Origin of the sequence: Allobaileyella intestinalis, assembly GCF_009695865.1 — a bacterium.
GTDB lineage: Bacteria > Bacillota > Clostridia > Peptostreptococcales > Anaerovoracaceae > Allobaileyella > Allobaileyella intestinalis.
In genome coordinates this window covers 288,358-346,028 of the sequence record NZ_VUNB01000001.1, presented here as the reverse complement: position 1 = coordinate 346,028, position 57,671 = coordinate 288,358, and the positions used below count along the sequence as shown (strand labels likewise).

The following is a 57,671-nucleotide window of genomic DNA, read 5'->3' as shown; positions in this document are numbered from 1 at the left end:
AAGCTGCCGAATACGGACCCCAGCACGAAGGCCAGGGTAAGTATGTATATTGTGATCGGTGTGCTTAACCAAAGCATCATCCGTTCTCCATGTGTTTTGTACAAAATGGAATGGCAGCTGAACAATCATGCTGCCACTTCTGTAAATTCCGATTAAATTGTATTATATACCTATATTGTCCTCTTTTCATTGTTTTATCTGTACTATGTTGAAATCAATGAGTTTTGCGACCTTGTCCACGGCCATTACTTTTATTCTTACGGGGTCTCCAAGGCCCAGGCTTATGCCGCTACCTCTGTTAACCGCCCTGTAGTTTTTCTCATCGTATATGAAGAATCCAGTCAGGGTGTCATATCTTACAAAGCCTTCGACAGTATTATCCAGCTCAACGTACAGACCGTTAGCAGTAATTCCGCTGATTATACCGTCAAAGTCCATACCAGCCTTGTCAGACATGTAATCAACTTTGGCAATCTTTTCTACTTCCCGCTCCAGTTCAAGGGCTGTTCTCTCGCATGAAGAAACCTGAACGGCCACCTTTTCCGAAATTTTTCTGAAATGATCCTGGTGTTCGTTGAATTCCTTGTCTGTGCTGTGAATCCTGTCTTTGATGATCCTGTGTATAAACAGGTCAGAATACCGCCTTATTGGTGAAGTAAAGTGGGTATAGTATCTGAATGCCAGGCCGAAATGACCGAGGCACTGGGTCTGGTAATCTGCTTTCTGCATGGTTCTGATAATGACTCTGCTGACCACGTTTTCCTGAGGTGTCCCGGAAACTCTGTCAATGACAGCAGCCAGATCTGCAGGCTCTATATTGTCAGATCTTTCAGGGAGTTCTATTCCGAAGGTTCTGAGAAAGTCTCTCAGTTCGGCAATTTTCAAGGGATCTGGTTTCTCGTGAACCCGGTACAGGAACGGTGATCTGGACCAGAAGAAATGCTCTGCCACCACCTTGTTGGCCATAAGCATGAACTCTTCTATCATCCTGTTAGCTGTTCTCCTTTCGGCAACTTTGATTTCCCTGGCATGGCCTTCTTCATCCAGAATTATCTCCGCTTCATTGAAGTCAAAATCTATGCTCCCATGCCTCATTCTCCTTTTATTCAGAGTTTCAGCCAGATCTTTCATATCACGGAGCACAGGCAGAATAGCGGAATATCTATCACAAAGTTCCTGATCGTTGTTCTCCAGAATATCTGAAACATCGTCATATACCAGCCTCTCATCGGAGCGGATTACACTTTCATAGATTTCGTGGTCCACCACCCTTCCTCTCTCGTCAAGGTCTACCTGACATGTCAGTGTAAGCCTGTCTTCTCCGGGATTCAGGCTGCATATTCCATTTGAAAGCTGCTCCGGCAGCATAGGTATTACTCTGTCCAGCAGATAGATGCTGTTCCCCCTCTTAAAGGCTTCCTTGTCCAGAGGTTCTGATTCTTTTACATATTCAGCAACATCAGCTATATGAACGTAAAGCCTTGTTATGTGTTCTGACTTTTTTACCAGGGAAACTGCATCATCAAAATCTTTGGAGTGAGCACCGTCGATCGTAAATGTAATCAAATCTCTCAGGTCCTTCCTCCCCTCAGGCACAGAAAGAAATCTGCCGTTCTCCTGGCTGTTTATGAAGTTCTTCTCCAGTTCCCTGGCCTGTTTCATAGCCTTGTCGCCAAAAAAACGGCGGACACCGTAGCTCTGTATTAATCCCAGGGTTTCACCGTCAGCTGCTCCAGCCTTTGCTATTATATGCCTTACTTTCCCCTCGGCGTAATTGTCACTATCAGGATACTTGACTATTGAGGCCTCCACTATATCTCCATTAGCTGCTTTAAGGAAATTTCCTTTTCTGATGAAAAGAATATCTCTTCCGTGTTTTCCAATGGGAACAACGTAGCCGCGGTGGTCCTTTTTCTCCAGTCTACCCACTACGGTTTCTGTATTTCTCTTCAGGACTTTTGTGATTCTTCCCTCGAGCTTCATTCCCCTTGGAGAACTAACTATCTCAACTCTGACCAGGTCCCCGTCCATGGCTCCGCCAATGCCATTTCTCGGAATATAAATATCCCTTTCTTCCTGAATTACGAAGCCAAAACCTCTCTTCGTCTTCTCCAGAAGTCCTTCAGCGTAACGCTTTTTCTTTCTCTTCTTTCCCATTGCTTCTCCAATACTGCCGGCTATAAAAAAGAGGGCCGGCTCACCGACCCTCCATACTATTTGACCTAGTTTTCCTCAGCAGCTTCCTCAGCCTCATCTGATTCCTCAGCCCCATCTGCCAGGGTTGCCTTTATGCTCAGGCTGATTCTGTGTCTGTCAGTATCAATGTCCATAATCTTGGCCTTGATAGTCTGACCAACCTGAAGTTCATCACTTACAGCGTCGACTCTCTTGTTTGCGATCTCTGAAATGTGAACCAGTCCGTCCAGACCAGCTTCCAGCTCAACGAATGCGCCGTACTCCTTGATCTGAACAACCTTGCCCTCAATTACCTGACCAACAACATACTTGCTGCCAACCAGTGACCATGGCTCAGGCTGTGTCTGCTTCAGTCCCAGAGAAATCTTGCCCTTCTCCTCGTTCAGTGCCAGGATCTTGACATTGATAATATCTCCGATAGAAAGAACTTCCTGCGGGTGCTTAAGCTTGCCCCAGCTGATCTCAGAGATATGGAGCAGTCCGTCAACTCCGCCGATATCAACGAATGCGCCGTAGTCGGTAAATCTCATTACCTTACCTTCAACGATGTCTCCAACGTTCAGGTTAGCCCAGATTTCCTCAACCTGCTTGCGCTTCTCGTCAACCAGTACAGCCTTTCTTGAGAAGACAGCTCTGTTTCTTCTGTCATCAACTCTGATTACCTTTACATCTGCTTCCTTACCGATGAATTCGTCTGCCTTCTCGATATATCTGTCAGACAGCTGTGACATTGGAACGAATCCTGTAACCTGCTTGTACTGTGCAATAATGCCGCCATTTACCGCTCTGATGAACTTTACACGGATTGTCTCCTTGCTGTCCAGGAACTCCTTCAGCTCCTTGTAATTCTCGTTCATCTCGAGCTTCTTCTTTGAGAGGGAAATTCCGCCTTCTCCCTCATCGGACTTCATTACCTTGGCCTCAATCTGATCTCCCTCTTTGAAAACATCAGCTAAGGTCTGACCCTCTTCAAGGGTAACCTCGTTCTTGCGCAGGATTCCGTCCTTCTTGCATCCCATGTTTACGATTACTTCATCGTCACGTACCTCGATTACGGTACCCTCGATGATCTCACCTGGCTTAGGAAGACGAGTACTCTCATCGATTTCGTCTAACAGCTCAAACATTGGGTTCTTCTCGTCAGTAATAACATTCTGGCTCATACTGGAAATAACCTCCTTAATAATCCATGCAGGTGTAGATGCACCTGCGGTAATACCTATTCTATTATATTTAGCAGTATCTTTCAACTCTAATTCAGAAATATCTCTTATAAAAACCGCATTTTTGCAGTGTTTTTTCGCTATTTCATACAGTTTCCTGGAATTTGAGCTCTGGGGGTCTCCAATTACCACCATAAGGTCTGATTTTTCTGCAAGATCTGCACATGCATCCTGCCTCTCTCTGGTGGCATTGCATATGGTATTCTGAAGTTCGTAGTCTATCTCATTCTCATCCAGAACCTTCAGAATCTCATTCAGCAGCTCCTGTCTCAGTGTGGTCTGGCATACTATTAGTGGCGGTTCGCCGCCTTCAGTTGACCTGACAGCGTCTTCAGAAGATTTCCATTCAACGGCCCACTTACAGGCTTCTTCCGGATCCTGTATTATCACACCGTTCCAGTTACACCAGCCGTTTGTGGCTATTACCTCCTGGTGATCACGGCTGCCGATTATAATCACCTGGCGGCCTGCCTCATCAGCCTTCTTTACAAGATCATGAATGCGGCTTACGAACACGCAGGTTGAATCCACCAGAGTGATCCCTCTTCTCTCAGCTTCTTTGTAAAACTCTTCCGGTTCACCATGGGAACGAACTATGACAATGTCCCCGGGCTCAGCCTCAGACAGCCCGTCTATCATGTGGACTCCCTTTTCCTCCAGTCGCCCCGTAACAGAACTGTTATGAATCAGCGGTCCACAGGTGAACAACCTTTTCTTCTCACTGTCCGGACGTTCTTCGTTTACCCTGACCTGTTTCTCAGTGAGATCCAGGGCCCGTTGAACACCAAAACAAAAGCCTGCATGATCAGCTTTGATTATTTCCAATATAGTTTCTCCTGACCTGAAAAACACCCGGGCGGGAAGGCCCGGGCAATCTCATAATTATCTTACATCAACAACTGCAAATCAGCCCTGATTCACATTCATTCCCTTCACAGACTTATTTGAACAGCCTGGTACCTATGTAGTCTGCAGACTCCCCAAGCTCTTCTTCGATTCTGAGGAGCTGATTGTACTTGGCAACTCTCTCTGTTCTTGCAGGAGCGCCTGTCTTGATCTGTCCAGCGTTTACACCTACTACCAAATCTGCGATTGTGGTATCTTCAGTTTCTCCTGAACGGTGAGAAACAATTGTGTTATATCCATTTTTCTTTGCAAGTGAAATGGTTTCAAGAGTCTCTGAAATGCTTCCAATCTGGTTGAGCTTAATGAGAATTGCATTTGCACAGCCCAGCTCTATGCCCTTGGCAAAGCGCTGAGGATTTGTAACAAACAGGTCATCTCCCACTATCTGGATCTTGTCTCCCAGTCTGTCAGTAAAGAGCTTCCATCCATCCCAGTCCTCTTCATCCATTCCGTCTTCAATGGAAGCAATTGGGTAATCAGCACAGAACTTCTCCCAGTTTTCTACCAGCTCTTCAGACGTAAATGTTCTTCCAGACTTAGGCATCTTGTACTCGCCCTTGTTTTCTGTCTTCCATCCGCTTGCAGCGGCATCAATGGCTATTACGAAGTCTGTGCCAGGCTCATAGCCGGAATTCTTAACAGCAGCAACGATGTAGTCCAGCACCTGGAACTCATCCTTAAGGTCAGGTGCATATCCGCCTTCATCACCAACTGAAGCAGAATATCCGTCCTTCTTAAGATCCTTACCCAGCTGATGGTAAACTTCTGCACACCATCTCAGCGCTTCTCTGAAGGTAGGTGCTCCAACTGGCATGATCATGAACTCCTGAACATCTACAGTATTGGATGCGTGCTCACCACCATTGAGGATGTTCATCATCGGTACCGGAAGAGTTCTTCCATTGATTCCTCCGAAGAATCTGAAGAGCGGAATATCCAGTGATGCAGCAGCTGCTCTTGCACATGCCAGAGAAACAGCCAGAATTGCATTTGCTCCGAAACGGCTCTTATCATCTGTTCCGTCCAGGGCAATCATCTTTCTCTCGATCTCGTAAATGTCAGATGCATCTTCTCCGATGAGAAGCTCACGTATTTCATTGTTAACGTACGCAACGGCTTTAGTTACGCCCTTGCCGCCGTATCTGGATTTGTCACCATCTCTGAGTTCAAGAGCTTCGTATATTCCTGTAGATGCACCGCTTGGTGTATCTCCCAGTCCGATAGTTCCGTCTTCCAGATGAACCTCAGCTTCTACTGTTGGATTTCCTCTGGAATCAAGTATTTCCCTTCCGACTACGTCAACAATCTTTGTCCACATTTTGTTCTCTCCTTTTCATAAATGAGATTATCAAAAAGCGATAATATCATACTCAACATATGGTCACTTTTTTGAATTATACACGGATGGGTCAAGTCTTACAATCCTCTTGTCCAGATATCTCAGCAGTCTAAGTCTGTCACCTTTCAGCACCATCTCTTTCAGATCTTCCATTTCTTTAACTTCAGTTTCTTTTCTCATATCTGTAATCCTGTCTATGAACAGAATTAACTTATCCTCAAATTCCATTTCATTAAAATCAGGATAAAAAAGTAATTTCAGCCTCTCTTTTGTCACGCTGTTATTCCTGCTGTAAATCAGCTCCGGTTCCAGCAGATACTTGCGTGCCATAACGAGATGATTATCGTTTTCCTCGCTTATCTCTATTATCCCCCTTATCAGCTGCATTTTTTCATGAAGGGTCATGTCTCCGGTCTTTATCTTTCTCAGATCTGCCGTATCATATGAAAACATGTATGCGTCACCGTCTTTAATAATGCTCATACGGAGAAAATTCCTGTTATAGTTTCCCGTAAGGATATCATTCAGATACATCGGCATATGATACCCTGTTATTTCCTGTTTCAGCCATTTTTTCACAGCGGGCCTCCTTTCTGCACTGCTGCCGGCACCATCATCCGCCGCATTTTCCACAAGGGCTGTATCCCCTTTCTAATGCCGTTTCTCTCTCGATCTCTGTAAATTTTCTTTGAAGAACATTGCAGTCTTGCAAATGAAAACTTTCACCATACTCAGGAAACACATATACCATGGTTCCGTTTGCGGATTTCCCGCTTCTGCACACCGGACATTTTTTGTATTTTTTTCTTATTGAAGGCGTAAGAGCAAAAGAAAGAGTATTGGTTTTCAAAAATGTGCATCCTCTTTTATGATATTTTTCTCCCATCTTCGGAAACACATAAACTCCTTCTGCCGACCTGTTCTGCATGTGGGCGGCAGAAGCCGGTGAGACCCTTCTCTCCTTTCCTTCATAGGCCCTGCCCATTACTGAAACCCTGTAATCCCCTTCTGCCATCAAGTTCATAGGATTGTCAGCCTTTAGATGGACTTGTATGCTGAGCTTTATAGCCTTGTCCACAGGTCCATTAACTGCACCTGTTCTCACCTCTGCCAGGTTACAGCTGCTTACCAGGTGACTGTACTCAGAAATTCTCTTTCTGGCTCTTGTACCTGCAGGTAAGGCTGTCTTTATTGCCGGTACCTCTATCATTGCCCTGCGCATCTCATCGGCAGTGCAATAATATCCATTTTCAATTGCAGCATACATCAATATTACAGACAGCAGAACAACAACGAAGACAATAAACAGGGGCAGACAGAGAGCTCCTTCCACAAGGTAACTTCCCTTTTTATTTAACGGCAGCTTTCTCATACGAATTACCTCTCCAATAAAGTTTCCCCTGTTCAGCTGTACTGATCCTCTCCAGTCTGGTCAAGGCCGTTAGTTTTTATGGTGAATCTAAGGCCTCTGTGATATTCCCTCAGGTTGAAATCTTTGTAATACCTGTATTTCATATTAATTTGAACAATGTCCATGATTCTTAAAGTCCTGGTTTCAGGGGACATGGAAAGAATCATTCCCGACAAATACTCTTCGTAAGAAAGCCCTTCTGAAATATTTCCTGAGCCATTTCCTCCCGCTTTCCCTGTAACCTCTCCTATTTCTGACCTGTGCTCATCAAGGGATTTTAAAGCTTCTTCATCAAGCTTTCCTCTTAACGCCCTGCTCTCGAGAATTCCGCTTAAACTGGTTTTCCATGTTTCCTTTGTCTTTATCACCGGTACCCTCTTGTCATTAAGCAGATCGTCCACATCAGATGAAGCCTCTGCAGCGGCCCACAATTCCATAAGCACAAGCTGTACCGCTGGTGCAGCAGCAGGTGAAATTATTTCAGCCACTGCCATGGTCAGCTGGGTTTTCTCACTGTCTGACCAGAGATAGGCCAGATTTGCTCCGTTTCTTACGATAAACAACCTCCTTCTTACTATTTTCAGATTCTCAGTGTCAGAGGGTTTCCCTGCTGCCACATATTCCCACTCGTTCCGGAAATAGCTTTTTTTATTGTTTGGAGCGTACAGATGACTTCCCAGATGATTTCTCAAAAAAATCATTTCACATGCCAGGTTCTCCGGCAGATGAGAATAGTTTTCAAAGCCGCCATTTTTAAGGATTCTGTCCATGCTGTTGCTTTTGAAACCGTCCTTGCTTTCACGAGAAGGTAAAGTCCGAAGTATTACGGGATTACTTATATACCGGTATCCATCTCTATCTTCCAGTCTGCCGCTGTCCAGTTCCTCAGGAATATCGCCTCCGGTAAATGTTCCTCCTGAAAGGCCGGGAAAAGGATCCTGTTCCAGCGGCGGTCTCTTGATTCTTTTTTCAAAGGCCATGGTTTTCCCCGCCTCGGTTATCAGTGATTCTTTCATAGATCTCCTGAAATTCTGTACGATATCCATTTCAAAGCCTCCAAGTTCAACTTCTGCGCCCTGAAGTCTCGTCCTCATTTTCCCTGACATGGAATACTCCATGTAGGTTTCCAGCTTTTTCCTGACCATTTCATCGTTTCCGTAAAATGCAAGGATTCCATAGTCATCCAGAAGATGCACATCATATTCTGATAGAATACTCTTTGACCAGACGGAACCCAATGTCCTGACCGAACTCTGCACTGTCATCTCCCTGGCAACTGCTGTTGCCACAGCCATTGCCACAGCAAATCCAGTGATCCCAATGGCCATAAACAGAGCTGCAGATCCGGCTCGTTCCCTTATTTTATTCATCTCTCACCTCACCAGAACATGTTCATCTAATCTGATGTGGCTGCCGCTTTAAACCTTACAGTATCGTCATAATTTATAAGATACCAGCTGGCCTTTATATCTTTTCCCGGAGAAAACCTGAGTATGCCCCTGTTTACAAGATCCACCCGTCTTTCCTTTTCACTGGTCCTGATAATAACTCCGTGGTCAGTCCTTTCCTGGAAAATCAGATTCCTGTGAAGAGAACTTCCAGTCACCAAGATTTCCATATAAAAGACCATCACCCTTATCATGAGCATCGAGAGCAGAATTATAATTGGAAGAACAATACTGGCTTCTACCATTTCCGAGCCATTCTTACGATTCATGGCTCTGATTATCACCTTCATTTCCATGGGCCCTAAAATTTGCTGGCATCCAGATTCTTGAAGGTTTGGTTGACGAAGTCTGTTATTTCATTTTTGAATATTATTCCGATAGCAACTGCAATAGCCACCAGAATGGCAACCTGCACCATTTCCATTCCCTTCTTGTTGTTCACTTTCCCTGCTGCAGATCTAACCATCTTCTCAATCCTGATCATTCTGTCCATTTTTCTTCTCCTTTCGTTTGTAATTTTCACATTTCCAGCATTGCGGGAGCCATTGTCACCACCATAAGTACTATGAGCAGAAGCCCAAGGGGATACGCCATCTTCATTTCCATCATCTTTCCCTGTTCTCTTGCTATTATTTTCCTTTTATCCCAAAGATATCTGCTCTCATAGTCCAGATTTTCTATTATGTCTGTTCCCTTCCGCTCATTTTCCCTGAGTATTGAAGCGATTCGCATGAGTTCTTTGCTGCTGCACTTCTCTGCCATTTCATTGATCAGTTCTGCTGTGCTGACTCTGTTTCCTGAATTGGATTCATGCTCCTCTACTGCGAGTTTCTGAAAAGCTGACATTGAGCCTTCTTCCTTCTCATAGCACAGACAGATCTGGTCGAAAGCGTCTTTGAGTATCATTCCGGCATTCATCATAAGCATCAGCTGGTTGGTAAATCTCGGAAGATCAAGGACCACCTCCTTTCTCAATTCTTTTTCTCTCTTTCTATTTCTGTATGAGCCCTCTCTAGAGATATACACCACAATCATCATGATGATCGCCGGATAAAGAAATACCCATCCTCCACCTTTCCTGTTCCGGGTCCATTTTATCCTTGTGCCATCATCCATCTGGTCAGGCAGGATTATTTTCTTTTTCAGGGTGTTTTCAGCATCGGAAATTGTGCTGTTCAGTCTTGCTTCAGCGTCTTTTCTACCCCTTTCTTTTTCTTCTTCCCTCTTTTTCTTCTCACCACCAGGTTCTGTATAATCCGGGGTGAACTCTGTTTTTTTGCGTATCTGTCCGTATTCTCCATTTATTTCTGCAATCAGGGAATAAGTGGATAACCTTCCCGTATCAGCTCTTGTTACTCCAATTACATTTCCCTTTTCGTCCAGAATGTATTTATTCTTTTCCGAAAGACCTTTTCCTGCTGCCAGAAGGAATATCAGTGAAACAAGAAGAACACTCCTGAACAATTTCTTTTTTTCTTTTTCGCCCATTCCTTCTGCCCCAGACAGCTCTGACAATCTGGTAACCGCATTTTGCAGCCGGTTCGTAATATTTTTCATATCCTCACCCTGACAATCTTCCTTATCATTCCGTATATAGCTGCATCGGCAGCTATTACAACAGTCATGAGAACACGTCCGGCAATAGTTGAATATAAGGGTTCAATGTATTCTCCCGCCATGAGGTTGAGAAAGGCCAGTACTATTCCCGGCATTGAAAAAATCAGCAATCCCTCTTTCTCCTTTCTCTTGACAATTCCTCTGATCTCATTTTCAATGGTCATCTTGTCAATAATTACTGATGCTGCCTTGTTCAGCGCCAGTATCATGTTTGCACCAGTAGAACGGCAAATTGAACATATGATCACGAAATCTTTTACATCCTGGTATCCTGTTCTTTTCCCAAGATCGTCAAGAACGAGAATCTCGTCCTCCTTCCCGGCAGTCAGCCTCCTCTCCATCTGCTTCAGCTCAGGATAAAGCAGGGACTCCTTTCCATATATGTCGCAGATTCCGTTTATGGATTCTGAAATGCCCTCAGTTATCCCGCGTCCCGCACCTACAGAAGTGGAAAGCATGAACAGAAAATCCTTGAATTCTTCCAGGAAGCGGCTTTCCCTTCTGCTGACCAACAGTTCCTGAATATATGCTTTTATTTTTTTGTGAAAAAGAAGAGGCACAAATGCGAAGACCGGCGATCCGTAGCAAAGCATGGACAGAATCACTGATGCTGTTGCCAGAGCCGCCCAGAACAGTGTTTTCTCCCGAGTAGAAAACTCATACTTTTTGTAGTCAATCAACAGGCCTTCCCTCCTCTCTCCACATTCTCTTAAGCCGCTGATCATTAACCAGTCTGTTTCCTGTTTTCTCCAGCTTTCCCTTCTTATCAGATATGGTGAACAGGTAGTTCAGCTGGTAGTTTCTGCCGTCAAAACCCACTAGTTCAGCTATCTCCATAACCTGTCTAACCCCTCTGTGGTCTCTCCTGAGATGAATGAACAGATCGATAGCATTGGCGATCTGACTTTTTACGGAATATACAGGTAACTGAGCATCTGACATGTACATACTTTCAAGACGGTTCAGCATTCCTCTTATATCGTTGCCGTGACCAGTAGAAATGGATCCATCGTGGCCCGTGTTCATTGCCTGGATCATCTCCACCACTTCTTTTCCTCTCACCTCTCCTACTATTATTCTGTCAGGTCTCATCCTCAGGCTGGTTCTGATAAGCTGATCCATTGTTACTTCTCCTTTTCCCATTGAATTGGAAGCTCTGCATTCCATATGAATCTTGTTGGACAGTCTTTCGGCTCTCAGTTCAGATGAGTCCTCAATAATGATTACCCTTTCTTTCGGATTGATAAATTCACAGAGTGCGTTAAGGAAAGTGGTTTTACCTGATGAAGTACCTCCTGAAATAAAGATGTTGTAACCGGCTTTCACTACATCTGCCAGGAAATCCCGGCACTCCAGGGTAAGCGTGCCTGATTCTGTCATCTGATCCATAGTCAGTGACTCTCTTGAAAACTTTCTGATGGTCAGAATAGGGCCATTCAGCGCTACGTTTCTCAGCACTCCGTTTACCCTGCTTCCATCAGGCATTCTGGCGTCAACTATGGGACTGGCCTCATTAATCTCCCTGTGGACCTCTGCTGCAAGAAGTCTGATCAGGTTCTCCAGCTCCTGTGGCGAGGTGAAAGCATCGTCGACTTCAATCAATCTGCCGTTCTTTTCTGCAAAGATCTGATCCGGCCCGTTTACCATTATTTCGTTAACGTTATCATCATTAAGAAGGCCGTTCAGAATGCCGTATTTCCATCTGGCTCTGGAATAGACTGAAAGCACGAAGTTTCTCAGATGCTCCGGCTCCACATGTTCCACTGCTTCAGACTGAAAAAACACGTTTTCAATGGTCTCCATCAACTCCTCATCTGATATACTTCCTTCCCATCGGGATATCATTCTCTTTATTTCCATAGTTATCTGTCCGATCTCCCAACCGTAAAGATCAACAGTGCACTTCATCTTCCTTCCACTAATACAGCCATTGTTCATCTTGATTCCTCTTGCTCAGATCGACAGAATTTCTCTGATGCTCTCTTCAGACATGATTTCTCTATATCCTTGTAAATCTTTATAGTCCAGGGAAACTAATCCTTTTGAACATTCTTTCTCACCCAGTATTCTACCGGGCAGTCCATCTGCCGGGTCACTTTCTCCTGAAGAATGGAGCCAGAACCGCCTACCACAGCTCCTTATCACATTTACTGCCTGTTTCGTGCAAGATGCTCCAATATGGAAAATAACCACATCGAATTTTCTGTCTGAGATGCATTTTGTAACCCCCAGTATTTCCCTGGCTGACATGTCGCAAAATGGATTGGTGCCTCCCGGTATTCTGAAATGATGAACTCCATATTCATCCTCAATGAAAAAGGCACTGGCAGATATGGCCTTTCCTGAAGAAATGTGATACATCATCCTCTTGAAGTTCTGACTCACTCCCTGATTCCCCATGCCTTCTCTTATTATGTGTGTAAGGGGAAAAACAAGCACGCTGCAGCCGCAGAGATAGACGATCTGCCTTGCAAGTCCGTTGCAGAAATCTAGTCCTGCAATCTCGTCCCCGTCACAGAAAACGCTCATGCGGCTTATTTCCACATCCTGTCCCTGTTCCTCTCCTGAAAGCACTCCGTAAATGAACCTTATGTCAGCCAGCAGATGATCTGTTCTCTCATACTTAAACATGCTAAAGGGCCCGAATTCCCTTGAATTATCCTGTTCGTCCCCTTCCTCTCCCAGAAATACTCCATTCTCACCGGCCTCCTGACCGCAGATTGAAATGAACTCTTTACGGTCGTAATCCGTAACATACATAAACCCGTCTTTCTTCACTGAGTGCCTGTATTCCGCCCCCTGTTCAATGCCTGTCAAGATCTCAATGGTAATATCCTGACTTGATCTTCCTGCAATCTCAAGAAAGGCGTTGAGAAATTCCTGGTCTCTTATAATCAAACTAAGTTTCACCTCTACCACCCCGGATCCATTATGTTTTCATCTAACTAAGTGAAGTGAATATATCATTGCCGACTTTCCCCTGCAGTACACATCCGGGCATAAAAAAATACCCTGCGGCCGGTATTTTGCCGAGGGTAAACGTAATATTTTGTTCTGTCTGTTTTATTAAGTTCTATTAAGCTTCGTTCTGTTTCTATTTCGCCTGTTTTGTCCGGTCTGATTCCATGGTTTTTCTGAATCCGGCCTCAAGATTATTCAGCATTGAACTCATGGTCACAACATCAAACTGATTTCCGCTGCTGTAATTCATATCTGAAATAAACCATTCCGGCGGGTCAATATCGATGTCCTGAAAATTCCGGGCCCATTTTTTAGTGATACCGAACTGATATGCATAGGGAAGAACCAGGAAGAAGTACGAAGAATCTTCATCCATAATCTCCTTCAGCTTCCCGGTGTCTGCATTTTCCGCAAACTCCCTGAACTGGCTGAACCTGTAGTTTACGCTGCTGTTCCACCTGGTCCTTGATCTCATGCTTCCGATCACAAAAGGCGCAAGTATGATAAGAGCAATGAGAAGGGTTGTTACTCCGCCGTTTCCGAATCCGTTGGGACCGTAACACATAATGTAAATCAGCCAGATAGATACAGCTATGTATATCAATGCAATAAATACTGATCCCAGAATCTTTCCTCCGCTGTTTTTATACCTGATTCTTCTTATCAGAGCCGCCAGGGAAGGAATGCACGTAACCATCATGCAAGGGAGCATAAACTCCAAAAACCATGCAACTACTACCTGAAGCTGGGAAGCGTAGCCACTTCCAAATATAGAGAGGGTGTCCGTGTTGCTGCGGCCCCATTCTTTAAGAAGAGCTATTGCAAGAAGTGCTGCCAGGAAAATCATGGTTCCTGCAAAGGTGGCGCCGCGGCTGCTTATGGAGAAAAAAGATTTTTTCCCTCGGAAGCTTCTTTTTACGATTTTCCGCAACTTCCGCTTTCCCGCTTCAACTCTTTTTCCGCCTTCCTCTAAAGTTGCAGAGATATTCTGGCCTTCATCGTCCTTTATCTCTGTCATCCCTTCTGGAATATCAAAGAATAAACGATAAAATGTCTTCATCCCTTCGCTTTCGTTTTCAGGAAATTCAAGGGCGCGGAAACTGTATTCCCGCTGGCCTTCACTTCCCGGAAACTCGCGGATATCCAGGTAGCCCTTGGCTGCCATATGAAAAATCAGGGCGATCATGTCGTCTTCATCTATGAATCCGTCTATTATATATCCCGCATCCAGCGGATCGATGCCTTCTGGAGGATAGAATTCCACCTTGAACTGGTTCTCAGGATCTCTGCCCCATCTGATTTTCAGAATAAGGAGCAGAACGATGGCTACGGTCAGAATCACTGCAGCTGCATCTCCATAACCTGCAACATCACTGAGAAGCCGCACTGCATCTCTGCCCTTTTCAGCATAATCACTGCCGGTTCCACTTGCCAGATTAAAAGCCATGCTGACAATATTACCGCTCATATAAACACATCCTGTTCTATATAGATATTAGTACGAAGGCAGGTTCATGAAATATAAGGTTTCAACCTGTTTCCTTCTGCATGATATTTAAAAAGCGGACAGCACATGCCGTCCGCCGCATTAAGACCTGCTCTCGTGCCTCAAATACTATTCCTGAATGTCCTCAGCTCTTCCTCTTACCAGGTTGATTCTGTTCTGATTGTCGATTTCGGCAACCTTTACAACCACCTTATCACCGATGTTCATCACATCTTCAACCTTGTCGATTCTGTGGTTGGACATCTTGGATATGTGGAGAAGACCTTCTTTTCCAGGGAGAACTTCGATAAATGCGCCGAAGTTCATAATTCTCTTAACCTCTCCCAGATATGTCTCGCCTACCTCAACTTCTTTTACGATGAGATCAATTCTCTTCTTTGCTTCCTTAGCGCTTTCCATATCTGAGCTGTAGATGGTGATCTGACCTACGTTGTCATCAGAAATATCGATCTTTACACCAGTCTCCTCAACGATCTTGTTGACAGTCTTTCCGCCAGGTCCGATAACCAGTCTTACCTTGTCCGGATCAATCATCATCATGATCACACGAGGTGCATAAGGTGAAAGTTCCTTTCTAGGTGCAGGAATCTCTTCCAGCATGCTCTCAAGGATGTGAGCTCTTCCTTCCTTAGCCTGGCTCAGGGCCTCTTCCAGAATTTCTCTGGACAGGCCGTGTACCTTAATGTCCATCTGGAGTGCAGTGATTCCGTCTGGAGTTCCTGTTACCTTGAAGTCCATGTCTCCCAGGAAATCCTCCATTCCCTGAATGTCGCTGAGAATGGCGTGACGGAAGCTTCCGTCAGGATTTGTACCTTCAATAAGTCCCATAGCAATTCCTGAAACAGGCTTTTTAATAGGAACACCTGCATCCATAAGTGCCAGGCATGAACCGCATGTGGAAGCCATTGATGACGAACCGTTAGAAGAAAGAACCTCAGATACTACTCTGATAGCATATGGGAACTCTTCCTCTGAAGGGATTACTGGAAGCAGAGCTCTTTCTGCAAGAGCGCCGTGACCGATCTCTCTTCTTCCCGGAGATCTGCTCATTCTTGCTTCACCAGTACAATATCCCGGGAAGTTATATTGATGCATGTATCTCTTTCTGGTTACGTCAATATCAATGCTGTCCAGGTACTGGGCCTCGCTGAGTGGTGCCAGGGTAGCAACTGAAAGGACCTGAGTCTGTCCTCTCTTAAAGAGACCTGTACCGTGTGCTCTTGGCAGGAATCCAGTCTCGGACCAGAGTGGTCTGATCTCAGTGAGCTTTCTGTTATCAGGACGGACGCCTTCGTCCAGAATCATTCTGCGGACTTCTTCTTTTCTGATATTGTAAAGTACGTCAGCAACTTCCTTTGCTCCCTCAGGGAAAATTTCTGCAAAATGCTCCTGTGTCTCCTGGTCCACAGCATCCATGTTTGCCAGTCTTTCCTGCTTGTCGAAAGTCTTGATAGCATCAACCATCTTGTCAGTTGCATATTCTCTGACAGCCTGGTCAACCTCTTCAGAAGCCTTGAACACCTTGTATTCCATCTTCTCCTTGCCTACCTCGGCAACGATCTCCTCGATGAAAACACAGAGCTTCTTGATCTCTTCATGGCCGAACATAATGGCATCGAGCATCTCGTTCTCAGGAACTTCCTTTGCACCTGCTTCTACCATCATGATAGCATCCTTCGTTCCTGAAACTGTCAGGTTAATGTCGGAAGCCATTCTCTGCTCATAAGTAGGGTTGATGATAAACTCTCCGTCAACTCTTCCCACAACTACAGCAGCTGTAGGTCCGTCCCACGGAATATCTGAAATAGCCAGAGCAACTGAAGAACCCAGCATTGCAGCAATTTCCGGTGAGCAATCGTGATCTACGCTCATGGCAGTTGCAACAACAACTACATCATTTCTGAACCCCTTTGGGAACAATGGTCTCAGAGGTCTGTCCATCAGTCTGGAAGTGAGAGTAGCCTTCTCTCCCGGTCTTCCTTCTCTCTTTATGTATCCGCCAGGAATCTTTCCTACGGCGTACATCTTCTCCTCGTAGCTGCAGCTAAGAGGGAAAAAATCTACATCTTCCTTTGGTTCTTTTGCGGCTGTAGCAGTACAGTTAACAACTGTATCACCGTATCTCACCGTCGTTGCGCCATTGGCCTGCTCGCAGACTTTGCCTATCTCGAACTGCAGGAGTCTTCCTCCCAAAGCAGTTCTGAATGTCTTGTAATCCGTGAATCTTGCCATTCTTAATTAACAACTCCTTCCTGTTAATTCCTCTTCTCCTCCACAGATGTCACGGCAAGCTGTCCGCAGCACCGTAAGATCCATCGAATTTGAATTTCATTTTGTTGATATATACAAATAAAGCGGGATATACATCCCGCTCCACATGTCAGAAATTATTACTTTCTCAGTCCAAGACGAGCGATCAGGCTTCTGTATCTCTCAATGTCAACACCCTTGAGGTATGCCAGAAGGTTTCTTCTCTGTCCAACCATCTTCAGAAGACCTCTTCTTGAATGGAAGTCCTTTGGATGATCCTTGAAGTGCTCGTTCAGGTCATTGATTCTGTATGTCAGAATAGCAACCTGTACCTCAGGAGAACCTGTATCTCCTTCCTTTGTCTGATACTCTTTGATTATTTCCTGTTTCTTTTCTTTAGTCAGCATAATTAAACTCCTTTATTCTACATTCACCTGTGCAGCGCAGACGTCGGAGTGTCGAACTGCCGCAGCGCAGGTACAAACGTGCTTAGTGAATATATCATATTCATTACATAAAGTCCAGAATACGCTATAATATATTTAAAAAAAGAAAACAAATTACCAATAAAACTACTTATCTGAGCAATCATATTCTTTTTTAATATTATGGAAGTACCTTCATTAATTACAGACCTGGCCGTCATGCTCATGACAGCCGCCGTCGTTACCATCATTTTCAAGAAGATTAAACAGCCCCTGATCTTGGGGTATATTGTTGCGGGTTTTCTGATAAGCCCGTATTTTCCTCTGTTCTTCGATGTGGAGAACATGGATTCCATCCATACATGGAGCGAAATTGGAGTAGTCTTCCTGCTTTTTCACATCGGACTCCACTTTGACATTAAGAAACTGGCCGAACTGGGGAGCACTGCCATCGTCTCTGCTTCCGTCAAGATGGCCGGAGTCCTTGTAATGGGATGGCTAATGGGCAGGCTTTACGGGCTGAACACAATAAACAGTCTTTTCCTTGGAGCCATGCTTTCCATAAGCTCCACCGTCGTAATACAGAAGAGCTTCGAAGAGCTCCACGTACAAGACCAGCCTTATACAGGTCTGGTCATGGGTTCCCTGGTAGTCGAAGACATCCTGGGCATTTTTCTCATGGTGGTTCTGTCCACACTTTCGGCAAGCCAGACCGTAAACGGGCCGGAGCTCCTGAAGGAACTGGCAATGATGCTGATTTACCTGGTGGCATGGCTGCTTCTCGGAATATACATTCTTCCAACTGTCCTTAACAGAATCATGGATCTCATGAGTGACGAGATGCTGGCTGTCCTGTCCATAGGACTTTGCTTCTCAATGGCTCTGCTGGCCAGCAGGCTGGGTTTCTCCATGGAGCTGGGTGCATTTATTGCCGGGTCTCTGATGGCCGGCACAGTCCACGCTGAGGACGTGAGCCGTGTGACCTCTGGAATAAAAGACCTTTTCGGAGCCATTTTCTTTCTATCTGTAGGAATGATGGTGGACCCTTCCGTGATTGCATCAAACTGGAAATCTATTGTTCCTATTGCACTGCTGGCAATCGTCTTCAAGCTCATATTCGCCACTGCAGGTATGGTCATGTCAGGTCAGGAGCTTTCTACTGCCGTAAAAGGCGGCACCAGCCTTGCACCTATAGGTGAGTTTTCCTTTATAATCGCATCTCTTGGAATCTCTCTGGGCGTCATGGAGAAGGCCCTCTATCCCACAATCGTGGCGGCATCCATTCTCACAATGATACTGACGCCTTCTCTCATTCGAAACTCAGACAGAGAGGTGGACCTTCTGATGAAGATCATCCCGGACAGTCTTCTGGCTCTTATCCAGGAGTACACCTCCGGGAACCAGGCCAGCGACGACAGAGACCCTGACTGGACCACGGTTTTGAAGTCCTTTTTCTCCAAGGTTCTCATATACGGAACGCTGCTTCTTGTAATAGCCATGGCGGGAACACAGTTTCTTTATCCAGCTGCTGACCGCATACTGCCGGACCTTCCGGCAGCCATCATTTCTTTCGTGGTCATCTACGGAGTTATGATCATCTTCATCAGACCGTTGCTGGATTTTCACAGTCCATCTTTTACAAACCTTTGGTTTTCCCGAATGGCAAACCGCCCTCCCCTGGTCACTATGATAGTCATCAAGTTCGCATTCATAGCTGCCATTGCGTACATCCCTGTCCGGGGCATATTCGGTTCCCATCAGTGGGTATTCCTGGCCACGGTTATACTGGCAATCGTGGTAGTAGGGCGTTCTGATTTCGTATCCACCTTCTACCTGCAGCTTGAAACCCGGTTCCTGCGGAACCTGAACGAGCGCACCATAGAACAGGAAGAGAAACTGGCAGGTCCCGGTCACTGGCTGGACGAGGACTACAGCATCGTCTCCTTCATTGTACCGGCAGATGCGCCATATGTAGGACGAAACCTGGAAGATCTTTCCTGGGGACGGAACCTGAACATTTATGTTGTAAAGATTGAACGGAAAAAAGAAGTTGAACGGGACCGCGGAAGAGATTCGGGTGCTCTGGGAGGTCTGGGACGGAGAGCAATATTGATGCCTTCCGGATCTACCCATCTCTACGCTGGCGACAAGGTCTACATAGTTGGTGACTACCAGTCTATTGACACCTTCTACAGCGCCCTCGGTTTCCAGCGCACCAAGCCGATCCGGACCCTCAAGACCTTTATGGAATCAGACTACCCGGACACTGCCAGCGCCCTGGCCTGCATAGCAGTGAAAGTAAACGGCAATGCGCCTTTCTGCGGCAAAACCATAAGAAAGAGCGGTATACAACAAAAGCGCCACTGCATGATACTCGGCATCCGCAAAAACGGATACACAGTGACCATGCCTGACGCTAACATGCTGATAGAAGAAGATGACATAATGTGGCTCATAGGTTCAAACAATAATGTTGGAATAATGGCCGCAGCAGCCATGAAAAGCAGAAAATCATAATCCGTGGAATACACGGCCGTCTCTGCAGTTTTTCTGAATCATCGCCTTCAGTTCATCCAGACTGGCGAAATTTTTTTCCGGTCTCTCCCATTTAAGGAAGTACACCCGAATCTCTTTTCCGTAGATATCCTGGTTGAAATCGTAAATATACGTCTCAACGGACATTTCTTTCCCTCCTACTGTCGGCTTAGTGCCCAGGTTGGTGATGCCCGGAAGGATTACTTCGCTGCCTTCCTCATCCAGCTCCGGACGACCCTCCTGGTCGAAGATCTTTACGTTGGTGAAATACACCCCATTAGGCGGAAGAACCATATGTGGATCCGGCGAAAAATTGGCTGTAGGAAATCCGATGGTTCTGCCAATGTGCCGGCCCTGAGAGACCTGTCCGTTCAGCGCAAAAGGTCTGCCAAGAAACTGACTGGCCTTTTCCATATCTCCCTTTTCCACAATTTCTCTTATTGCTGTTGAACTTACAGTTTCTCCGTCAATAGTTACAGGGTCCTGTACATGAACCTCAAATCCCAGCTCACTGCCTAGTTTTTTCAGCAGTTCAGGATTTCCGGATGCTTTGTCACCGAAACTGTAGTTGAAGCCGCAGTGAACAGAACCCATGTTAAGCTTTTTTACCAGAATATCTTTCACGAAAGCCTCAGGATCCATGGTCATTATTTCTCTTGTAAAAGGAATGGCCACAACTCCGTCAATTCCCAAGTCTGACATAAGCTCCAGCTTGTCGGAAGGTTCTGACAGAAATTTCATGGTTTTTCCACCGGACAGTTCCCTGAATTCCCGGGGATGGACGGAAAATGTAAAACAGATGGACATCATGTCTTTCTCTCTTGCAACTTCCCCAGCCTCTGTCAGAATCTTTCTGTGTCCTATGTGGACTCCGTCAAAATTTCCAAGAGCCACAGCCGTTTTTCTATCTATCTCTACACTGTCAATATTTGTATATACTTTCATATCTTTGATTTCAGCTTACTCATATCTGAAGACCTTAACGGCTTTCAGACTTCCCTTCTGGTAACCCTCAGTATCGCCGGACTCTATTCTTCCCGTTCCTGCGAAACAGCCTTTTTCATCATAAACCCTGACTATGTTTCTCAGAGTCTCTGCTCTGTAAAGTCCTGCTTTCTGAAAATCCACAATTCCTGCGACTTCCATGTCTTCTGAGTTCACCGGTCTCCCGTTCTGGAAATTGTCCATTGCCCTGTCATTAAGGCGGACCTGACCCAGATTGAGAAGAGTCTGATCTACAGGAATGACAATTTTCTCTATATCTTCCTCGCTCATTTCCATGAACGCATCTAAATCCACAGAATTATCCAAGTTGAAGAATCCGCTTTCCGTCCTTTCAAGAGCTGTCATATAAGCTCCGCAGCCCAGCATTTCTCCTATATCTCCGCAAATTGTCCGGATATATGTGCCCTTGCTGCAAGTCACATTGAATACAACCTTTCCTCTGGTCATATCAACAGAATCAATGGAAATGGACTTGATGAAAACGTTCCTTGCCTTTTTTTCCACATCCACGTCCAGGCCCTTCCTGGCGTATTCATACAGAGGTTTTCCATTAACTTTCAGGGCCGAATACTTTGGAGGAACCTGGCGGATCTCCCCTTCAAAACTTAGAACTGCATCTCTCAGCCCCGCCTCTGTGACCTGAGAAAAATCTCTTTTTTCCAGAAAACTTCCTGTGGAATCCAAGGTATCGGTAATACCTCCAAGCTGCAGCTCTGCCTTGTAAGTCTTAAAATCACCGTCATAATACTCTATCATTCTGGTGGCTCTTCCGAAGCAGACAGGCAGTACACCTGTGGCCATTGGATCCAGTGTTCCTGTATGGCCGGTTCTTCTTATTCCCAGCCTTCTTCTGACCCTGGCAACCACATCGTGGGATGTAAGGCCTTCCGGCTTGTAGATATTAATTACTCCCTCAGCTATCAAATCTTACCTCTGACTCTCTTCCATATCTGTCTTCATCTGCTCTTTCATGGCTGATGTTACTGCCTGAACAGCTTTTTCCAAACCGTCCTTTATAGAGCATCCCGCTGCACGGATGTGACCGCCGCCGCCCATTTTTTTTGCAACCTCGGCTACATTTACACAGGATTTTGCCCTCATGCTGACTTTAACAAAGTTCTCCGAATGCTCTTTGAATATGATGGCTGTCTCCACGCCCTTAATGCTCATTAATCTCTGAACGATTCCATCAGTTTCGTTCATCAGCGCGCCTGTTTCTTCCAGCATCTTCATGGTCACACAGCTGTATACCATCTTTCCATCACATTCAAATCTGGCGTTTTCAACTACCATAGCGCTCAGCTTCATTGCCGGGAAGGAGTTTCTCTCATAAAGAAGCGAGCTGATTTTCTTCGAATCGAAACCAGGTACCTGGTGGATTTCTGCCGCAATTCTGTGGGATCTGGCAGTAGTGTTGCTGTACTGGAAGTTACCGGTGTCTGTGGTAAGACCGGCGAAAATTCTTTCGGCAATCTGCTGGTTCAAGGTAATTCCCATGGCTTTTAGTAAAAGAAATGCCAGTTCTGCGCAGGCTGCCGAATTGGCCTCAACGTGCAGAAAATCGAATTCTGTATCGTGCTCCCTTGTACCGTGATGATCTATGCACAGCTTAGTACCTGCTCTAAGGAAGGCAGCTTTTCTGTTTCCAATACGGGAAACGCTGCTGCAATCTACCATCAGAGCAGTTGTATGGCTGTCCACCACTTCCTGGTCACTGGTGCAGCAGCCTGATTCCAGAAAGTCCAGGTTAGCTGGTATGGCTTCATCTATACAGATGAAGCTTTCAATTCCCTGCTGGCGAAATCCCAGGCAGAGAGCCGATGCTGTTCCCATAGCATCGCCGTCTACATTTTCATGGGGAAAAATCACTACCCTTTTTGATTCATTGAGGATCTTTCCCAGTATTTCAAATGGTTCCATGTTCATCCTACTCTCCGGTTTCAGTTCTTTCCTGACCGTCCTCTTCTGCCTTTTCTCCTGAAGATGCCTGAGTCTGATGGATTTTTTCAATAACCTCATCAATATGACGGCCGTAATCCATTGAATTGTCAATTCTGAAAATAAGCTCAGGAGTATGTCTGAGTTTAATGTCTTTTCCTACTCTTGTTCTGAACGTACCCTTTGCTCTCTCGAAAGCCTCCAGCACATCGGAATCAACTTTTTCCTTATCCTCACCGGAAAGGACCAGAGGCGTAAGGTATATATAGGCAAAACTGCCATCTCTAGTAACCCTTACCTCGGAAATCGTAATGATTCTGGAGGTAAGTCCCGGATCTTTAATTCCATTCAGAAGAAGAGAGCTGATGCTCTTGCGGATCTCTTCTTCCAACCGGCCCTGTCTGACCTGTTTCATTGTGCACCTCTCTCTGCAAATAATGCAGCTGCACCTCCGGCACAGCTGCATATGAATAATAATCTTTATATTAGTCTCTGGCAACTTCAACCATTGTGAAGCACTCAATAACATCACCAGGCTTGATGTCGTTGTAATTTTCAATGCCGATACCACATTCATATCCCTGGTTAACTTCTTTGACGTCATCCTTGAATCTTCTCAGGGATGAAATCATGCCTTCGTGGATTACTATACCATCTCTTACCAGACGAATCTGCATGTTTCTCTGCATCTTTCCTTCTGTTACGTAAGCACCACCTACGATGCCCAGATTAGGAACCTTGAAGGTCTCTCTGATCTCAGCCTTTCCAAGTACCTTCTCCTGGAATTCCGGAGCCAGCATACCCTTCATGGCCTTCTCAACATCGTCGATAATATCGTAGATGACTCTGTAGAGTCTGATCTCAACATCAGAATCTGAAGCCTGGTTCATTACTGCTGTTGTAGGTCTTACGTTAAATCCGATGATAACAGCTCCTGATGTTTCAGCAAGCATTACATCTGACTCTGTAACTGTACCAACGCCGGAATGGATGATATTAACCTTTACTTCTTCGTTATTCAGCTTCTCCAGAGATGTGATGATAGCTCCAACTGAACCCTGTACATCGGCCTTGACAATAAGGTTGAGGTTCTGGACCTCTCCCTCTTTGATCTGGGAGAACAGTTTCTCCAGAGTTGTGCTGGAGTTCCTTGCCAGAACTTCTTCTCTCATCTTCTCTGCTCTGTTCTCAGCGATCTCTCTGGCAACCTTGTCATCCTTTACAGCATTGAAAGCATCACCTGCCATAGGAACATCGTTCAGTCCAAGGATCTCAACTGGCGTTGCAGGAAGAGCCTTTCTTATGGTCTCACCCTTGGAGTTAACCATTCTTCTGATCTTTCCTGAGCATGTACCTGCTACAACGCTCTGTCCGGTCTTCAGTGTACCGTTCATAACAAGGAGTGTAGCAACAGGTCCTCTTGCCTTATCCAGTCTGGCCTCGATTACGGTACCGAGAGCAAGTCTGTCCGGATTTGCCCTGAGTTCCAGCATCTCTGCCTGAAGAAGAATCATCTCAAGCAGCTCCTTGATGCCTTCGCCCTTCTTTGCAGATACAGGAACACAGATAGTATCTCCGCCCCAGTCCTCTACAAGGACGCCGTGCTCAGACAGGTCCTTCTTGACCTTGTCAGGATTTGCACCTGGCTTATCCATCTTGTTAATAGCAACGATGATAGGAACGTTTGCGGCCTTGGCATGGCTGATGGACTCAACTGTCTGAGGTTTTACTGAGTCATCTGCAGCTACAACCAGTACTGCAATATCTGTGATCTGAGCTCCTCTGGCACGCATTGTAGTAAAGGCCTCGTGTCCCGGAGTATCCAGGAAAACGATTTTCTTTCCGTCAATCATTACCTCTGAGGCACCGATGTGCTGTGTAATTCCGCCGGACTCCCCCTGTGTTACATTTGTATTTCTGATAGCGTCCAGAAGGGATGTTTTACCGTGGTCAACGTGACCCATTACGGTGATGATTGGTGCCCTAGGCTTCAGTTCAGATTCTGCATCCTCATGAAGATCCAGACCTGGTTCATCCTCTTCTTCCTGTTCTTCTGTGACAACGATGCTCATTCCCAGATCCTCTGCAAGCATCTCAACAGTATCCTTGTCCAGTGTCTGGTTAATAGTTGCCATTATTCCAAGCTTCATGAGGGACATGATCAGCATGGAAGCAGAGACTTCAGCCTGCTCGGCCAGTCCTGCCACTGTAATAGGAACTGTTATTGCCACAGTTCCTTCAGGCAGAAGATCCTCAATGCTTTCCTCTGGCTCCTGCTGCTTCTGCTTGTTCTTGTACTTATGACGCTGCTGCTTCTCAAGGCTTCGCTCATCATAGTATCTGGAATTCTTTCCGCCGCCGTTGCCCTGCTTCTCGAAGCGATTATGTCTCTCGTGGCTTCCTTCTGCTCTGTCCTTCTTGTCGAAGACCTTCTTTGTCTTGCCCTTGCCGGCATGCTTTCCTGAAGGTGCCTGAACAGCTGCATCGTTTCTTCTGTCCTCTGCCCTGTTTTCAGAACCTCTCTCACGTCTTCCGGAACGGTCATTCTTCTCGTTTCTTCCAGTTCTGGAATCTTTCTGCTTCTTAGCCGGCTTCTTTTTCTCTTCAGGCTTCTTGTCTTTTTTTACATCGAAGATCTTCTTGAAGCGCATTGGCTTGTTAGGAGCATTGACATACTCCTCTTTAGCAGGCTTCTTTTCCTTTTCCTCAGATTTACTGCTGCCTGCTTCTGAAGACTCTTTGTCCTTCTTCTTATCTGCCTTGTGCTCTTCAGCCTTGTTTTCCTTATCAGCCTTCTTGCTTGAAGATGCAGCCTTTTTCTGCTCAGGTTTTACCTCTTCTGAAGAAGTTTCCTTCTTCTCTGCAGCCTTCGGTTCAGGTTTCTTTTCCTCTTCTGTCTTCTCGGACTTATTTACATCCTTAACCGGTTCTTCTGCAGGCTCAGCCTTCTTGATTATCTTCAGTCCCCTAGGCTTTGGAACCTCCATAGACTCTGGGGACTTCTCAGCCTCTTCAGAAGGAGAATCTTCTTTTTCCTTCTGATCTGTAACTGGCTGCTCATCCTTTATTTCAGCAGCTGCAGATTCCTGTGGAGCTGCTGACTCATCCTGGATGTTCTCCTTATCTTCAGCTTCAATTTCAGCTTTCTTCTTTCTTCTGGGCATGGCTTTTCCGATAATCGGAACAGCCTTGATCTTGTGCTTGCCTGAACTGCCTGAAGCTGAATGGGAACCGTTCAGTCTTGACACAGTATCTGCAATTCTGTCAGCGTCAGCCTGATCGATACTGCTTGACTGGGTCTTGATCTCAATACCCATGGACTGGGTCATTTTCTTCAGTTCTTCATACTGGATTCCCAGTTCCTTGATGAGATCACTTACCTTTTTTTTCGCCATTCGCTATACCTCCTTAATCAGCATAAGCAGCTCACGGAAGACGTTCTCCAGCTCCTCTTCCTGGAAGTTTCTCTTGAAACTTCTGTTAAGCCCTCTGCTTTTTCTTCCTTTTTCGATGCACTCTGCATTTCTGCAGAAATAAACGCCTCTCCCTCTGGCTCTTCCTGTCTGATCTACTTTCAGACTCTCTCCGTCCCAGGCAATCCTGATCATATCTTTCTGAGGGTGAGACTCCATGCAGCCAGCGCAGCGGCGCATCGGAATTTTTTTCTGCACCATTTACTCTCCTGTTATGATAACCGGCTTCCTCTGTTCTCCGGTCCGGTCATTTTCTTATATTAATGATCTTACTCAGCCACAGTCTCCCCTTCTTCTGAATCAGAAGGAACCTGTACCTCCTCTGTTTCCTGTGTTTCCTGGATGTCATCTGCTGCTGTGGTCTCAGACTGATCAATATCTTCGTATTCGTCAAACTTAAATCCGGATTCCTCAAGCTGTTGTCTGCTCTTGATATCAATCTTCCATCCGCTGACTCTTGCGGCCAGCCTTACGTTCTGACCTTCTCTTCCGATTGCCAGAGAAAGCTGCTGATCAGGTACAACGGCGATTGCCATCTTCTCCTGCTCATCTTCCTCAACGTAAACACTTTCCACAACTGCCGGTCTCAGAACGTTGCTGATGAGCACTGCAGGCTCTTCATCCCACACGATGATGTCTATCTTCTCTCCGTTCAGCTCATCAACAATGGCCTGAACTCTTGCGCCTCTGTTTCCAACGCAGGCACCTACTGGATCCACATCAGGATCGTGGGAATAAACTGCAATCTTTGTTCTTGAACCTGCTTCTCTTGCAATTCCCTTAATCTCTACAGTTCCATCTGCAATTTCAGGAATCTCAAGCTTGAACAGTTCCCTTACCAGTCCCGGATGGCTCCTTGAGAAAAATACCTGAGGGCCGTTTCTTGATGCCTTAGGTCTGTTAGGGTCCTTAACGTCCATTACGAACACTTTGATTCTGTCTCCAACCTTGAAGTGCTCTGAATGAACCTGCTCTGAAACAGGAAGAATTCCCTCGGTATTATCGATAGCAAGGAAAATCGTTCCGTTATTGATTCTCTCAATTCTTCCTGATACCAGGGTTCCCTGTTTGTCCTTCAGTCTGGAATACGTGCTCTGTCTCTCTGCCTCTCTCACCTTCTGGACAACAATCTGCTTTGCAGTCTGGGCAGCAATTCTTCCGAAGTCCTTAGGGTCGATGGCAAAATACATCTCATCTCCCTCTTCGTAATCCGGATCATACTGACGAGCTTCCTCCAGTGAAACCTGGTTCTCATCATCCTCTACCTCTGCAACAACATCCTTGATGAGGAAGACCTGAACCTCTCCAGTCTCTCTGTCTACCTCAACCATGGTATTTCCCCCGAAGTTTTTCTCATAAGCAGTCTTTACAGCTGTCTCAATGGCAGAGATAATCTCTTCCTTCGGAATGTTCTTTTCTCTCTCAAGCTCATCCAGTGCTTCAAGAAATTCCTTGTTCATCTCATCCTCCTAAAAAACGACTGCCAGATTAATCTTCGATACTTCCTGCCTCGAGAAAGCCTTCTGGCCGTCATCTGTCTCTATTATTATCTTTCCATCTTCCAGACCCTTAAGAATGCCGTCAAACTGTTTTATACCGTCAAGGGCCTTGTAAAGCTTGACTTCCACTTCTCTGCCGGCGAATCTGGTAAAATCCTCATCCTTAAGCAATTCTCTGTCCATTCCAGGTGACTCAACTTCCAGCATGTATTTGTTATCAATAATATCAAGCTGGTCCAGAGAGTCTCCCAGAAACCTTGCCACATCCTCGCATTCCGTAATATTCACGTACTCATCAGGACTGTCTGCTGGTTTGTCCAGAATGACTTTCAGCTTCCAGTCCGGGCCGGTCTTCCTGTAATCCACCATGTAAACTTCAAGATCCCTGCCCTTAATGTAATCTTCTACTAATTCTGTAATCTTCCCGATTATTTCTTCTTTCCTAGGCATGTGACTCCCGTAAAATCCGTAACATAATTGAAAGAGTGGGTTGCCCCACTCTTCCTGAATCAAACGTACACCAGAACTATATCATTAAAACCCTTTATTTGCAATGGTTTTTTCTACACAATTTGCAATACAGTCCATCAGATACCTGCTTTCTCTAACCAAAGAGATCGAAGATAGACACCTGAGCAGATTCCGGCAGATCTGCAAACATTCCCAGTTCCTTCAGGTCGTCAATATTGGTCTGTGAGAGGCTGGTACGGCTTCGCACATCGTCCATTGTGGAAAAAGGATTTTCATTATATGCGTCATATAACGACTGAGCCGCAGCCTGTCCAACCCCGCTTACTGCGCCGAAAGGAACATTCACTTTTCCATCTTCCACATAAAATCTTGATGGTCTCGATACGCCCAGCTGTGGCATGGAAAATTGCACATCTCTTGAAAGCATCTCATACATGACTTCATAAACCGTAAGGTCTGCCTTCTGTTTTGCGGTAGCCTTCGGGCCTACGGAATACAGAGAATTCATCTCCCTCTCTACAGCTTCTATTCCTTCTCTTGCAGCCTTTACATCAAAGTGGTCTGTCTTAGTGGAAAAATAAGCACAGTAGAAGGCCGCCGGATAGTGTACCTTGAACCAGGCCATTCTGATGGCCATCATTACGTAGGCGGCCGCGTGGGCTCTCGGGAACAGATACTTCAGGGTTCTGCAGGATTCCACATACCATTCTGGAACGCCGTGACTGTACATAAGCTCCAGTTCATCTTCTTTCAGCACCCTGTTCTTACGCACATCCTCCATGATCCTGAATGCATCACTGTTGTCCAGGCCCTTATTTATCAGGTAATTCATGATGTCGTCACGACAGGATATTACCTCGTCAATTCCTGCTATGTTCTTCCTGATGATGTCCTGGGCATTATTAGTCCATACATCTGTTCCGTGAGAAAATCCGGAAATCTTGATCAGAGCAGAGATGGTGGTCGGCTTTACGTCGTCCAGCATTGCTCTTGTAAAATTCGTTCCAAACTCTGGTATTGCAAAGGTTCCGTGTGTGAACCTGTAGTCCGGGTTCTTTATGTTAAGGGCATCCAGGGACGTGAAGATGCTGATGGTTGCCGGATCGTCCAGCTTGATTTTCAGAGGGTCCACTCCGGTCATGTCCTGAAGGTGTTTGATCATCTGAGGCACATCGTGTCCCAGGATATCCAGCTTCAGAAGGTTCTTATCTATCTTGTGGTAGTCGAAATGAGTGGTGATAATGTCTACATCCTTGTTGGCCGGCTTCTGGATGGGACAGAATTCATATATTTCATGATCGTCTGGAACTACAATAATTCCTCCAGGATGCTGTCCTGTAGTTCTTTTTACGCCACTGCATCCCTTTACCAGCCAGTCTGTATCGTACTTGCTGAGGTGAATGCCCTTATCCTCTGCGTAATGCATTACGTAACCATAAGCCGTTTTCTCTGCTACAGTCGCAACCGTTCCGGCCTTGTAAACGTTTTTTTCACCGAAAATTACTCCTACGTACTTGTGAGCCACAGGCTGGTATTCCCCTGCGAAATTCAGGTCGATATCAGGTTCTTTGTTTCCTTTGAATCCAAGGAAGGTGGCAAAAGGAATGTTAAGCCCGTTCTTGTCCAGCTGGTGGCCGCAGTGAGGGCACTTTTTGTCCGGCATGTCGAAGCCTACATCGTATTTCTCCAGATTGTCAGTAAATTCGAGATACTTGCACTCTGGACAGATGTAATGAGGCTTCAGGGGATTTACCTCGGTAATTCCAGCCATTGTAGCTGCAAAGGATGAGCCTACAGATCCCCGGCTTCCTACCAGATATCCGTCGGAATTAGATTTTTTTACCAGCATCTGGGCGGCAACGTACATCACCGCATATCCGTTTCCGATAATGGAAGAAAGCTCTGTTTCAAGCCTGTTTTTAATCTCATCAGGAAGAGGATCTCCATAGATTCTCGTGGCATTTTCGTAGCAGGTGTTTCTCAGGGTTTCCTCAGCTCCGTCAATGTGAGGAGGATATTTCTCTGCCGGCACGGGCTGAAATTCTTCGCACATATCGGCAATCTTGTTGGTGTTTTCTATTACAATCTCTTCTGCCCTGTCACCCAGATAGGAGAATTCATCCAGCATTTCCCCAGTTGTTCTGAGATAAAGGCTGTCTGAGTTTGTATCTTTAAAACCTATTCCTGCCATAATAATGTTTCTGTTTACGGCAGCTTCCTTAGTAGGATAATGGGAATCCGTGGTGGCTACTGTGAGCTTTCCCAGGCGATCGGCACATTCTACAATCTTAAGATTGTTGTTGATCAGATCGTCCCTGGAAGAGACCATTCCCTGGTCAATCATAAACTGGTTGTTGCCCAGAGGCTGGATTTCAAGATAATCGTAAAAAGATGCCAGTTCATCCAGTTCCTGATCAGTCACTCCATTTTCCACGGCCTTGTAGATTTCTCCCGCCTCACAGGCGCTCCCGATAATCAGCCCTTCTCTGTACTTAGACAGAATGGATCTTGGAAGTCTTGGTTTCTTGTAGAAGTAATCTATATGAGAATAGGAAACCAGCTTGTAAAGATTCTTCAGCCCTGTCTTGTTTCTGGCCAGAAGAATAATGTGATAGGTTCTGTGTTTCTTTATATCGATGTTGCCGTCCTCATCCCAGGCATCTTCATCAGGATAGAGGTATCCCTCCATTCCGTATATGACTTTAATATGTTTTCCCTTGCCATCCAGCTTCTTTGCTGTATTTGCAGCATCAGGAAAAGCCTGCACCACACCGTGATCTGTTATGGCAACAGCTGGCTGTCCCCAGGCTGCAGCCTGTTCAACAAGCTTATCCACCTCGTTAAATCCGTCGTTGTCGCTCATTCTTGTATGAACGTGGAGCTCTACCCTTTTCTTTTCCCCTGTGTAAGACTCCTTCTTCGAAATGTTTGGAATGATATTTATGTTTCTTGCGTCAATAAGGGCCTCATGTTCAAAACGGTCGCTGTTGATCTTACCGGAAACCCGGATTCTGTTGCCCACAGACAGGTTCTCTGTCAGCTCTTCATATTTCTCCGGGTCCATGAAGCTTTTCACGCCCATTGCCCGATTATGATCAGATATTTCCATCATCAGAATGACGGCATTCTTTTTTTCCCCTTTTCTGTCCTTATAGCAAATCTCCTTGCCTTCCATAGAAAAAAGGTCTCCGTCGACGATTACTTCTTCATCGGTATCTGTAAGCACAAGAGCATCAGCAAAGGACATGGGAGTTCCCTTTATAGCTCTGCCCTTAACTATTGGTGACTTCTCCGACGGACCTGAAGATTCCGTGTTTTTATTTGAAGAAGATCCCTCTGGTTTAGCCAGTGGTTTTCCATGTTCAAGAACCCATTCAAAATCCAGATTATCCACTCCTTCAATCTTGTCCAGAAGCACCTGTTTCATCTGCATCTGAAGGTATTTAGGCACAGTAAAATTAAGCCTGACGCTTACGGTCAGGCTACCGGTATGCCGGTTCAGCTTAGCTTCAAGTATGTCATAATTAAGTTCCTCTGGTCTTTTGCCCTCAGTTTTTCCAATAACTTCGGGATCAAGTATTCCAGTTGGGTCATTTATCATTTATCGTGCTCCTACTCCTGTACTCTTTTTATCTGTCTTTGATTTCTTTCTCAGTGTCTTCCGTAATCAGTTCCACAAGACGGTCAATAAGCCTGTCTTCAGGAAGGGTTTCAATAACCTGTCCTCCTGCAAAGACCAGCCCCTGTCCTTTGCCTCCTGCAATTCCATAGTCAGCGTCCCTTGACTCTCCTGGTCCGTTTACCACACAGCCCATAATAGCCACCTTCAGCGGTCTCAGTCCCAGGCTCTGTCTTCTTGCAGTTATTGGAGCCAGAGCCGTCTCTGCCCTGTTTGCCATTCCGATCAGGTCTACCTGGGTTCTTCCGCATGTAGGACAGGAAACAATATCTATTATCTTCTTTCTCAGTCCTGCAGCCTCCAGAATCTTCCTGGCTACCCGCACCTCTTCTACGGGATCAGTAGTAAGCGAAACCCTTACTGTATCTCCGATACCGGCCATAAGGAGGGCGCCAATGCCAACTGCAGATTTGATTATTCCGTTCTCAGGGGTTCCTGACTCGGTTATGCCAATATGGAGAGGATAATCTGTCATATCTCTCAGGAGCATGTGGCAGTCATATGTCATTCTCACATCTGTTGATTTTACTGAAAGGACCAGCTGATCGTAATCCATGTCCTCAATGAGCTTTAGTGTACGAACTGCACTTTCTGCCAGTCCCTTTGCAGTCACCTTTCCGTATTTTGCCACCAGGTCCTTCTCCAGCGAACCGGAATTAACTCCGACCCTGATAGGGATGTTTCTCTTTCTTGCAGCATCTACTACCAGTTTCAGCTTATCCGGACCGCCGATGTTTCCAGGATTGATTCTGATTTTATCAGCTCCGGCCTCTATTGCCCGCAGCGCCATTCTGTAGTCGAAGTGAATGTCTGCAACAAGAGGCATATCAGTCTTCTTTCTTACACGGGAAAAAGAATCTGCTGCCTGGTCGTCAGGAACCGTCACTCTGACAATCTGACATCCTGCCTGCTCCAGTTCATTTATCTGCCTGAGAAGGGCTTTTTCATCTCTGGTATCCACGTTGGTCATAGACTGAATTGAAACTGGTGCCCCTCCTCCTATAAGAACACCACCGCAATTGACCTGTTTTGTCATTTCTCCCTCCTCCGTTTTCTTCCCGGGTTTTAAAATCCGGGCCATTTGTCGTCAATAACTGTTTACTTTATTCCTATTTAATCAGCCCGGTAATATCGTGCCATGTTATAAAGACGAAAAGTATCAGCAGAAGCATCATTCCTGCCAGATGGACATAAGATTCCATCTTATCCGTTATCCTGTCTCCGGAAATCTTCCTGATAATCACAAAAAGGATCCTTCCTCCGTCAAGGGCAGGAATGGGCAGCAGGTTAATGATAGCCAGATTCAGGCTGATAATTGAAACAAGATACAGAAGGTTTATCAGACCAGCAGCCCTGGTTTTATCAACGATTGATACAAGACCTACTGGGCCTGCCACGTCTCCCGCTGAAACTCCTCTGCTGAACAACTGTCCAAGGGCCTGATACATGGCGGCATTCACCTTCCAGGTGGTAACTGTTCCGTAATAGATTCCCCTGAAAATGTTGTGGGAAACTGCAGCTTCTATTCCTATCACATATCTTCCTGGTTCTTTTTCCGATGCCACGGGAGTAACAGAATATTCGCGGGTCTTCCCTGAGCGGAGGACTTCCACCTTAACAGGTCTTTTCCCGTCTTCACGGTTCAGAACACTCATGGTATCAGACCAGCTGTGAACATCTTCACCTTGCACTGATACGATCTTGTCACCCTGCCGCAGGCCAGCCTGAGCTGCTGGCCCATCCGGACTTACTTTTGATAGAGTATTTACAGGCATTCCGATTATTGTAACCGTTATGATCATTGTCACTATGGCAACAAGGATATTTGTAAAGGCACCTGCAAAAAGTATCACCAGCTTCCGCCACCAGGCGGCATTATTAAAGGCTCTGGGATTGTCCGGCACATTTGCTTCATCATCTGTAGCGTCTTCCCCTTCCATGGCGCAGTAACCGCCCAGGGGAACAGCCCGCACAGAATACAAGGTCTCCCCCTTCTGCTTCTGCCACAGAGCAGGTCCCATTCCAGCCGAAAATTCATTTACCTTGACTCCCATTTTTTTTGCAGCCACAAGGTGGCCGAACTCGTGGGGAATCACAAGTATCATGAACAGAATAATTGTAAGAATTATATTTATTATCATTTTGTGACCATTATTGCAAAACTACTGCAATCCAAGGCTATTGTTAACATCTGACCTGGCTTTTCTGTCAAGGGCCAGAAGCTCATCTACTGTATGAAGATCTACGGGATTATAGGAATTCATGAGCCTTTCCAATGTGTTCTGGATATCCAGGAAACGTATCTTTCTGTTCAGGAAATGCTTCACCAGCTCCTCGTTTGCACCGTTAAGATAGCAGGTGGCTCCTTTTCCCATTTTCAAGGCATCATATGCCAGGTCAATACATCTGAACACATCTCTCCTTGGCTTCTGGAAATGAAGAGTGCTGGCCATGGTAAAAAAGTCCAGGCTGTCACCTCCGAATGGCATGCGTTCAGGGTAGCCAAAAGCGTAGCTTATTGGAAGCCTCATGTCCGGAAGTCCCATCTGTGCGATTATTGATGTATCCTGAAATTCTACCATTGAATGGACGATGCTTTCCGGATGAACGTGTATCTGAATCTGATCTGGAGCAACGTCAAAAAGCCATCTGGCTTCGATGACTTCCAGTCCCTTGTTCATCATTGTGGCAGAATCAACAGTTATCTTGCTGCCCATGGACCACTTAGGATGATTCAGAGCCTGCTCCAGAGTTACATTCTCCAGGTCTTCAATAGAATAATCTTTAAAAGGGCCCCCTGAAGCGGTCAGGAGGATCCTCTTTATTCCAGATCCGCCAGAAGCCTGGAGGCACTGGAATATTGCGCTGTGCTCGCTGTCTACAGGAATAATGGAAACATCTTTCTCCCTGGCAAGATCTGTAATCAGTTCACCTCCGGCAACAAGGGTCTCCTTATTGGCCAAGGCAATGGTGTGACCGTGGTTTATTGCCTCGTAGGTAGGCCTGAGACCGCTTATTCCCATAAGGGAATTAAGAACTATGTCACAGTCTGCCGCCGCAATGCGGGTCAGCCCCTGTTCTCCCCAGAAAACTTCCAGTTCAGGGTATTTTTTCCTGAGCCTGTTCCCGTCTTCTTCACTTCCCACAGATACAGCTGCAGGACTGAACTCTTCTATCTGCTTCTCCAGCACCTCAACTCTGGACCGGCAAGTAAGGCCGGCAACCTGAAGTTTGCTGCTGTTTTTCCTTATAACATCAAGGGCCTGTGTCCCTATGGATCCTGTACTTCCAAGGATCGTAACTTTCTTCATAATACTATCTCCGTTTACCACTTACTTACCGGCAGGCCGGTACTGTTCCTGGAATGATATCACTTTTTTATAAAAGAATAAAAGCGATACAGTAATAAATAAATGGAGCTACGAAGATGACACTGTCAAATCTGTCCATGATTCCACCGTGTCCCGGAATGAGATGACCGTAGTCCTTGATGCCCATTTTTCTCTTAAATGCGCTGGCTGTCAGGTCCCCGCACTGGGAAACGATGCCCCCTACCAGGCCCATGATAATGCACTGGTGGAAAAGGTCAGGCATTACGAAGTAACCGAAAAGTCCACAGAAAAATGTGGCTCCAAGAGCTCCGCCAACGGATCCTTCGATGGTTTTCTTAGGGCTCAGGTTAGGTGCCAGCTTGTGTTTTCCTATGGCATATCCGGTAAAATACGCCATGATGTCTGATCCGAAAGCTGCAATCAGCACCAGCCACACCAGCTTGGAGTAGCTGGTATGATCTATGAGGACTATGTGGTAAGTGAAAAAAACGATGTACACCAGACCTGTAAGTGTGGCCATGGCGTCCTCAGGCTTCCTGTTCGTTATGTCCCAGCCGTACAGAAGGCTTGCTGTAATGGAGAGGAGCATCCATCCCAAAAGGAAAACCGGGTCGTGTCCGTTTATCAGGAATCCGGCGTAAAGTATGGTTATCATACAAAATGCTATCTTCCTCGACGGTCTGATATCCATGTTGTTGAAGCCATTGAAGAACTCATTAACTCCAATGTAGGAAATAGCAGCTGCTGCAATAACCAGAGGTATTCCTCCGAAATATACGATTGCAAGAAGCGGCACCATGCAAATGCCGGAAATTATTCTGGTCTTCATTATTTGTCTTCTTTCTCTCTTCCGCCAAAACGTCTTTTTCTGTGAGTATATGCTTCCAGCATTTTCTCATACTCTTCCGGTGTGAAATCCGGCCACAGGGTGTCTGTAAACATAAGTTCACTATATGCCGACTGCCAGATCAGGAAGTTGGACAGCCTTTCCTCACCGGATGTTCTGATGATCAGATCCGGATCCGGAATGTCGTTGTGAAGGCTTCCAGTGTAAAGATGTGCACTTATTTCATCTTCTGTAACCGCCCTGCTTATTCCCGGTTCGTCGGTGAACTCACGGTCGGCAATTATCTCATTTACCGCTCTGACAATCTCATCCCTGCCTCCGTAGTTCAAGGCAATGTTGAAGTTCATTCCGCTGCAGTTTTCTGTTTCACTTACCAGCTTGTCTATACTCTTTACGGAAGCTTCCGGAAGCATTGAGTAATCTCCAAGTATGTTAATATGAACATTGTTCTCAATAAGCTCTGCCAGCTCAGACTTAACATATTTGACTATGAGATTGAAAATTCCAGACACTTCCTCTGTGCTTCTCTTCCAGTTCTCCGTGGAAAAAGCGTATACAGTCAGGTTCTTAACACCCAGGTTGGAAGATGCAATTACAATCTTCTTCATAGATGCCATTCCCGCATTATGACCTGCCAGCCGCGGAACGCCTTTTCCCTTGGCCCACCGTCCGTTTCCGTCCATTATTATGCCTACTGACTCAGGCATCTTGGCTTTTCCTTCAATCATTAATATTTCCTCCCGCAATACTAAAGCAAACGTGACCAAGGCCACGTTTGCTCTGAATCACAGTTCTGTTATACAGCCATTACCTCTTTGTCCTTGGCTGCAACCATTTCGTCAATATCCTTGATGGCCTTGTCAATGACCTTCTGGGTATCGTTCAGAGCTGCTTTTACATCATCTTCAGTAAGTTCTCCATCCTTCTGCTGCTTCTTCAGAGATTCATTAACCTCTCTTCTCACGTTTCTGATGGCAACCTTTGCTTCTTCGCCGTATTTCTTAACTGACTTTGTAAGCTCCTTACGTCTTTCCTCTGTAAGTGTTGGAACTACCAGTCTGATCACTTTTCCATCATTGCTTGGATTAATTCCGATGTTAGCCTCGTTAATGCCTTTCTCGATGTTGCTTAGAGACTTTGGATCGAAAGGTGTAACCAGCAGGGTCCTTGGATCTGGAACAGAAACGTTTGCCAGAGCCTTGATAGGTGTAGGTGACCCGTAATAGTCTACCATTACTTTATCAAGCAGAGCCGGATTTGCCCTGCCAGCCCTGATTGTGTTGAGATTTTCCTTGAGATTATCCTTAGTTGCCTGAATCTTCTCTTCAAGTGTCTTCTTGCCGGACATTTCTATACCTCCATTAGTGAATCAGCGTTCCGATGTTTTCGCCATTGATAACTTTCATCATATTATTTCCGCCTCTAAGTGCGAATACATACAATTTGATTCCATTGTCCTTGCAAAGGGTGGCTGCTGTCAAGTCCATAACCCTCAATTCCTTCTCAACAATGTCCATATATGTGAGTTCCTCATATCTCTCGGCGTCAGGAACCTCATTAGGATCTGCAGAATAAACAGCGTCTATGTTTTTTGCCAGCAGAATAACCTCTGCTCCCATCTCAGCGGCTCTCAGTGCTGCAGTTGTATCTGTGCTGAAGAAAGGACTTCCTGTTCCTCCTCCAAAGATTACAACCTTTCCTTCTTCAAGGTAGTCCAGGGCCTTTCTTCTGGAATAGCCCTCGGCCATGTCTCTGATTTCTATGGCTGTAAGCACCTTTGAATCACATCCCATTGAAAGAAGAGTATCCTGAAGTGCCAGGGAATTCATGACTGTTGCCAGCATGCCCATATAGTCAGCTGTAGCTCTGTCGATGCCCTCTCCCGTGCGTCCTCTGAAGAAATTTCCTCCGCCCACAACTATGGCTACCTGGACGCCGAGATCGCTGATTTCCTTTATCTGTCTCGCTGTCTCCTTTGCAACATCCGGATTAACGCCGAATTTATCGTCTCCTGCCAGCGCTTCTCCGCTTAACTTTATTAATACTCTCTTGTACTTGACTGCCATCTGAACTCTCCTTCTCACAAGATGAATAAACGTTTATTTTTGAAAATCTGCTATTTCCTGACCTGAGACATATACATAACACTGAAGGATGTTCCTCCGTTCTGGATCAGTTCCATGGCCTGTTTGTACTGACCTGTCATGGAAAGCCCTCCCAGCTTCGTCATTCCTGTCAAAGTCTGGAGCAGAGATTTATCTTCATCTTTCGCAATGTATCTGATCTCACAGTTTTCCAAGCCATTAGAAGACTTGATTTCTCTGTAGCACTGATCTTCGCTGGAAATCTTATCTATCAGTCCGTTGTTCAGAGCCTGTTCCGCCGTGTATACCCGTCCGTCTGCAAGCTCCTTTACTTTTTTCACAGGCATTTTTCTGCCCTTGGCCACAACTCCTACAAACTGCTCATATGACTGATCTATGAGGCCCTTGAAAATCTCTTTCTGCTCATCTGTCATAGGCTCGGTCATAGATCCCATTGCTTTGTTTGGTCCTGAAGTGATGGTCTGAGTCTTGATTCCCAGCTTGTCCAAAAGCCCGGAAACGTCATAAAAAGTACCCATGGTAACACCGATGGAACCAGTCCATGCGTTTCTGTTTGCATAAATCTTGTTGCTCGGAGATGCTACATAGTATCCTCCAGAGCAGGCCTGGCTTTCCATGTACGTGTATACCGGTTTTCCGGTCTTCTTGTATTCAATTATCTTCTGATAGAGCTCATCAATGGCATAGGCATCTCCTCCGGGTGTGTTGATCCTCAGTATCAGCGCCTTGTTATTCCTGTCTTTCTTAAGCTGATCTATTGAATCCAGCAGGAAAGCCTGGTCATAAGGATTTTCCTGGAAATAGGAGCCGGAGCTGTAGCCCATTGTGCCCTGAACATCCAGAACGGCGATGTAGTTTCTGAGAGAATGAATCTTCTTGTATCCGTTCTGGTCAGTTCCCGAGAAATCCCATATCCTTCCGGCTACCAGGCCAAATGAAAACATCAGGATGCACAGAAGGACTGCTATTCCCCGGGTCACCATCTTCTTTTCAGTTCCTGAGGATCTGTTTTTTCTGGAAAAATGATGTTTTCCCGGTCTGCCATCCTGTGGCATACCGCTGCCTGCTGGATGGTCGCCAGCTGCACTCTGGCCCTTCCCTATTTTTCCATATACAACTCCGGACTGGCCGTTCTTGTCACCGCCGGCCATTTCCATTGGATTATTCTGGTTATTCTCCATAGACACCCCGGTTTACAGTGCCTTTGTCTCTACTTCTTCAACCAGCTTAGCCACGAAGTCGTCAACTGACATTGAGCCAAGATCTCCTGCTTTGCTGGATCTTACAGAAAGGCTCTTCTCCTCAGCTTCCTTCTCGCCGATAACACACATATATGAGTTTCTGGCATTTCTGGCTTCTCTGATCTTGTATCCGATTTTCTCGTTTCTGTAGTCAGTCTCTACTCTGAGGCCAGCAGCTTCGCATTTCTCCCTAACCTGCTCTGCATAATCCACATTGGCATCTGTTACAGTCATGAGTTTTACCTGAACTGGAGCCAGCCAGAGAGGGAACTTGCCTGCAAAGTGCTCTGTAAGCATTCCGATGAATCTCTCCACGGAACCCATTATTGCCCTGTGTATCATGATAGGTGTGTGCTTCTCGCCGTCAGATCCGATATATGACATTCCGAAGCGCTGCGGCATCTGGAAGTCCAGCTGAATTGTTCCGCACTGCCATGTTCTTCCCAGAGAATCTTCAAGATGGAAGTCCAGCTTAGGTCCGTAGAATGCACCGTCGCCTTCGTTTACAACATACTCCTTACCAATGGACTCAATAGCTGTCCTCAAATCCTGCTCTGCAGCATCCCACTCTGAGATCTCGCCCATGAAATCATCTGGTCTTGTGGAAAGCTCTACATGATACTTGAAGTTGAATACCTTGTAGAAGCTGTCAATAAGCCTGATTACATTGAGAAGTTCCTCTCCTACCTGCTCACGAGTCATATAGATATGAGCGTCATCCTGGAAGAAGGTTCTTACTCTCATGAGTCCGTGAAGTGCACCGGACAGCTCATGTCTGTGAACCTGTCCCATCTCTGCATATCTGAGAGGAAGTTCTCTGTATGAATGAGATTTGTTCTTGTAAACAAGGATGGATCCAGGACAGTTCATCGGCTTGATGGCATAATCCTCATCATCTATCTGTGTGAAGTACATGTTATCCTTGTAGTGATCCCAGTGTCCGGATATACGCCAAAGCTCCTCGTTAAGAATAAGAGGAGTGAGGATTTCCTTGTATCCTGCCTTCCAGTGAATCTCTTTCCAGTATTTCTGCAGCTCATTTCTGATAATCATGCCGTTAGGAAGGAAGAAAGGGAATCCAGGGCCGGCTTCAGACACCATGAACAGCTCCATCTCTTTTCCGATCTTTCTGTGATCTCTTTTCTTTGCTTCCTCAATCTTATCCAGATACTCCTTCAGCTCTTCCTGGCTAGGGAAGCTGGTTCCGTATATTCTCTGGAGCATCTTGTTATTGGAGTCTCCTCTCCAGTATGCACCGGCAACGTTCTGAAGCTTGTATGCCTTGATCTGACCTGTTGACTCCATGTGAGGTCCGGCGCAGAGGTCAGTGAAATCTCCCTGCTTGTAGAATGAGATTACCTCTCCTTCTGGAAGATCCTTAATCAGCTCAACCTTGTAAGGCTCATTTCTCTCCTCCATGAACTTGATTGCTTCTTCTCTTGGAAGTTCAAATCTCTCAATAGGATAAGCAGCCTTGATGATTTTCTTCATTTCTTTTGTAATAGCCTGAAGATCCTCATCTGTGAACTTGTGTTCAAGATCGAAGTCATAATAAAATCCGTTTTCAATAGCTGGTCCGATGGCCAGCTTGGCTTCAGGCCACAGTCTCTTTACTGCCTGAGCCATAATATGGGAAGTAGAATGTCTGTATCTGTCTCTCTCCTCCTGGATTGAAAAATCTATCTTAGCCATAATAATTCGTCTCCTTTTATACTCCTTTTTATATATCAAGAGCGCCTCCCGGGCGCCCTATAATTATTCACAGGGAATTATAGCACCTTTACTATATACATTCCATTATCACAATAATTAGTTTTTCTTTCTTGTGTATCCGAACAGCCAGCCGCAGACTCCTCCGGCGACCACTCCGGCAATGAGGCACTGGAGCATAGGCTTCTGTCCTGTTATTGCCACAATAAGACCTGCAGCAAAGCCTATTACAGTTCCAATTTCTGTGAAATAGTAAAGCACATCACTTTTTCCATCAGATGATGCAGATGACCGGAGGGCTTTCAGAGAGTTTAGAATTCCTCCTATTACAAGGGCAGCTATTCCTATGATCAAAGCACTGTTACCTTGCATATGAATCTTTCCCATCTGCACCATAGGAAGCCAGATAATGGCGAAAAGGATGAAAATAAGTCCCACCGGGCTGGCTTCAGGTCTTTTCTCTCCACGTTTCCTGGTGGTATAACCTCTCTGAAGGCCAGTCCCATTGTTTCTTTTTTTCTTTTTTCCCGTTCCCTTTGCCGGTTTCTTCAGCTCATCTTTATAATGGTAATTACTGTTCTTTTTGCCAGCCATTGTAAAATCTCCTTATAAAATCTGCCCTTTATTCTGCAATGCTGTCAAAACTAATGTCAACAACTTCTTCAGATTCAACAGCCGCCTTAACAAGGGCTTCTACATCCAGAGCTGATTCGGACTGTTCTATCCTGTCAAGTTTAGGTTTTGTAACCGGATGTTTAGGCAGGAATACAGTACAGCAGTCCTCATATGGCTGTATTGAAAGGTCATAGGTGCCTATTTCCTTAGCCTTGTCCATAATGTCCACCTTGTCCATGGCTATGAGAGGTCTCATAACTGGAATGTCCACAACCTTATCAGTAACCACAAGAGCTTCTGCCGTCTGGCTGGCCACCTGACCAAGATCTTCTCCTGTTATAAGCATCATATTATGGGTCTTAAGTGCAACTTCCTGGGCAATTCTCATCATGAACCGCCTTACGAGAATTGTGGTTTCATCCTGAGGGCAGTTCTTTACTATCTCTTCTTGTATTGGTAAAAGGTTTATTACGTGCATGCGGATGGTTCCCATGTATCCTGCCAATACTCTGCAGAGGTCCTCAACCTTCCTTCTGGCCCTCTGGCTGGTATACGGATAAGAATGGAAGTGAACTGCCTCTATTCTCATTCCCCTCTTGGCCATCATGAATGCTGCCACCGGACTGTCGATACCTCCCGACATGAGAATAAGACCTTTTCCGTTAGTTCCAAGAGGAAGTCCTCCGAAGCCCTTTACCTTATCTCTGTAAATGTAGGCCCCTTCTCTCCTTACATCTGCGAACAAAAGAAGATCCGGATTGTGAACATCTACCCTGATATCTTTAACAGCAGAGAGAATTGCTCCTCCCACTTCAGCACCAATTTCCGGAGACTGAACAGGAAAGGATTTGTCACTTCTCTTGGCCTTAACCTTAAAGGTTTTTATATCTTCTTCTTCCATAAGCTGACTCACATACTGAGCCGCAGCCTGGCCCAGGGCCTTCATGTCCTTCTCAACGCTTATAGCCGGACTTACAGAAGCAACACCAAACACCTTCGACAGTCTTCTTACTGCTTCATCCTTGCCGATCTTGTCGCTGATCCTTACAAGCATCAGGCCTCCTGCCCAGTGAGAATCGTTATCCCAGTCTTTAATGGCATTTCTGACTCTCTCCAGAAGAACCCTTTCAAAATAAGGCTTGTTCATTCCTTTCAGGGCTACTTCGCCGCACCTCACTATGTAGAGCCTGCTGTTTTCGTTGTTTATTTCCAATTCTCTATCTCCTATCTGAAACTTCCAAGTCTGCGGAATCTCTCTACTGCCTTTGCAGTTCTGTCGATGGCTACATCCATCTCTTCTACGGTATTGAACTGACCCAGACTGAATCTGACAGCCCCTTCGATTTCCTTGTGCTTCCTTCCCATGGCAGTAAGAACGTGGCTGTCCCCAGTGTTGTTGGAATGGCATGCAGATCCTGTGGAAACATATATCTCATCCTGCTCAAGGGTGTGGAGCAGCACTTCTCCCCTTACTCCTTCAAAGGAAATATTCAGAAGGGAAGGACACCTTGAACCTGGTTCATCCAGGCTTGTGCCGATGGTCTCAGGGCCATTAATAAAAATATCCTTGATATTAGCTTTCAATCCATTATAAAGGTAATTGTTTACCTCTGAAAGTTTTTTGTTCTTTTCGTCCATGTCCGTACATGACATTTGTGCAGCCAGACCCATTCCGGCTATTCCCGGAACATTTTCAGTACCAGATCTGAAGCCCCTTTCCTGGCCTCCTCCCATTATGAAAGGTGGAAGGTTTACGCCGTTTTTCATATAAAGAGCCCCGATTCCTTTTGGTCCGTGGAATTTGTGAGCGCTTATTGAAATAAGGTCAAAATCGCTGTTCCTCAGATCAATCTTTCCAAACGCCTGGACTCCGTCTGTGTGGAAGAATATTCTGGTTCCGTGTTCCTTAGCAAAATTGTGAACCATGGTGCAAGCCTTTTTAACTGGCTGAATTGTGCCTGTTTCGTTGTTCACTGTCATAATTGACACCAGAACTGTATTTTCATCTAGTTCTGCTTCAAGGGCCTCTATGCTTGATGTGCCCTCTTTGTCAACAGGCAGAAGCACTATGTCCCAGCCTTCTTCTTTTAGCCTTTCGACAGTACGAAGAACGGCAGGATGTTCCACAGCAGTGGTTATAATTTTTCGTCCCTGCCTCTTCAATTTAGCGGAACCTGAAACAAGAGCCATGTTGTCGCTTTCTGTTCCGCAGGAAGTTACAATAGTTCTTCCTCCAGATGGAAAACAAGCATCAATCTGTGCAATAGCTTTTCTTAGAACGTTAGAACTTTCATACCCCAGCTGATGAAGTGAGCTTGGATTTCCAAAATTATTCTCTGCCACATCTGCCATAAGACGGGTGACTTCACTGAACTGTTTCGTTGTGGAGCTGTTATCCAGATATATCATTTTGTACCGGTCTCCTTTTTTGTAATGAAAAAGCTCTCCATTATAGGAGAGCTCGTAATGGTCTATTTAGCGTAGTCCACCGCTCTGGTCTCCCTGATTACATTTACCTTTATGTGACCAGGATACTCCAGTTCGGACTCGATCTTCTTGGCAACATCTCTGGCAAGCATCGGTACCTCATTATCTTTGACCTGATTTGGTTTAACAATGATTCTGATTTCTCTACCTGCCTGGATGGCGTAAGACCTTTCAACGCCCTTTGTGGAGTTGGCAATTGTCTCAAGTGTTTCCAGACGCTTGATGTATGATTCCAGAGTTTCTCTTCTGGCACCAGGTCTGGCAGCGCTGAGGGCATCTGCAGCAGATACGAGAACGGCTTCCATTGTAGTTGGCTCTGTATCACCATGGTGAGCCTCAACTGCATTAATGACCTTCCATGGTTCTTTGTACTTCTTGCAGATGTTAACTCCGATCTCCACGTGGGTTCCTTCCACCTCGTGGTCGATGGATTTACCAATATCGTGAAGAAGTCCTGCTCTCTTGGCAAGCCTTGTGTCGTACCCAAGCTCACTGGCCATGAGACCTGCAAGTAGAGATACCTCTATAGAATGTTTAAGAACATTCTGCCCGTAGGAGGTTCTGTACTTAAGACGTCCAAGGAGCTTTACCATTTCAGGATTCAAGTTATGAACACCTGTCTCGAAGCAGGCCTGCTCTCCTTCTTCCTTGATGATGTTGTTAACTTCCTTGGTGGCCTTCTGTACCATCTCTTCAATTCTTGCAGGATGAATACGTCCGTCAACAATGAGCTTCTCCAGTGCAATCTTTGCAATCTCTCTCCTGATTGGATCGAAGCCTGAAAGGATAACTGCTTCCGGAGTATCATCTATTATCAGATCAACACCTGTCAGTGTCTCTATTGCTCTGATGTTCCTTCCTTCACGCCCGATTATGCGGCCCTTCATATCATCGTTAGGAAGCTGCACTACTGATACAGTAGATTCTGCCACCTGATCAGCAGCACATCTCTGTATGGCCAGGGTGATTATGTCCTTGGCCCTCTTGTCTGCTTCTTCCTTAGCCTCTGCCTCAACCTGTGTAATCATAGCAGAAGCATCTTTCCGTACGTCCTTCTCAATTTCCTCAAGAAGAAGATGTCTTGCTTCCTCTCTTGAATATCCGGAAATCTTCTCTAATTCCTCTACTTGTTTCTGAAGATATTCATCGATTTCTTTGTGCTTCTCCTGCATAGAGTGTTCCTTCTTGGTGAGCTCCTGCTCCCTTCTCTCTATGCTGTTCATCTTCCTGTCGATGTTCTCTTCTTTGCCTTGAATTCTCTTCTCTGTCTTGTTGATCTCGTTTCTTCTGTCACGAATCTCCTTCTCAACATCGGATCTAAGCTTGTGAGCTTCCTCCTTTGCTTCCAGGATCATCTCTTTCTGTTTATTCTCTGCAGATGTCTCTGCATCCAGCAGAATATTCTGAGCCTTCTGCTCAGCGCTACCTATCTCTTTCTCTCCGATAGATTTGCGCAGCACATATCCGGCAAACAGACCAATAACGAGGGCAACAAGTCCGACGATAACGCTTATCACCAGATTCATATGTTGTTCTCCTTTTCTTGATTCTGTATATTATCCGACCTAATCACCGTACGGGGTATTGCACTTGAACAGTTGTTAACTTTCGTAATACTAACCTATATGTACATTTCCGCCTGATTCAAAAAGGAAAAGCGATGATTAAATTGCATAAACAAACCAATTAATTATACGTTAATAATCTGTTTCCGTCAACAAATGCAGGCCTGTTGTCAAAGCAGCCAAATCCTTCAAAATTCCTTCAAAAACATAAAAATAGCGCCTGGCGAACCAGGCGCTATAAATATCTGTTACAGACTTATTGCCGAAACAATTACTCTGTCTTCTCCATGTTGTCCAGCTTACCGCTGAAGATGCACATGAGAACACCAACGATAATTGTGACTGCAGCAGTGATTCCGTAGCCCTTAACGAAAGGACCAGCCTGAAGTACTGCGAACACACGTGGATAGAGCTGCTGAGCAATGAATACTGCGAAAGGCCAGAAGCCCAGGAGCAGTCCCAGAACCTTAGCAGGAGCCAGCTTGTTGATGAAGGAGTTGCCCAGAGGGGAGAAGATCATCTCACCAACAGACATCAGCAGAGATACCAGGAAGATCCACAGACAAGATGTTCCTTCCTTCTGTCCGCCAGCCTGTACGTAAGCAATTACCATTACAACGTATGACAGACCGATGAGGATAGTACCGATACCAGTCTTCTTGAACATTGAAGGATCCTTGCCCTTTGCTGCAAGCTTGTTCCATACAACGGCCATTACAGGTCCGAGGATGATACAAACAAGAGCGTTCATGGAGTCGAAGTATGAAGTTGGGATCAGCTTTCCGAACAGGTGCCAGTCGGCAATGTTCAGGAAGTCGCTTCCGTCGCCCCAGCCGAATGTGTAGTAAGCAGGCATGTAAGCCATGTACCATACCATCCAGAAGAATGCGGAGAAGATTGTTACGATAACGATAACAACGATTCTCTTCTTGTCTCCTGATGTGAGAGGCTCAGAAGCAGCTGCTCTCTTCTCCTCAGATACGAACTCTCTCTGATCCTTCTTGAAAGGTGCCTTACCAGCATCTCCCAGTGCCTTACGGCCGCCGAATACGAAGAGCAGTGCGTCGAAGAACAGAAGACATCCGCAGAGTCCAAATACACCCTGGAAGCTCATTGTTGGGTTGTCACCGATAGCCATTACAGCGATGAATGTTGTACCGATGAAAGAACCGATGTTAACGAATGAGTACTGAATTGAGAACGCTGCGTTCAACTCGTCTGGATCATCGAACAGAAGTGCGTTAACTCCGGAAAGGTTACCCTTGAAGAAACCAGTTCCGATGGAAACCAGAATGATCATTACCCAAACCAGACCAGTTCCTGTTGCCTTCCATGCTACCAGATATCCGATGCCCATCAGGATCATTCCGATGGTTACGCAGAGTCTAGGGCTGATAAAGTGGTCTGCGATATATCCGCCGATCATAGGTGTGATATAAGTCCATGCTACGAACTGAGCGGACATTGTTGCTCCTGCAACGGAGTCGGAACCAAGACCTCCCTTAGCTACATCAGTTGCAAGCCAGATGGCAAGCAGATACTTTACAGTATAGAATGCCATACGCTCGAATGTGAATCCGAGGGCGCAGATGTAAAAGCCAAATGGTCTGCCCTTTTTAGCTGTTTGTTCCATTCTCTTTTACCTCCTAAGTAAAAAACAATATAGTGATAATTCCTAAGAGGACGGGCCATCGGCTAGTCCCAACGGACATCCTTGCCTTCCGATTCGCCTTCCGCCTCGGGTAATTATGCCGGCAGGCGATTTCTAAACGGCCGCGTTTCTGATACTTCAAAAACGCCTCTCCCCCTTATTACCGTCAAGATGTTATCACAGTCGCTTCACATTGTCAATTAAAAAGCGCATGCTTTTGACCAAGAGCTAAAGCATGCGCTTTGTTAATATAAACAAATTTTTATGTGTAACAACATTATTGCATTATATTTTTATAACGAAAACGCCAATTGTATCCGCTTCAATACATGAACAATATGTGAAAATCGAACCGCTGTTCATACCATGTACAAATAAAATGCAATCTCACCTGGTTCTACCACTGATTATCTTCTATCAGCCTGTCAATCTGAGCCGCAATTTTTCTGAAATTGTCAGCAATATACGTATCATTCTTGGCAACTATAGGTGTTTCAAGGGTACCAGAAACTCTGATATTAGGGTCATCCATTACTGCTCCCAGGCTTTCACACCTAAGGCCCCGGTCCACAGTCTTGTAATCCAGTTCCAGAGATCTTACAGCCAGCTCTCTGCTGACTTTGTTCATAATATACCCTCTTGCAGCCACATCTGATTTAATAAGAATGTCTTCTGCCACCTGAGCACCCCTTAACGCAGGCCAGTCCGGAGTGAGAACTATCACCGCCCCATCTGAGTTGTCAGAACATACCTGATGTGTAATATCTGCCCCTGGAGGACAGTCAAGGATAATCATGTCATAGGAATGTTTCAGTACTTCTATCAGCGCTCCGAAAGTCTCAGACCTCAGCCACTGTGAGGGATCTGACTGGGAACCCGGAATAAGCTGAAGTCCCCCTAAATGAGGTGCCGTAAGGATACACCGATCTGCAGGACACAGTCCTGTAAGGATATCTCTTATGTCAAAAAGCGCAAAATTCTCTACGCCAAGATAAAGGTCAAGACATCTCATATTTGAGCACATGTCTATAAGCAGGGTTTTTCTGCCTGCCATCTGCCACGTCAGTCCCAGATTACAGGCTACTGTGGACTTGCCTGTACCACCTTTTCCGGAAACTATCATTACAACACTGCTCAAATCTTACTCCTGTCCTGCTAAACATCACTTCATGCAGTTAGGCTGCACAATTCAAACCCGGGAATCCATTCTCCCGTATAACATACCTGTATATTTTAATACATTTATCACAAGTTTCACAGTGAAAGGACGTAAGTTGATTTTATTTTTTGTATAGCTGCTCTGTTATGGCCGATTATCTTGCCGTTACCAGTTCCATATACCCCGATTCCTTCATGCTGCAAAAGGAATTATCTCCAATTATTATGTGATCCAGCAGCCTTATTCCTACGATATCCGCGGCCTGCTGAATTCTCCTGGTTGCAGCCAGATCTTCGGTGCTTGGCTCAGGATCGCCGCTGGGATGGTTGTGAACAAGGATTATACCTGCCGCTCCCCTTCTGATGGCGTAGCTCAATACCTCTCTGGGGTTGACAGCCGTGCTGTCCAGGGCCCCGATTGAGATGGTTATCTTTGATTCTACCTGACACCGATTATTAAGCAGAAGCTCAATCAGATGCTCTCTCTTCTCATCCCTCAGTTCATCTTTGAGCAAATTAAAAACTTCATTTGGATTGCACGCTTTATCCTTTGGCATCCCGCTGCTCTCTCTGAATCTTTTTGTCAATTCCACTGCAGCGGCCACTGCGCAGGCTTTAGTCCTCCCCACACCTGGCACAGCCATCAGCTCCTTCAGTTCTGCAGAATAAAGACTCCCCGACACCTCACTGGCATGAGAAATAATATCTTCAGCCAGCTGAACTGCAGATTTTTCTCTGTTTCCTGTACGTATCAGCAGCGCCACAAGCTCCGAAGTGCTCAGGGACTCCCTGCCATAGTAAAACATCTTCTCCTGTGGTCTTTCTTCTTCTGGCAAATTCCGTATCTGCATGTTAATTCCTTCCCGGGCCGCACACTATGCAAACAGTCTATATAAAAAGTCTCCCGGCTGCAAACACCGGAAGACCTGAATCACACATATTTGTATCAATTATTTTTTCTTTTTCTTTTTTCCCGAGCCGTTCTTTCTGTTTCCCTGGCTTCTTCCCCCCTGACTCTGTTCTGGAAGCACGAAATTTCCTCTCTGAATTACAGTAAGGGATTTCAGCGTCATCAAAAGCAGAATAATAAGAACGGCTGCCAGTATTTTGTCCAGATAATAATTCCCCAGATATCCAATATTAACTACGGCAGCAATCATAACCACAATCTGTATCAGCAGCCACAGCCTGAGCTGAGCACAATACATCATTATTATCTTGTGAGTCTTCCCCTTTGGAACTGTTGTGGCAAATTTAACATCGTAAAGGATGCACATCAGAAGCTGTATAACAACTATTGCGACTATTCCCAGAGACAGCCTTTTGTCACTGAACCCTATAGCGCCGGAAATGGAATCATGAAAGAGAAATGCAACGTACAGGAAAAAAACTATGTAACAGTAGGTCCTGACCTTTGCCAGTGATTTAAGCCCTTCTCTCATCTTCTATCCTCCATTAATCCGCTGATCAACACACTTCTGAGGCCAGCTCCTCTATTCTGTCAACTACCTGCTGAATAGTCATATCTGATGTATCCACCAGAACAGCATCTTCCGCTCTGGTAAGAGGATTCAGCTCCCGGTGAGTATCCCTGTAGTCCCTGTCACAAATATCCTGATACACCTGTTCAAAACTGGTATCTGCTTCCGGGTTCTTCTTAATCAGTTCATCATACCGGCGTTTCGCCCTCACCATAGGATCTGCTGTAAGAAATATCTTCAGCTCCGCATCTTTAATTACGTTCGTTCCGATATCTCTTCCGTCCATCACCACATTCTTCTCTTCCGCAATCTGGCGCTGCATTGAAACCAGTTTTTTCCTGACCTGAGGGATGGCCGCTACAGCGGAAGCAGCTCTGGAAACCCGAGTTGTTCTGATCCTGTCTTCTACATCCTCACCGTCCAGAGTTACATGTCCATTGGAAAAACTTATTTCGGTATGCTCCAGCTGGCGGGAAACTGCAGGTATATCCTCCAGGTCGGTAGATGTTTCCAATATCTTGAGAGCTATGGCTCTGTACATGGCTCCCGTATCCACATATTCAAGTCCAAGTTTTGAAGCAGTCAGTTTAGAGATCGTACTCTTACCTGCTCCTCCTGGACCGTCGATTGCAATTCGTAATTTTCTGTCTGTGCTGATATCTGACATTCTGTCCGACCTTTCCGTCTCTGACCTGATACTGTGGTCAATCCTCTTTACCGGCTTTGTCGTTATCCGGCTGATCTTCTGATTCTATAATATATTTCTCGTGTTTCTTTTTGCCTGTGTTCTCTGCTTCAAGGAGCTTGTTGATTTCCTGAACAAAGGTGTCCACATCTGTAAACTTATGGTAAACAGAGGCAAAGCGCACATAGGCTACCTGGTCGATTTCTCTCAGCCTGTCCATGATCAGGGCACCAATAAGCTTTGAGTCGATTTCCTTCTCCATGGTGTTGTTCAGCCCCCGCTCTATATCATCGGCAATCTTCACAATGTCATCATAGGTTACCTTTGTCTTCTCACAGGATTTCATTATTCCGTTAATGATTTTATTCCTGTCAAAACTCTCCTTGCGGCCATCTTTTTTAACAACAACCAGCAATGTATCCTCGATTTTTTCGAAAGTTGTGAAGCGCTTGTGACATTTCTCGCATTCTCTTCGTCTGCGGGTGGCAAATCCTCCCTCGACCGGTCTGGAATCAACTACTTTAGTATCATCGTAATTACAAAATGGACATTTCATTTCCGGTGCTCCTGTTCCACTGATGGCTATTTAGCAACGCTTTTTTTCATTACCTGCTTCATTACCTTGTCGTACAGCATGGAATCATACAGATTATTCTCTTCTGCATATTCCTCTATTGTGGTTCCTGTTGCCTGCTTGAAGTCATCCTTGCTGTAACCGGCTGTTTTAAGAAGTTTATCAAGGTAATCGTTGTATTCTCCTGATGTGATCTTAACGTCATATTTCTCTGCCAGAGCGTGAAGCACAAGTTCCTGCTTCACCATGTTCTTGGCAGCTTCATGGGCCTGTTTTTTCAGATCTTTCACTGACATTCCTGTGGAACTCTGAACATACTTTTCCAGGGACATGTCGTTTGTCTTGGCAGCCTTCTTGTAAGAGTCGATTATCTTGTTGTATTTCTCATTCAACTCTTTTTCAGGGTATTTCTTTACCTGGCTGTCGTTAAGAATTTTTGAGAATACCTGCTGTGTATCTGCAGAACGGGCCTGTTCCTCTGCCTGTTTTTTCAAATTCTTTCTAATGGCAGCTTCATACTGTGCTGTGGTCTTATATTTTGTATTTTTCTTTACGAACTCGTCGTTGTACTCAGGGGTTTCCTTTACTGTAAGGCTGTTTACCGTAATGGTGAACACAGCCTGTTTTCCTGCCACAGATGAGTCGCTGTAATTTGAAGGGAAGGTCAGGTTAACATCGAACTTATCACCAACCTTGTGTCCGATTATGGCACTGGCAAAACCGTCAATGAAGTTGTTTTCAGCTATATTTACCTCTACGTCCTTGGCCGATCCGCCGCTAAACTTCTTGCCGTCTATTTTTCCCACGTAATCTATATTAACTGTGGAATCTGCTGCAACAGTGCCTTCTTTTACCTTCTTGGTCTGTACTGCCGCTGCAATTTCACTGTCTATCTGACTCTGCACATCTGCATCTGAAACCTGAACAGCCGTTTTCTCATAGGAAATACCGCTGGTTTTTCCCAGCTTTACATACTTGCTCAGATCATAGTTATACTCATCGGGAACCTTTGCTCCACCGCAAGATGTCAAAGTCACGATCATCATTGCGGAAAGGGACACAGCAAAAATTTTCAGAACTGTTTTTCTGTTCATATCTGTATACTCCTCTATAATAAACAATCTTATGTATTCTAGCATAGGGGAGCCGGACTTTTCAATGAATTGAGGCAATGACCAGTCATTATACAGCAGTTTCACAATAATCTGTGTAATTCAGCACACTGGTAACATTCCAGCGCCTTTTACTTTTAACCGAATCAACATAATCAACTGTTAATATAATGGTGCCAGGAGAAAGTAAACCATAAAACTTACTCTAATTGTTCTTTCTAAACTAATAGTAATCGTAGTAAATGGGAAAAGGATCCGGATTCCGGATTCTTTTCTTTTTTTTGTCTTTTCTGCTGTCAATATTTCACTTCTGTTATGAAAATTTTCCGACCACAACACAAAGACCCTGCCGAGGCAGGGTCTTTCAGGGAAATTCTATATATACTGCTATTCAGGTTTCTCCTGACTGCGTTTCTTCATTTCCGCTCTGGCCAGCGCCGCGTCGATCTTCTTGCGCTTAGCCTCTTCATTTTTCATGGAAAAAATCCATCCCGCAACTGCTATTAATGCGATAATAGCTGCTGCTATGGCTATGTAGCCCACATGGCTTACAAAGTATTCCATAATTAGTTGATTGCAGCCTTAGCTGTTTCGCAAAGCTTAGCAAATCCTTCTGCGTCGTAGATAGCCATCTCTGACAGCATCTTTCTGTTGATCTCAATTCCGGACTTCTTAAGACCATCCATCAGACGGCTGTAAGAGATTCCATTGGCTCTTGCACCAGCATTGATTCTGGCAATCCAGAGTCTTCTGTACTCTCTCTTCTTATTCTTACGTCCAACGAATGCTGCACTGAGACTGCGCATAACTGCAGGGTTAGCTGCTCTGAAAGTGTTATTCTTTCTTCCGTAGAAACCCTTTGCCTGCTTCAATACCTTCTTATGTCTCTTGTGAGCGTTTACGCCCTTCTTTACTCTTGCCATATTTCTCTACCTCCCTAACTACTTAGCCATTGATCTCAGCATGCGCTTTGTATCTGCGCCAGTAAGAACGGTGGACTTTCTCAGTCCTCTCTTTCTCTTTGCTGTCTTCTTGGTCAGAATATGGCTCTTATATGCCTTGTTCCTCTTGATCTTTCCGGAACCGGTCAGCTTCATTCTCTTGCATGCGCCTCTGTGAGACTTCATCTTGTTCTTAGCCATTGAAATTCCCTCCTGTAATTTTCCTGCTATTTCTTTGGGGCCAGGAACATCGTAAGGCTCCTGCCCTCGAACTTAGGCTTCTTGTCAACAACGCCAACCTCAGAAACTTCTTCGGCAAAGCGGTTCATAACATCGTAGCCCTTCGACGTGTAATCCCTCTCACGACCTCTGAATCTCAGACTTACCTTTACCTTGTCTCCTTCGTTAAGGAACTTGGCGGCAGTCTTTGCCTTTACCTGGATATCATGATCCTCAATAAAGGTGCTGAGCCTGATCTCCTTGATCTGCATCGTCTTCTGGTTCTTTTTAGCAATTTTGTCCTTCTTCTGAAGTTCATAACGGTACTTCCCGTAGTCGAGGATCTTGCATACTGGTGGTTCTGCATTTGGAGAAACTGCTACCAGATCCAGTTTTGCCTCTTCAGCCATTTTAAGGGCATCTCTGGTATCCATTATGCCCTTCATTTCACCATTTTCATCGATCACTCTGACCTGTCTGGCACGAATTGCGCCATTAATCATTTTTTCCTTGCTAATTGTTCTTACCTCCAACAAATAAAAAGCGGATACACGAAGTATCCGCACTATAAGTCAAGGACATATAGAACCCTATCAACGTCAGTCGGTAAGGTGAGAAGCGGATGACTTCTACTTCGACCCAAACATGTTACAACTTATCTTATCTCTAGTCAATAGCAGATAATCTTTTTTTCGTTCTTTCTTCAGTTCATCTGCAACCTTTGTTATTATAACTTATTTTCCTACATAAATGCCAGTACGATCCACAAAATTATTACCGTGCCTACTGCTTCTCCTATTACGGTTCCAATCCTCCTGTCCTCGTTCTCAAAGGACATGGAACGGATAACGGCCACGTGAGACCTGCCCGTAATCTGTTCAGGATCCCCGATGCAGCTGCTAAGCCGGTGGACTGCCTTAAGGGAGTTGACATCAAACCATCTTCCAATCAGGAAAAGCACCGAAGCGATTCCGTTAAACAGTGCCTTCAGAGGCTTTCTGTAAAACCAGTCAAAGTCGATGGTAAATTCATCATGAGGCTTCATCTTCTTTATATACAGGAAGAACGGAATAGATCCTCCCAGGAAGATTGCCAGGTATTCCATTACGTGGGACAGTGTAAATGGATCGAAATCAGAGTGGTACATGGTAAATCTATACAGAATCTTCGGGAACGTTCCGAAAATCACCGAAATCAAAGTGCCTATGATCACTGCCGAATCCATTGAGTATGACTGTTTTCTAATAATCGGAACATCCAGGTCTGATGGTCCGAAAAAAACGAACCAGTTTATCTTAAGGGTAATAGAAAGCAGCGTTCCTACTCCGGCTGCTGAAATCAACAGCTCAGGAATTGTGTACTGTCCTTCTGCAAGGGATTCCATTATCAACCCTTTGCTGGCGAATCCGCTGAGCAGAGGCAGGCCGGCAATTGCCAGGGAGGAAATAAGAAAGCAAGTGGAAGTTACAGGCATCTTCTTTGCCAGTCCTCCCAGTTCCGTTATTTTTCTCTTTCCCGTGCCGTATACGATGGAGCCTGTACACATAAGCAGAACCCCTTTAAACATGATGTTTGTAACTGCGTGGGCTGATGCGCCGTCAATTCCAAGAGGAGATCCTGTCCCCAATGCGGCAATCATCATTCCCAGCTGGCTTACAATATGATAGCAGAGCAGTCTGGCAATATCGTTTTCCATTATAGCCATAGCCGCAGCGTAAATGGCCATGAAGCAGCCTGCCCATACCAGCATCTCCGTACCTGAAAGGAAGCGGATCAGCGCGTAGATTGCTGCCTTTGTAGTAAAAGATCCCAGATAAACGGTTCCGCACATAGATGCTACAGGGTATGCATCTGTCAGCCATGAATTCAGAGGCGGAATAGCCGCGTTTATTCCAAGGCCTATGAGTATCAGCCAGAAACTGGCATCATGGGGCCCCTGTGAAATATTTACTATTTCCATTCCCCTGTGGTATATGTGGAGCATTATGCCAACAAGAAGGATATTTCCCCCAAGGGCATGAACGAGCATGTATCTGAACGCTGCACGGCTTGACTCCCTGCTCTGCCTTGCGTAAATCAGATAAGAAGAGGCAACGGCAGACAATTCCCAGAAAATCAGGAAACTCAGACAATCACCTGCCAGAACAACAGACATTACGCAGCCTGCATAAAAAGCGGCCACCCCTGCCTCAGTCTTGCTGGTAAGCTGATAGGAATACAAAGCTATAAGTATGGAAATAATGCAGAAAGCAAAGAGGAAGGCTCTTGTCAGATCATCCACCTTCATCAGCTCAATGGAAAAATTCTTTGATATTGCGTAAGTCATCCGAGCTGAGTCAGATAAGGTAAGTCCAGCTGCAGCAGCACAGCAGGCTCCCAGTATAGACAGTCCGCCCTTCGCTTTTGAAGGCATCAATGCGATCAGAAGGCTGAAGCCCATCATAACGAAGCCTGGATGGACAATGTTATTGATCATCTTCATTCCTCCTTTTCACATTTCTTCTGTAGTGACTTTTTCTTTCCGGTCCTGTGGTATATGCCCCCGGCTCTCTGCTGCCGGCAATAGTCCTGTTTTCCCTGGACAGCGGACCCATACTGATGATGTGCATCTCAGGTTTACTGCCCCCGCCGTGATTTATAGTATTTTCTTCATCTTTTTTTGTTTTCACACTTCTTCCGGACTCCATGGCAAAGGGAAGATAGCTGGTGTAATTCCCATGGGGAACATAATCGATATTTTTCAATAGTTCAGCTTCATCTTTTCTTTCTCCGGCCTCATAGTAGTCTTTGTCCTTACGCATGAAAGAACTCATTACTATCTTGCTGAGAATGATCAGGCAGGCGGAACTAATGAACGCCAGCGCTATGTAATATATAAATTCCTTCATATCCCGACTCCTAAGGTGCCAAATATCTGCTGACCTGCTGAAACTGCCAAATCATAGAGATGAGGACCTGCATCTGGCACTAAGCCAAGCAGGATCACAGCACTGGTAGTGACCAGAATAGGAACCAGCATAGGCCAGCATGCCTCTTTTTTTACTGCGAATTCACTGTTGATAATATCTCTCTTGAAGGCGATGAACACCACTGGCATGAGATATGCAAGAGCCAGAAGACCGCTGGCTACATATGTGAATGCGTAAAGAGGCGACTGAACTGCCACTGCCCCCATTACAAGATTTGCCTTGCTGACAAACCCCACAAATGGAGGGAATCCCGCCAGGGCTACTGAAACAATGGCAAAACAGGCCATTGTCACCGGCATCTGCCGGCCGATTCCCACCATCTCTGAAATATTCTTTTTTCCAGTAGTTACATAAACAGCACCGGCGCACATGAACAGGGTGATCTTCATGAATGCGTGGGCCACTATGTGGAAAAGGCCTCCCACAGCGCCAAAAGGATACATCATAGCAACTCCCAGAATGATATAGGAGAGTTGTCCGATAGTTGAAAATGCCAGCCTTGCTTTAAGGTTGTCCTGCTTCATGGCGATAAATGACGATATCAGTATGGTTGCCACTGCAAACCAGGAAAGAATCCTGGCTGCACCACAGGCCTTAAGGGTATCTGGTCCGAAAACGAAGAAGGAAACCCTGATCACTGCAAAGGCTCCTGCCTTTACTACTGCCACTGCATGTAAAAGAGCGCTTACAGGAGTAGGCGCAACCATTGCTGCCGGCAGCCAGCTGTGAAAAGGCATGACACCGGCCTTCACCATTCCTGCGCCAGCCATAAGGAAAAACAGGACGGCCATTAACGGCAGCGGCAGAAGATCTGTTTTGATAAATCCCCCTGCCCTGAATTCCATAGTTCCGGTAAGCCAGTAAACTATCACTATTCCTGCAAAGAACAGCTGTCCGCTTATGAGGGTATAGGCCAGATATTTTCTTCCGGATCTTCTTCCAGTCTCATCCCTGTAGTGGACAACCAGAGGATATGTGGCCACTGTGAGAATTTCGAAGAAGATGAAAAAAGTTATCAGATTAGCGGCAAAACATATGCCTGTAGCAGCTGAAATGCACATTGCGAAGGCAGCGAAATATCCGGTCTGATTCTTTT

53 protein-coding genes (2 of these 53 only partly in view) are annotated in these 57,671 nt (G+C 45.5%); 1 reads left to right on the top strand and 52 read right to left on the bottom strand.

Annotated features, from left to right (window positions below; translation table 11 throughout):
* The 16 genes from FYJ66_RS01600 to rpsO form a co-directional block, all read right to left on the bottom strand.
* Positions 1 to 80, bottom strand: the beginning of a protein-coding gene (locus FYJ66_RS01600; RefSeq protein WP_154571770.1) for a prepilin peptidase. Its footprint begins 709 nt before the window's first position; the window shows 80 of its 789 coding nt (coding positions 1-80); the start codon lies at positions 78 to 80; its stop codon lies off the left edge, out of view.
* Between the two features lie 106 nt (positions 81 to 186).
* A complete protein-coding gene (rnr, locus tag FYJ66_RS01595; protein WP_154571769.1) occupies positions 187 to 2,157 on the bottom strand; it encodes a ribonuclease R in 1,971 nt (656 codons plus the stop codon).
* Positions 2,158 to 2,222: 65 nt separating this feature from the next.
* The gene (locus FYJ66_RS01590) at positions 2,223 to 4,244 is read right to left on the bottom strand and encodes a bifunctional 4-hydroxy-3-methylbut-2-enyl diphosphate reductase/30S ribosomal protein S1 (RefSeq protein WP_154571768.1); all 2,022 of its coding nucleotides are present in this window, start codon (positions 4,242 to 4,244) and stop codon (positions 2,223 to 2,225) included.
* Positions 4,245 to 4,359: 115 nt separating this feature from the next.
* Entirely contained in the window at positions 4,360 to 5,643 is a 1,284-nt protein-coding gene (gene eno, locus FYJ66_RS01585; RefSeq protein WP_154571767.1) for a phosphopyruvate hydratase, read from the bottom strand.
* A gap of 63 nt (positions 5,644 to 5,706) precedes the next feature.
* Positions 5,707 to 6,243, bottom strand: coding sequence for a DUF6382 domain-containing protein (locus tag FYJ66_RS01580; protein ID WP_154571766.1), 537 nt, complete (start codon positions 6,241 to 6,243; stop codon positions 5,707 to 5,709).
* A gap of 34 nt (positions 6,244 to 6,277) precedes the next feature.
* Positions 6,278 to 7,036, bottom strand: a complete 759-nt coding sequence (locus FYJ66_RS01575) for a hypothetical protein (RefSeq protein ID WP_154571765.1) — start codon at positions 7,034 to 7,036, stop codon at positions 6,278 to 6,280.
* 32 nt (positions 7,037 to 7,068) lie between these two features.
* The gene (locus tag FYJ66_RS01570; protein WP_154571764.1) at positions 7,069 to 8,445 is read right to left on the bottom strand and encodes a DUF5702 domain-containing protein; all 1,377 of its coding nucleotides are present in this window, start codon (positions 8,443 to 8,445) and stop codon (positions 7,069 to 7,071) included.
* A 26-nt stretch (positions 8,446 to 8,471) separates the two neighbouring features.
* The gene (locus FYJ66_RS01565; protein ID WP_154571763.1) at positions 8,472 to 8,792 is read right to left on the bottom strand and encodes a hypothetical protein; all 321 of its coding nucleotides are present in this window, start codon (positions 8,790 to 8,792) and stop codon (positions 8,472 to 8,474) included.
* Between the two features lie 32 nt (positions 8,793 to 8,824).
* Positions 8,825 to 9,016, bottom strand: coding sequence for a Flp1 family type IVb pilin (locus FYJ66_RS01560; RefSeq protein ID WP_206156956.1), 192 nt, complete (start codon positions 9,014 to 9,016; stop codon positions 8,825 to 8,827).
* 26 nt (positions 9,017 to 9,042) lie between these two features.
* Positions 9,043 to 10,080, bottom strand: a complete 1,038-nt coding sequence (locus FYJ66_RS01555) for a type II secretion system F family protein (protein ID WP_154571762.1) — start codon at positions 10,078 to 10,080, stop codon at positions 9,043 to 9,045.
* Positions 10,077 to 10,820, bottom strand: coding sequence for a type II secretion system F family protein (locus tag FYJ66_RS01550; protein WP_154571761.1), 744 nt, complete (start codon positions 10,818 to 10,820; stop codon positions 10,077 to 10,079). Before FYJ66_RS01550 ends, FYJ66_RS01555 begins: the two co-directional genes overlap by 4 nt.
* Entirely contained in the window at positions 10,813 to 12,078 is a 1,266-nt protein-coding gene (locus FYJ66_RS01545) for a CpaF family protein (protein WP_235897303.1), read from the bottom strand. The genes FYJ66_RS01550 and FYJ66_RS01545 overlap by 8 nt, the downstream gene beginning before the upstream one ends.
* 15 nt (positions 12,079 to 12,093) lie before the next feature.
* Positions 12,094 to 13,050, bottom strand: coding sequence for a hypothetical protein (locus tag FYJ66_RS01540; protein ID WP_154571760.1), 957 nt, complete (start codon positions 13,048 to 13,050; stop codon positions 12,094 to 12,096).
* Positions 13,051 to 13,234: 184 nt separating this feature from the next.
* The gene (locus tag FYJ66_RS01535; RefSeq protein WP_154571759.1) at positions 13,235 to 14,569 is read right to left on the bottom strand and encodes a DUF2207 family protein; all 1,335 of its coding nucleotides are present in this window, start codon (positions 14,567 to 14,569) and stop codon (positions 13,235 to 13,237) included.
* A 147-nt stretch (positions 14,570 to 14,716) separates the two neighbouring features.
* On the bottom strand, positions 14,717 to 16,840 hold the full coding sequence (locus tag FYJ66_RS01530) for a polyribonucleotide nucleotidyltransferase (protein ID WP_154571758.1): 2,124 nt from the start codon (positions 16,838 to 16,840) through the stop codon (positions 14,717 to 14,719).
* Between the two features lie 158 nt (positions 16,841 to 16,998).
* Positions 16,999 to 17,265: a 30S ribosomal protein S15 gene (rpsO, locus tag FYJ66_RS01525; protein ID WP_154571757.1), complete on the bottom strand. Its 267-nt coding sequence runs from the start codon at positions 17,263 to 17,265 to the stop codon at positions 16,999 to 17,001.
* A gap of 201 nt (positions 17,266 to 17,466) precedes the next feature.
* On the opposite strand from rpsO, the gene FYJ66_RS01520 reads away from it, so the two are divergent.
* Entirely contained in the window at positions 17,467 to 19,800 is a 2,334-nt protein-coding gene (locus FYJ66_RS01520) for a cation:proton antiporter domain-containing protein (RefSeq protein ID WP_154571756.1), read from the top strand.
* Here FYJ66_RS01520 and FYJ66_RS01515 read toward each other — a convergent pair.
* From FYJ66_RS01515 to FYJ66_RS01340, 36 genes are all read right to left on the bottom strand, one after another.
* A complete protein-coding gene (locus FYJ66_RS01515) occupies positions 19,795 to 20,763 on the bottom strand; it encodes a bifunctional riboflavin kinase/FAD synthetase (RefSeq protein WP_154571755.1) in 969 nt (322 codons plus the stop codon). The two genes, FYJ66_RS01520 and FYJ66_RS01515, sit on opposite strands and share 6 nt — an antisense overlap.
* 15 nt (positions 20,764 to 20,778) lie before the next feature.
* Entirely contained in the window at positions 20,779 to 21,747 is a 969-nt protein-coding gene (gene truB / locus FYJ66_RS01510) for a tRNA pseudouridine(55) synthase TruB (protein ID WP_154571754.1), read from the bottom strand.
* A 3-nt stretch (positions 21,748 to 21,750) separates the two neighbouring features.
* Positions 21,751 to 22,749: a DHH family phosphoesterase gene (locus FYJ66_RS01505; protein WP_206156948.1), complete on the bottom strand. Its 999-nt coding sequence runs from the start codon at positions 22,747 to 22,749 to the stop codon at positions 21,751 to 21,753.
* A gap of 1 nt (position 22,750) precedes the next feature.
* A complete protein-coding gene (gene rbfA, locus FYJ66_RS01500) occupies positions 22,751 to 23,176 on the bottom strand; it encodes a 30S ribosome-binding factor RbfA (RefSeq protein WP_206156947.1) in 426 nt (141 codons plus the stop codon).
* 70 nt (positions 23,177 to 23,246) lie between these two features.
* On the bottom strand, positions 23,247 to 26,156 hold the full coding sequence (gene infB / locus FYJ66_RS01495; RefSeq protein WP_154571751.1) for a translation initiation factor IF-2: 2,910 nt from the start codon (positions 26,154 to 26,156) through the stop codon (positions 23,247 to 23,249).
* Between the two features lie 3 nt (positions 26,157 to 26,159).
* Positions 26,160 to 26,435 (bottom strand): RNase P modulator RnpM, encoded by a 276-nt coding sequence (rnpM, locus tag FYJ66_RS01490; RefSeq protein ID WP_154571750.1) that lies wholly within the window; start codon positions 26,433 to 26,435, stop codon positions 26,160 to 26,162.
* Between the two features lie 68 nt (positions 26,436 to 26,503).
* Positions 26,504 to 27,694, bottom strand: a complete 1,191-nt coding sequence (gene nusA, locus FYJ66_RS01485) for a transcription termination factor NusA (protein ID WP_154571749.1) — start codon at positions 27,692 to 27,694, stop codon at positions 26,504 to 26,506.
* Between the two features lie 9 nt (positions 27,695 to 27,703).
* The gene (locus tag FYJ66_RS01480) at positions 27,704 to 28,183 is read right to left on the bottom strand and encodes a ribosome maturation factor RimP (protein ID WP_154571748.1); all 480 of its coding nucleotides are present in this window, start codon (positions 28,181 to 28,183) and stop codon (positions 27,704 to 27,706) included.
* A 154-nt stretch (positions 28,184 to 28,337) separates the two neighbouring features.
* The gene (locus FYJ66_RS01475) at positions 28,338 to 31,805 is read right to left on the bottom strand and encodes a PolC-type DNA polymerase III (protein ID WP_154571747.1); all 3,468 of its coding nucleotides are present in this window, start codon (positions 31,803 to 31,805) and stop codon (positions 28,338 to 28,340) included.
* 28 nt (positions 31,806 to 31,833) lie between these two features.
* On the bottom strand, positions 31,834 to 32,919 hold the full coding sequence (gene ispG / locus FYJ66_RS01470; protein ID WP_154571746.1) for a flavodoxin-dependent (E)-4-hydroxy-3-methylbut-2-enyl-diphosphate synthase: 1,086 nt from the start codon (positions 32,917 to 32,919) through the stop codon (positions 31,834 to 31,836).
* Positions 32,920 to 32,992: 73 nt separating this feature from the next.
* Positions 32,993 to 34,024 (bottom strand): RIP metalloprotease RseP, encoded by a 1,032-nt coding sequence (gene rseP / locus FYJ66_RS01465; protein WP_154571745.1) that lies wholly within the window; start codon positions 34,022 to 34,024, stop codon positions 32,993 to 32,995.
* Positions 34,025 to 34,045: 21 nt separating this feature from the next.
* Positions 34,046 to 35,194, bottom strand: a complete 1,149-nt coding sequence (gene dxr, locus FYJ66_RS01460) for a 1-deoxy-D-xylulose-5-phosphate reductoisomerase (protein ID WP_154571744.1) — start codon at positions 35,192 to 35,194, stop codon at positions 34,046 to 34,048.
* 67 nt (positions 35,195 to 35,261) lie between these two features.
* A complete protein-coding gene (locus tag FYJ66_RS01455) occupies positions 35,262 to 36,044 on the bottom strand; it encodes a phosphatidate cytidylyltransferase (protein WP_154571743.1) in 783 nt (260 codons plus the stop codon).
* The gene (locus tag FYJ66_RS01450; RefSeq protein WP_154571742.1) at positions 36,044 to 36,790 is read right to left on the bottom strand and encodes an isoprenyl transferase; all 747 of its coding nucleotides are present in this window, start codon (positions 36,788 to 36,790) and stop codon (positions 36,044 to 36,046) included. Before FYJ66_RS01450 ends, FYJ66_RS01455 begins: the two co-directional genes overlap by 1 nt.
* A 68-nt stretch (positions 36,791 to 36,858) precedes the next feature.
* Positions 36,859 to 37,416, bottom strand: coding sequence for a ribosome recycling factor (frr, locus tag FYJ66_RS01445; protein WP_465250553.1), 558 nt, complete (start codon positions 37,414 to 37,416; stop codon positions 36,859 to 36,861).
* A gap of 7 nt (positions 37,417 to 37,423) precedes the next feature.
* On the bottom strand, positions 37,424 to 38,128 hold the full coding sequence (gene pyrH, locus FYJ66_RS01440; RefSeq protein WP_154571740.1) for a UMP kinase: 705 nt from the start codon (positions 38,126 to 38,128) through the stop codon (positions 37,424 to 37,426).
* Positions 38,129 to 38,178: 50 nt separating this feature from the next.
* Positions 38,179 to 39,348 (bottom strand): signal peptide peptidase SppA, encoded by a 1,170-nt coding sequence (sppA, locus tag FYJ66_RS01435; RefSeq protein ID WP_154571739.1) that lies wholly within the window; start codon positions 39,346 to 39,348, stop codon positions 38,179 to 38,181.
* A gap of 12 nt (positions 39,349 to 39,360) precedes the next feature.
* On the bottom strand, positions 39,361 to 41,100 hold the full coding sequence (gene thrS, locus FYJ66_RS01430) for a threonine--tRNA ligase (RefSeq protein WP_154571738.1): 1,740 nt from the start codon (positions 41,098 to 41,100) through the stop codon (positions 39,361 to 39,363).
* Positions 41,101 to 41,217: 117 nt separating this feature from the next.
* Positions 41,218 to 41,712, bottom strand: coding sequence for a hypothetical protein (locus FYJ66_RS01425; protein ID WP_154571737.1), 495 nt, complete (start codon positions 41,710 to 41,712; stop codon positions 41,218 to 41,220).
* 28 nt (positions 41,713 to 41,740) lie between these two features.
* Entirely contained in the window at positions 41,741 to 42,946 is a 1,206-nt protein-coding gene (gene thiI, locus FYJ66_RS01420; RefSeq protein ID WP_268878585.1) for a tRNA uracil 4-sulfurtransferase ThiI, read from the bottom strand.
* An 11-nt stretch (positions 42,947 to 42,957) separates the two neighbouring features.
* Complete coding sequence (locus FYJ66_RS09245) at positions 42,958 to 44,142, bottom strand: cysteine desulfurase family protein (protein WP_154571735.1); 1,185 nt, start codon at positions 44,140 to 44,142, stop codon at positions 42,958 to 42,960.
* Positions 44,143 to 44,204: 62 nt separating this feature from the next.
* Positions 44,205 to 45,746 (bottom strand): ribonuclease Y, encoded by a 1,542-nt coding sequence (gene rny, locus FYJ66_RS01410; RefSeq protein ID WP_154571734.1) that lies wholly within the window; start codon positions 45,744 to 45,746, stop codon positions 44,205 to 44,207.
* Positions 45,747 to 46,056: 310 nt separating this feature from the next.
* Complete coding sequence (locus FYJ66_RS01405; RefSeq protein ID WP_154571733.1) at positions 46,057 to 47,418, bottom strand: peptide MFS transporter; 1,362 nt, start codon at positions 47,416 to 47,418, stop codon at positions 46,057 to 46,059.
* A gap of 415 nt (positions 47,419 to 47,833) precedes the next feature.
* Positions 47,834 to 48,574, bottom strand: coding sequence for an AAA family ATPase (locus FYJ66_RS01400; RefSeq protein WP_154571732.1), 741 nt, complete (start codon positions 48,572 to 48,574; stop codon positions 47,834 to 47,836).
* A 175-nt stretch (positions 48,575 to 48,749) separates the two neighbouring features.
* A complete protein-coding gene (radC, locus tag FYJ66_RS01395; protein ID WP_154571731.1) occupies positions 48,750 to 49,445 on the bottom strand; it encodes a RadC family protein in 696 nt (231 codons plus the stop codon).
* A 99-nt stretch (positions 49,446 to 49,544) separates the two neighbouring features.
* A complete protein-coding gene (locus tag FYJ66_RS01390; protein ID WP_154571730.1) occupies positions 49,545 to 50,036 on the bottom strand; it encodes a hypothetical protein in 492 nt (163 codons plus the stop codon).
* A 25-nt stretch (positions 50,037 to 50,061) separates the two neighbouring features.
* The gene (gene cmk, locus FYJ66_RS01385; protein WP_154571729.1) at positions 50,062 to 50,742 is read right to left on the bottom strand and encodes a (d)CMP kinase; all 681 of its coding nucleotides are present in this window, start codon (positions 50,740 to 50,742) and stop codon (positions 50,062 to 50,064) included.
* A 37-nt stretch (positions 50,743 to 50,779) separates the two neighbouring features.
* Positions 50,780 to 51,316, bottom strand: coding sequence for a transcriptional regulator NrdR (gene nrdR / locus FYJ66_RS01380; RefSeq protein ID WP_154571728.1), 537 nt, complete (start codon positions 51,314 to 51,316; stop codon positions 50,780 to 50,782).
* Positions 51,317 to 51,342: 26 nt separating this feature from the next.
* Positions 51,343 to 52,428, bottom strand: coding sequence for a trigger factor (gene tig / locus FYJ66_RS01375; RefSeq protein WP_206156946.1), 1,086 nt, complete (start codon positions 52,426 to 52,428; stop codon positions 51,343 to 51,345).
* 405 nt (positions 52,429 to 52,833) lie between these two features.
* Positions 52,834 to 53,010 carry a hypothetical protein gene (locus FYJ66_RS01370; protein WP_154571726.1) on the bottom strand — a complete coding sequence of 59 codons (177 nt, stop codon included), beginning with the start codon at positions 53,008 to 53,010 and terminating at the stop codon, positions 52,834 to 52,836.
* Between the two features lie 2 nt (positions 53,011 to 53,012).
* Positions 53,013 to 53,369 (bottom strand): 50S ribosomal protein L20, encoded by a 357-nt coding sequence (gene rplT, locus FYJ66_RS01365; protein WP_154571725.1) that lies wholly within the window; start codon positions 53,367 to 53,369, stop codon positions 53,013 to 53,015.
* Between the two features lie 18 nt (positions 53,370 to 53,387).
* On the bottom strand, positions 53,388 to 53,588 hold the full coding sequence (gene rpmI / locus FYJ66_RS01360; protein ID WP_154571724.1) for a 50S ribosomal protein L35: 201 nt from the start codon (positions 53,586 to 53,588) through the stop codon (positions 53,388 to 53,390).
* A 26-nt stretch (positions 53,589 to 53,614) separates the two neighbouring features.
* The gene (gene infC / locus FYJ66_RS01355; RefSeq protein ID WP_154571723.1) at positions 53,615 to 54,109 is read right to left on the bottom strand and encodes a translation initiation factor IF-3; all 495 of its coding nucleotides are present in this window, start codon (positions 54,107 to 54,109) and stop codon (positions 53,615 to 53,617) included.
* A 239-nt stretch (positions 54,110 to 54,348) separates the two neighbouring features.
* Positions 54,349 to 56,082 carry a proton-conducting transporter transmembrane domain-containing protein gene (locus tag FYJ66_RS01350; RefSeq protein WP_206156945.1) on the bottom strand — a complete coding sequence of 578 codons (1,734 nt, stop codon included), beginning with the start codon at positions 56,080 to 56,082 and terminating at the stop codon, positions 54,349 to 54,351.
* On the bottom strand, positions 56,072 to 56,494 hold the full coding sequence (locus FYJ66_RS01345; RefSeq protein WP_154571721.1) for a hypothetical protein: 423 nt from the start codon (positions 56,492 to 56,494) through the stop codon (positions 56,072 to 56,074). Before FYJ66_RS01345 ends, FYJ66_RS01350 begins: the two co-directional genes overlap by 11 nt.
* On the bottom strand, positions 56,491 to 57,671 hold the 3' portion of the coding sequence (locus FYJ66_RS01340) for a monovalent cation/H+ antiporter subunit D family protein (RefSeq protein WP_206156944.1). 343 nt of this gene lie beyond the right edge of the window; only the last 1,181 of its 1,524 coding nucleotides appear in the window; its start codon lies beyond the right edge, outside the window; its stop codon occupies positions 56,491 to 56,493. The genes FYJ66_RS01345 and FYJ66_RS01340 overlap by 4 nt, the downstream gene beginning before the upstream one ends.

Bases quoted from the DNA above. Each gene is read 5' to 3' on its own strand.
- dxr (WP_154571744.1), bottom strand. From the start codon at position 35,194: ATGAAGAAAGTTACGATCCTTGGAAGTACAGGATCCATAGGGACACAG.
- infC (WP_154571723.1), bottom strand. From the start codon at position 54,109: ATGATTAATGGCGCAATTCGTGCCAGACAGGTCAGAGTGATCGATGAA.
- infB (WP_154571751.1), bottom strand. From the start codon at position 26,156: ATGGCGAAAAAAAAGGTAAGTGATCTCATCAAGGAACTGGGAATCCAG.
- cmk (WP_154571729.1), bottom strand. From the start codon at position 50,742: ATGTCAGATATCAGCACAGACAGAAAATTACGAATTGCAATCGACGGT.
- rbfA (WP_206156947.1), bottom strand. From the start codon at position 23,176: ATGAAACAGGTCAGACAGGGCCGGTTGGAAGAAGAGATCCGCAAGAGC.
- FYJ66_RS09245 (WP_154571735.1), bottom strand. From the start codon at position 44,142: ATGATATATCTGGATAACAGCTCCACAACGAAACAGTTCAGTGAAGTC.
- FYJ66_RS01570 (WP_154571764.1), bottom strand. From the start codon at position 8,445: ATGAATAAAATAAGGGAACGAGCCGGATCTGCAGCTCTGTTTATGGCC.
- nrdR (WP_154571728.1), bottom strand. From the start codon at position 51,316: ATGAAATGTCCATTTTGTAATTACGATGATACTAAAGTAGTTGATTCC.
- FYJ66_RS01345 (WP_154571721.1), bottom strand. From the start codon at position 56,494: ATGAAGGAATTTATATATTACATAGCGCTGGCGTTCATTAGTTCCGCC.
- FYJ66_RS01370 (WP_154571726.1), bottom strand. From the start codon at position 53,010: ATGGAATACTTTGTAAGCCATGTGGGCTACATAGCCATAGCAGCAGCT.
- tig (WP_206156946.1), bottom strand. From the start codon at position 52,428: ATGAACAGAAAAACAGTTCTGAAAATTTTTGCTGTGTCCCTTTCCGCA.
- FYJ66_RS01565 (WP_154571763.1), bottom strand. From the start codon at position 8,792: ATGAATCGTAAGAATGGCTCGGAAATGGTAGAAGCCAGTATTGTTCTT.
- FYJ66_RS01575 (WP_154571765.1), bottom strand. From the start codon at position 7,036: ATGAGAAAGCTGCCGTTAAATAAAAAGGGAAGTTACCTTGTGGAAGGA.
- FYJ66_RS01545 (WP_235897303.1), bottom strand. From the start codon at position 12,078: ATGAACAATGGCTGTATTAGTGGAAGGAAGATGAAGTGCACTGTTGAT.
- FYJ66_RS01535 (WP_154571759.1), bottom strand. From the start codon at position 14,569: ATGAGCGGTAATATTGTCAGCATGGCTTTTAATCTGGCAAGTGGAACC.
- thrS (WP_154571738.1), bottom strand. From the start codon at position 41,100: ATGGCTAAGATAGATTTTTCAATCCAGGAGGAGAGAGACAGATACAGA.
- rseP (WP_154571745.1), bottom strand. From the start codon at position 34,024: ATGATAATAAATATAATTCTTACAATTATTCTGTTCATGATACTTGTG.
- FYJ66_RS01350 (WP_206156945.1), bottom strand. From the start codon at position 56,082: ATGATCAATAACATTGTCCATCCAGGCTTCGTTATGATGGGCTTCAGC.
- FYJ66_RS01390 (WP_154571730.1), bottom strand. From the start codon at position 50,036: ATGAGAGAAGGGCTTAAATCACTGGCAAAGGTCAGGACCTACTGTTAC.
- FYJ66_RS01560 (WP_206156956.1), bottom strand. From the start codon at position 9,016: ATGGACAGAATGATCAGGATTGAGAAGATGGTTAGATCTGCAGCAGGG.
- FYJ66_RS01515 (WP_154571755.1), bottom strand. From the start codon at position 20,763: ATGAAAGTATATACAAATATTGACAGTGTAGAGATAGATAGAAAAACG.
- FYJ66_RS01520 (WP_154571756.1), top strand. From the start codon at position 17,467: ATGGAAGTACCTTCATTAATTACAGACCTGGCCGTCATGCTCATGACA.
- FYJ66_RS01530 (WP_154571758.1), bottom strand. From the start codon at position 16,840: ATGGCAAGATTCACGGATTACAAGACATTCAGAACTGCTTTGGGAGGA.
- rpsO (WP_154571757.1), bottom strand. From the start codon at position 17,265: ATGCTGACTAAAGAAAAGAAACAGGAAATAATCAAAGAGTATCAGACA.
- rnpM (WP_154571750.1), bottom strand. From the start codon at position 26,435: ATGGTGCAGAAAAAAATTCCGATGCGCCGCTGCGCTGGCTGCATGGAG.
- FYJ66_RS01425 (WP_154571737.1), bottom strand. From the start codon at position 41,712: ATGGCTGGCAAAAAGAACAGTAATTACCATTATAAAGATGAGCTGAAG.
- FYJ66_RS01475 (WP_154571747.1), bottom strand. From the start codon at position 31,805: ATGATAAATGACCCAACTGGAATACTTGATCCCGAAGTTATTGGAAAA.
- pyrH (WP_154571740.1), bottom strand. From the start codon at position 38,128: ATGGCAGTCAAGTACAAGAGAGTATTAATAAAGTTAAGCGGAGAAGCG.
- rnr (WP_154571769.1), bottom strand. From the start codon at position 2,157: ATGGGAAAGAAGAGAAAGAAAAAGCGTTACGCTGAAGGACTTCTGGAG.
- ispG (WP_154571746.1), bottom strand. From the start codon at position 32,919: ATGACAAAACAGGTCAATTGCGGTGGTGTTCTTATAGGAGGAGGGGCA.
- eno (WP_154571767.1), bottom strand. From the start codon at position 5,643: ATGTGGACAAAGATTGTTGACGTAGTCGGAAGGGAAATACTTGATTCC.
- FYJ66_RS01450 (WP_154571742.1), bottom strand. From the start codon at position 36,790: ATGATTGAAGGAAAAGCCAAGATGCCTGAGTCAGTAGGCATAATAATG.
- FYJ66_RS01480 (WP_154571748.1), bottom strand. From the start codon at position 28,183: ATGCCTAGGAAAGAAGAAATAATCGGGAAGATTACAGAATTAGTAGAA.
- FYJ66_RS01405 (WP_154571733.1), bottom strand. From the start codon at position 47,418: ATGGAACAAACAGCTAAAAAGGGCAGACCATTTGGCTTTTACATCTGC.
- rplT (WP_154571725.1), bottom strand. From the start codon at position 53,369: ATGGCAAGAGTAAAGAAGGGCGTAAACGCTCACAAGAGACATAAGAAG.
- FYJ66_RS01505 (WP_206156948.1), bottom strand. From the start codon at position 22,749: ATGAACATGGAACCATTTGAAATACTGGGAAAGATCCTCAATGAATCA.
- rny (WP_154571734.1), bottom strand. From the start codon at position 45,746: ATGAATCTGGTGATAAGCGTTATCGTCGGACTTGTTGCCCTCGTTATT.
- rpmI (WP_154571724.1), bottom strand. From the start codon at position 53,588: ATGGCTAAGAACAAGATGAAGTCTCACAGAGGCGCATGCAAGAGAATG.
- FYJ66_RS01455 (WP_154571743.1), bottom strand. From the start codon at position 36,044: ATGAAGACCAGAATAATTTCCGGCATTTGCATGGTGCCGCTTCTTGCA.
- FYJ66_RS01555 (WP_154571762.1), bottom strand. From the start codon at position 10,080: ATGAAAAATATTACGAACCGGCTGCAAAATGCGGTTACCAGATTGTCA.
- sppA (WP_154571739.1), bottom strand. From the start codon at position 39,348: ATGGAGAATAACCAGAATAATCCAATGGAAATGGCCGGCGGTGACAAG.
- radC (WP_154571731.1), bottom strand. From the start codon at position 49,445: ATGCAGATACGGAATTTGCCAGAAGAAGAAAGACCACAGGAGAAGATG.
- nusA (WP_154571749.1), bottom strand. From the start codon at position 27,694: ATGAACAAGGAATTTCTTGAAGCACTGGATGAGCTTGAGAGAGAAAAG.